This window comes from Cupriavidus sp. L7L (assembly GCF_004353535.1).
Classification (GTDB): Bacteria; Pseudomonadota; Gammaproteobacteria; order Burkholderiales; family Burkholderiaceae; genus Cupriavidus; species Cupriavidus oxalaticus_A.
Map to the genome: position 1 here is coordinate 451,110 of NZ_SMNY01000024.1, position 56,066 is coordinate 507,175.

51 protein-coding genes and 1 tRNA gene (2 of these 52 cut by a window edge) are annotated in these 56,066 nt (G+C 66.8%); 8 read left to right on the top strand and 44 right to left on the bottom strand.

Translation table 11 applies throughout. The features are described from left to right. The 3 genes from glnL to E1J61_RS24260 form a co-directional block, all read right to left on the bottom strand. On the bottom strand, positions 1 to 176 hold the start of the coding sequence (gene glnL, locus E1J61_RS24250) for a nitrogen regulation protein NR(II) (RefSeq protein ID WP_133096509.1). 1,003 nt of this gene lie to the left of the window's left edge; the window shows 176 of its 1,179 coding nt (coding positions 1-176); its start codon is at positions 174 to 176; the stop codon falls past the left edge of the window. Between the two features lie 5 nt (positions 177 to 181). Next, positions 182 to 745 (bottom strand): DUF4124 domain-containing protein, encoded by a 564-nt coding sequence (locus tag E1J61_RS24255; protein ID WP_133096510.1) that lies wholly within the window; start codon positions 743 to 745, stop codon positions 182 to 184. Positions 746 to 896: 151 nt separating this feature from the next. After that, positions 897 to 2,312, bottom strand: coding sequence for a 3-hydroxylaminophenol mutase (locus E1J61_RS24260; RefSeq protein ID WP_116320415.1), 1,416 nt, complete (start codon positions 2,310 to 2,312; stop codon positions 897 to 899). A gap of 484 nt (positions 2,313 to 2,796) precedes the next feature. Between E1J61_RS24260 and E1J61_RS24265 the strand changes: the two genes are divergently transcribed. Beyond that, positions 2,797 to 3,261, top strand: coding sequence for a rhodanese-like domain-containing protein (locus E1J61_RS24265; protein ID WP_133096511.1), 465 nt, complete (start codon positions 2,797 to 2,799; stop codon positions 3,259 to 3,261). A 77-nt stretch (positions 3,262 to 3,338) separates the two neighbouring features. On the opposite strand, the gene E1J61_RS24270 is transcribed toward E1J61_RS24265, so the two are convergent. From E1J61_RS24270 to hrpA, 6 genes are all read right to left on the bottom strand, one after another. Beyond that, on the bottom strand, positions 3,339 to 4,163 hold the full coding sequence (locus E1J61_RS24270) for a molybdopterin-binding protein (protein WP_133096512.1): 825 nt from the start codon (positions 4,161 to 4,163) through the stop codon (positions 3,339 to 3,341). A 12-nt stretch (positions 4,164 to 4,175) separates the two neighbouring features. After that, positions 4,176 to 5,075, bottom strand: a complete 900-nt coding sequence (locus E1J61_RS24275; protein WP_133096513.1) for an EI24 domain-containing protein — start codon at positions 5,073 to 5,075, stop codon at positions 4,176 to 4,178. Between the two features lie 186 nt (positions 5,076 to 5,261). After that, positions 5,262 to 6,236 (bottom strand): sterol desaturase family protein, encoded by a 975-nt coding sequence (locus E1J61_RS24280; RefSeq protein ID WP_133096514.1) that lies wholly within the window; start codon positions 6,234 to 6,236, stop codon positions 5,262 to 5,264. Further along, the gene (locus tag E1J61_RS24285; RefSeq protein WP_243736956.1) at positions 6,236 to 7,051 is read right to left on the bottom strand and encodes a polysaccharide deacetylase family protein; all 816 of its coding nucleotides are present in this window, start codon (positions 7,049 to 7,051) and stop codon (positions 6,236 to 6,238) included. Before E1J61_RS24285 ends, E1J61_RS24280 begins: the two co-directional genes overlap by 1 nt. A gap of 87 nt (positions 7,052 to 7,138) precedes the next feature. Further along, complete coding sequence (locus tag E1J61_RS24290; RefSeq protein WP_133096516.1) at positions 7,139 to 8,125, bottom strand: beta-propeller fold lactonase family protein; 987 nt, start codon at positions 8,123 to 8,125, stop codon at positions 7,139 to 7,141. Between the two features lie 142 nt (positions 8,126 to 8,267). Then, positions 8,268 to 12,377: an ATP-dependent RNA helicase HrpA gene (gene hrpA, locus E1J61_RS24295; protein ID WP_133096517.1), complete on the bottom strand. Its 4,110-nt coding sequence runs from the start codon at positions 12,375 to 12,377 to the stop codon at positions 8,268 to 8,270. A gap of 23 nt (positions 12,378 to 12,400) precedes the next feature. On the opposite strand from hrpA, the gene argA reads away from it, so the two are divergent. Then, a complete protein-coding gene (argA, locus tag E1J61_RS24300; RefSeq protein ID WP_133096518.1) occupies positions 12,401 to 13,876 on the top strand; it encodes an amino-acid N-acetyltransferase in 1,476 nt (491 codons plus the stop codon). A gap of 103 nt (positions 13,877 to 13,979) precedes the next feature. Next, entirely contained in the window at positions 13,980 to 14,252 is a 273-nt protein-coding gene (locus tag E1J61_RS24305; protein ID WP_029046163.1) for an oxidative damage protection protein, read from the top strand. A gap of 79 nt (positions 14,253 to 14,331) precedes the next feature. Here E1J61_RS24305 and rpiA read toward each other — a convergent pair whose 3' ends face one another. Beyond that, positions 14,332 to 15,018, bottom strand: coding sequence for a ribose-5-phosphate isomerase RpiA (gene rpiA / locus E1J61_RS24310; protein ID WP_029046162.1), 687 nt, complete (start codon positions 15,016 to 15,018; stop codon positions 14,332 to 14,334). Positions 15,019 to 15,196: 178 nt separating this feature from the next. On the opposite strand from rpiA, the gene tal reads away from it, so the two are divergent. Beyond that, positions 15,197 to 16,153 carry a transaldolase gene (gene tal, locus E1J61_RS24315; RefSeq protein ID WP_133096519.1) on the top strand — a complete coding sequence of 319 codons (957 nt, stop codon included), beginning with the start codon at positions 15,197 to 15,199 and terminating at the stop codon, positions 16,151 to 16,153. A gap of 15 nt (positions 16,154 to 16,168) precedes the next feature. Here the strand turns inward: tal and E1J61_RS24320 are convergent, their stop codons facing one another. The 3 genes from E1J61_RS24320 to rnr all read right to left on the bottom strand — a co-directional run bounded on the left by E1J61_RS24320 (position 16,169) and on the right by rnr (position 20,381). Next, positions 16,169 to 16,900 carry an NAD-dependent deacylase gene (locus E1J61_RS24320; protein ID WP_243736957.1) on the bottom strand — a complete coding sequence of 244 codons (732 nt, stop codon included), beginning with the start codon at positions 16,898 to 16,900 and terminating at the stop codon, positions 16,169 to 16,171. A 49-nt stretch (positions 16,901 to 16,949) separates the two neighbouring features. Beyond that, positions 16,950 to 17,693 (bottom strand): 23S rRNA (guanosine(2251)-2'-O)-methyltransferase RlmB, encoded by a 744-nt coding sequence (rlmB, locus tag E1J61_RS24325; RefSeq protein ID WP_012353149.1) that lies wholly within the window; start codon positions 17,691 to 17,693, stop codon positions 16,950 to 16,952. 90 nt (positions 17,694 to 17,783) lie between these two features. Further along, positions 17,784 to 20,381: a ribonuclease R gene (gene rnr, locus E1J61_RS24330; protein ID WP_133096521.1), complete on the bottom strand. Its 2,598-nt coding sequence runs from the start codon at positions 20,379 to 20,381 to the stop codon at positions 17,784 to 17,786. Positions 20,382 to 20,451: 70 nt separating this feature from the next. On the opposite strand from rnr, the gene E1J61_RS24335 reads away from it, so the two are divergent. After that, positions 20,452 to 20,538 (top strand) — tRNA-Leu (locus E1J61_RS24335). A 325-nt stretch (positions 20,539 to 20,863) separates the two neighbouring features. Here E1J61_RS24335 and E1J61_RS24340 read toward each other — a convergent pair. The 16 genes from E1J61_RS24340 to ndk form a co-directional block, all read right to left on the bottom strand. Beyond that, positions 20,864 to 21,433 carry a phosphoribosyltransferase gene (locus E1J61_RS24340; protein ID WP_133096522.1) on the bottom strand — a complete coding sequence of 190 codons (570 nt, stop codon included), beginning with the start codon at positions 21,431 to 21,433 and terminating at the stop codon, positions 20,864 to 20,866. Between the two features lie 146 nt (positions 21,434 to 21,579). Then, positions 21,580 to 22,920 carry an adenylosuccinate synthase gene (locus E1J61_RS24345; protein WP_063238110.1) on the bottom strand — a complete coding sequence of 447 codons (1,341 nt, stop codon included), beginning with the start codon at positions 22,918 to 22,920 and terminating at the stop codon, positions 21,580 to 21,582. 85 nt (positions 22,921 to 23,005) lie between these two features. Further along, positions 23,006 to 24,157 (bottom strand): ATP phosphoribosyltransferase regulatory subunit, encoded by a 1,152-nt coding sequence (locus E1J61_RS24350; protein ID WP_133096523.1) that lies wholly within the window; start codon positions 24,155 to 24,157, stop codon positions 23,006 to 23,008. A gap of 194 nt (positions 24,158 to 24,351) precedes the next feature. Continuing rightward, entirely contained in the window at positions 24,352 to 25,260 is a 909-nt protein-coding gene (hflC, locus tag E1J61_RS24355; protein ID WP_133096524.1) for a protease modulator HflC, read from the bottom strand. 11 nt (positions 25,261 to 25,271) lie between these two features. Further along, entirely contained in the window at positions 25,272 to 26,627 is a 1,356-nt protein-coding gene (hflK, locus tag E1J61_RS24360; protein WP_133096525.1) for an FtsH protease activity modulator HflK, read from the bottom strand. Positions 26,628 to 26,799: 172 nt separating this feature from the next. Beyond that, positions 26,800 to 28,044: a GTPase HflX gene (hflX, locus tag E1J61_RS24365; RefSeq protein WP_133096526.1), complete on the bottom strand. Its 1,245-nt coding sequence runs from the start codon at positions 28,042 to 28,044 to the stop codon at positions 26,800 to 26,802. 289 nt (positions 28,045 to 28,333) lie between these two features. Then, positions 28,334 to 28,573, bottom strand: a complete 240-nt coding sequence (gene hfq, locus E1J61_RS24370) for an RNA chaperone Hfq (RefSeq protein WP_029046151.1) — start codon at positions 28,571 to 28,573, stop codon at positions 28,334 to 28,336. Positions 28,574 to 28,784: 211 nt separating this feature from the next. Beyond that, positions 28,785 to 30,128 carry a ribosome biogenesis GTPase Der gene (gene der, locus E1J61_RS24375; RefSeq protein ID WP_133096527.1) on the bottom strand — a complete coding sequence of 448 codons (1,344 nt, stop codon included), beginning with the start codon at positions 30,126 to 30,128 and terminating at the stop codon, positions 28,785 to 28,787. 223 nt (positions 30,129 to 30,351) lie between these two features. Then, on the bottom strand, positions 30,352 to 31,527 hold the full coding sequence (bamB, locus tag E1J61_RS24380) for an outer membrane protein assembly factor BamB (RefSeq protein ID WP_133096528.1): 1,176 nt from the start codon (positions 31,525 to 31,527) through the stop codon (positions 30,352 to 30,354). Positions 31,528 to 31,577: 50 nt separating this feature from the next. Next, positions 31,578 to 32,210 carry a tetratricopeptide repeat protein gene (locus E1J61_RS24385; protein ID WP_133096529.1) on the bottom strand — a complete coding sequence of 211 codons (633 nt, stop codon included), beginning with the start codon at positions 32,208 to 32,210 and terminating at the stop codon, positions 31,578 to 31,580. A gap of 63 nt (positions 32,211 to 32,273) precedes the next feature. After that, on the bottom strand, positions 32,274 to 33,668 hold the full coding sequence (hisS, locus tag E1J61_RS24390) for a histidine--tRNA ligase (RefSeq protein ID WP_133096530.1): 1,395 nt from the start codon (positions 33,666 to 33,668) through the stop codon (positions 32,274 to 32,276). A 38-nt stretch (positions 33,669 to 33,706) separates the two neighbouring features. Then, complete coding sequence (gene ispG, locus E1J61_RS24395; protein ID WP_133096531.1) at positions 33,707 to 34,999, bottom strand: flavodoxin-dependent (E)-4-hydroxy-3-methylbut-2-enyl-diphosphate synthase; 1,293 nt, start codon at positions 34,997 to 34,999, stop codon at positions 33,707 to 33,709. 52 nt (positions 35,000 to 35,051) lie between these two features. Next, a complete protein-coding gene (locus E1J61_RS24400) occupies positions 35,052 to 36,044 on the bottom strand; it encodes a RodZ domain-containing protein (RefSeq protein ID WP_133096532.1) in 993 nt (330 codons plus the stop codon). Continuing rightward, positions 36,037 to 36,816 carry a type IV pilus biogenesis/stability protein PilW gene (pilW, locus tag E1J61_RS24405; protein WP_133096533.1) on the bottom strand — a complete coding sequence of 260 codons (780 nt, stop codon included), beginning with the start codon at positions 36,814 to 36,816 and terminating at the stop codon, positions 36,037 to 36,039. Before pilW ends, E1J61_RS24400 begins: the two co-directional genes overlap by 8 nt. Continuing rightward, a complete protein-coding gene (gene rlmN, locus E1J61_RS24410) occupies positions 36,813 to 37,967 on the bottom strand; it encodes a 23S rRNA (adenine(2503)-C(2))-methyltransferase RlmN (protein ID WP_133096534.1) in 1,155 nt (384 codons plus the stop codon). The genes pilW and rlmN overlap by 4 nt, the downstream gene beginning before the upstream one ends. A gap of 36 nt (positions 37,968 to 38,003) precedes the next feature. Continuing rightward, a complete protein-coding gene (gene ndk, locus E1J61_RS24415) occupies positions 38,004 to 38,429 on the bottom strand; it encodes a nucleoside-diphosphate kinase (RefSeq protein WP_010809422.1) in 426 nt (141 codons plus the stop codon). 372 nt (positions 38,430 to 38,801) lie between these two features. On the opposite strand from ndk, the gene E1J61_RS24420 reads away from it, so the two are divergent. After that, a complete protein-coding gene (locus E1J61_RS24420; RefSeq protein ID WP_133096535.1) occupies positions 38,802 to 39,506 on the top strand; it encodes a Bax inhibitor-1/YccA family protein in 705 nt (234 codons plus the stop codon). Between the two features lie 65 nt (positions 39,507 to 39,571). Here E1J61_RS24420 and rlmD read toward each other — a convergent pair whose 3' ends face one another. Then, on the bottom strand, positions 39,572 to 40,876 hold the full coding sequence (gene rlmD / locus E1J61_RS24425; protein WP_240745996.1) for a 23S rRNA (uracil(1939)-C(5))-methyltransferase RlmD: 1,305 nt from the start codon (positions 40,874 to 40,876) through the stop codon (positions 39,572 to 39,574). Between the two features lie 236 nt (positions 40,877 to 41,112). On the opposite strand from rlmD, the gene E1J61_RS24430 reads away from it, so the two are divergent. After that, positions 41,113 to 41,967 carry an endonuclease/exonuclease/phosphatase family protein gene (locus E1J61_RS24430; protein ID WP_133096536.1) on the top strand — a complete coding sequence of 285 codons (855 nt, stop codon included), beginning with the start codon at positions 41,113 to 41,115 and terminating at the stop codon, positions 41,965 to 41,967. A gap of 43 nt (positions 41,968 to 42,010) precedes the next feature. Here E1J61_RS24430 and E1J61_RS24435 read toward each other — a convergent pair whose 3' ends face one another. Genes E1J61_RS24435 through surE form a run of 5 tightly spaced genes read right to left on the bottom strand, consistent with a single transcriptional unit; the run spans position 42,011 to position 46,608 of the window. Continuing rightward, positions 42,011 to 42,850 carry a 3'-5' exonuclease gene (locus E1J61_RS24435; protein WP_133096537.1) on the bottom strand — a complete coding sequence of 280 codons (840 nt, stop codon included), beginning with the start codon at positions 42,848 to 42,850 and terminating at the stop codon, positions 42,011 to 42,013. Continuing rightward, positions 42,847 to 44,028: an RNA polymerase sigma factor RpoS gene (gene rpoS / locus E1J61_RS24440; RefSeq protein WP_133096538.1), complete on the bottom strand. Its 1,182-nt coding sequence runs from the start codon at positions 44,026 to 44,028 to the stop codon at positions 42,847 to 42,849. The genes E1J61_RS24435 and rpoS overlap by 4 nt, the downstream gene beginning before the upstream one ends. A gap of 6 nt (positions 44,029 to 44,034) precedes the next feature. Then, positions 44,035 to 44,898, bottom strand: coding sequence for a peptidoglycan DD-metalloendopeptidase family protein (locus E1J61_RS24445; RefSeq protein ID WP_133096539.1), 864 nt, complete (start codon positions 44,896 to 44,898; stop codon positions 44,035 to 44,037). A gap of 8 nt (positions 44,899 to 44,906) precedes the next feature. After that, positions 44,907 to 45,827 (bottom strand): protein-L-isoaspartate(D-aspartate) O-methyltransferase, encoded by a 921-nt coding sequence (locus E1J61_RS24450; protein ID WP_133096540.1) that lies wholly within the window; start codon positions 45,825 to 45,827, stop codon positions 44,907 to 44,909. A gap of 28 nt (positions 45,828 to 45,855) precedes the next feature. Further along, complete coding sequence (gene surE, locus E1J61_RS24455) at positions 45,856 to 46,608, bottom strand: 5'/3'-nucleotidase SurE (protein ID WP_133096541.1); 753 nt, start codon at positions 46,606 to 46,608, stop codon at positions 45,856 to 45,858. A gap of 220 nt (positions 46,609 to 46,828) precedes the next feature. Between surE and E1J61_RS24460 the strand changes: the two genes are divergently transcribed. Beyond that, complete coding sequence (locus E1J61_RS24460; RefSeq protein ID WP_063238131.1) at positions 46,829 to 47,803, top strand: NADPH:quinone oxidoreductase family protein; 975 nt, start codon at positions 46,829 to 46,831, stop codon at positions 47,801 to 47,803. A gap of 194 nt (positions 47,804 to 47,997) precedes the next feature. Here E1J61_RS24460 and E1J61_RS24465 read toward each other — a convergent pair whose 3' ends face one another. The 9 genes from E1J61_RS24465 to E1J61_RS24505 all read right to left on the bottom strand — a co-directional run. Then, positions 47,998 to 48,789: an ABC transporter permease gene (locus E1J61_RS24465; RefSeq protein ID WP_133096542.1), complete on the bottom strand. Its 792-nt coding sequence runs from the start codon at positions 48,787 to 48,789 to the stop codon at positions 47,998 to 48,000. A gap of 52 nt (positions 48,790 to 48,841) precedes the next feature. Next, positions 48,842 to 49,654, bottom strand: coding sequence for an ABC transporter ATP-binding protein (locus tag E1J61_RS24470; protein ID WP_133096543.1), 813 nt, complete (start codon positions 49,652 to 49,654; stop codon positions 48,842 to 48,844). A gap of 116 nt (positions 49,655 to 49,770) precedes the next feature. After that, a complete protein-coding gene (locus tag E1J61_RS24475) occupies positions 49,771 to 50,814 on the bottom strand; it encodes an ABC transporter substrate-binding protein (protein WP_133096544.1) in 1,044 nt (347 codons plus the stop codon). Between the two features lie 218 nt (positions 50,815 to 51,032). Further along, on the bottom strand, positions 51,033 to 52,064 hold the full coding sequence (locus E1J61_RS24480) for a tripartite tricarboxylate transporter substrate binding protein (RefSeq protein ID WP_133096545.1): 1,032 nt from the start codon (positions 52,062 to 52,064) through the stop codon (positions 51,033 to 51,035). Between the two features lie 47 nt (positions 52,065 to 52,111). Next, positions 52,112 to 53,080, bottom strand: a complete 969-nt coding sequence (locus E1J61_RS24485; protein WP_133096546.1) for a hydroxymethylglutaryl-CoA lyase — start codon at positions 53,078 to 53,080, stop codon at positions 52,112 to 52,114. After that, complete coding sequence (locus E1J61_RS24490; protein WP_133096547.1) at positions 53,077 to 54,273, bottom strand: CaiB/BaiF CoA-transferase family protein; 1,197 nt, start codon at positions 54,271 to 54,273, stop codon at positions 53,077 to 53,079. Before E1J61_RS24490 ends, E1J61_RS24485 begins: the two co-directional genes overlap by 4 nt. Positions 54,274 to 54,459: 186 nt before the next feature. Next, entirely contained in the window at positions 54,460 to 55,365 is a 906-nt protein-coding gene (locus tag E1J61_RS24495; protein ID WP_063238140.1) for a LysR substrate-binding domain-containing protein, read from the bottom strand. A 56-nt stretch (positions 55,366 to 55,421) separates the two neighbouring features. After that, the gene (recR, locus tag E1J61_RS24500; protein WP_133096548.1) at positions 55,422 to 56,048 is read right to left on the bottom strand and encodes a recombination mediator RecR; all 627 of its coding nucleotides are present in this window, start codon (positions 56,046 to 56,048) and stop codon (positions 55,422 to 55,424) included. A gap of 8 nt (positions 56,049 to 56,056) precedes the next feature. Then, positions 56,057 to 56,066, bottom strand: partial view of a YbaB/EbfC family nucleoid-associated protein gene (locus E1J61_RS24505; RefSeq protein WP_012353187.1) — the end only. It continues 323 nt past the right edge of the window; only the last 10 of its 333 coding nucleotides appear in the window; its start codon lies beyond the right edge, outside the window; its stop codon occupies positions 56,057 to 56,059.

Here is a 56,066-nt window from a genome sequence, read left to right on the forward strand (position 1 = left end):
CGCACCAGCAGCACCGGGTTGGCCACCACGTCGAGGCCGGCATGGAAGGCCACCACGCCCATGGGCAACACCTGGGCGCTGCCGCCCGATTGCACGAGGTCCGGCGCGGCGGTCTCGCCACGGGCGCTGTCGGCACCACCGACCTTGCGCGACACACCTCGAATCAGGCGACGCATAAGACTTAGTCCTTCAGGTTGCCAAGCTCGCGCCGCAACGATGCCGCGTTGGCCTCGCTGCGCGCGATGTCGTCGCGCAGCGCCGCGGTGCGATCCAGGTATTTCTGATAGTTGCGCTCATTGCCCTGGCGCTCGGGCTGGCCGTTGTTGTATTCGGCGCGCAGCGCCTGCAGCTTGGCCTCTTCGCTCTGCAGTTCCTGCGTGAGCACGGTACGGCGCTCGCTGTCGCGGCTGCGCTGCGTGGCACTGTCCACGCGCGGGAAGCTGGCGTTGCCGGCCGTGGCAGCACCGCCCTTGGCCGCCGCCGGCGCCGGCGCGCTTCGCCCGCCCGGCACGGTCACCACATCGGGCAGGCTCAGCTTCTTGCATCCCTTGCCGGCGCTGCCGTTGCGATACTCGGGTACGCCGTTGGGTCCGGTGCAAACGTAGACGTCGGAAGACGACTGCGCCTGCGACAGCCCGGCCCAGGCACCCAGTGTCAATGCCACGGCACTCACCAGAACAGGGAATCGAACACGAAATTGGTGCGGCGACGCGGCCCGGCTGGCCTTGCGCGAAGAAGCGTCCATGGACATGGCGTTAGGTGTGAACAGGGATGGATCGGGATGGGATCGGATTCCCCATTCTAGCGAGCAAAGCAAAAAGGGACAGCCGAAGCCGCCCCTTTCTGGTGCAACTGTTGCCCGGTCACAACCTGCGTCATTCCCGGGCAAGGGCCGCTTACAGCGAGTAGTACATCTCGAACTCGACCGGGTGCGTGGTCATGCGGAAACGCGTGACTTCTTCCATCTTCAGTTCGATGTACGCATCGATCATCGAGTTCGAGAACACGCCGCCGCGGGTCAGGAACTCGCGGTCGTTGTCCAGGTACTCCAGCGACTGGTCCAGGCTCGAGCAGACGGTCGGGATCTTTGCATCCTCTTCCGGCGGCAGGTCGTACAGGTTCTTGTCGGCGGCTTCGCCCGGGTGGATCTTGTTCATCACGCCGTCCAGGCCGGCCATCAGCAGCGCCGAGAAGCCCAGGTACGGGTTCATCAGCGGATCCGGGAAGCGGGTCTCGATGCGGCGGCCCTTCGGGTTGGCCACATACGGGATACGGATCGAAGCCGAACGGTTGCGGGCCGAGTAGGCCAGCTTGACCGGGGCTTCGAAGCCCGGCACCAGGCGCTTGTACGAGTTCGTGCCCGGGTTGGTGATGGCGTTCAGCGCGCGGGCGTGCTTGATGATGCCGCCGATGTAGTACAGCGCGAATTCCGACAGGCCGGCGTAGCCGTTGCCGGCGAACAGGTTCTGGCCGTCCTTCCACACGGACTGGTGCACGTGCATGCCCGAGCCGTTGTCGCCGACGACCGGCTTCGGCATGAACGTGGCGGTCTTGCCGTAGGTGTGAGCGACGTTCTGGATCACGTACTTCTGCAGCTGGGTCCAGTCGGCGCGCTGCACCAGCGTGCTGAACCTGGTGCCGATTTCGTTCTGGCCCTGGCCAGCCACTTCGTGGTGGTGGACTTCAACGGGGATGCCCAGCGATTCCAGGATCAGGCACATTTCCGAACGCATGTCCTGGAACGTGTCGATCGGGGCGACCGGGAAGTAGCCGCCCTTCTTGCCCGGACGGTGGCCGGCGTTGCCGTGCTCGAACTCCTTGCCCGACGACCACGGGGCTTCTTCGGAATGGATCTTCACGAAGCAGCCTTGCATGTCGACGTTCCAGGTCACGCCGTCGAAGATGAAGAACTCGGGTTCCGGACCGAAGAAGGCGGTGTCGCCCAGGCCGGTGCTCTTCAGGTAGGCTTCGGCGCGCTTGGCGATCGAACGCGGGTCGCGGTCATAGCCCTTGCCATCCGACGGCTCGATCACGTCGCACGACAGCACCAGCGTCGGCTCTTCATAGAACGGGTCGATGTGAGCCGTGTTCGAATCCGGCATCAGCAGCATGTCCGAAGCCTCGATACCCTTCCAGCCGGCGATCGACGAGCCGTCGAAAGCGTGGCCGCTTTCGAACTTGTCTTCATCGAAGTGCGACACGGGCACGGACACGTGTTGCTCCTTGCCTTTGGTATCGGTGAAACGGAAGTCGACGAACTTGACGTCGTTTTCCTTCACCAGCTTCATCACGTCTGCAACGCTGTGGGCCATGCCAATCTCCTGGGTATTCGGCAAATGTCTGTGAAAGCCAATTCTTGGGCCTGTCGCCGGCGGCGCCGCTGCATGTCGCCGCGCTTGCCGACCTCGCCACGAAAGGACGGGGGAATGTTAGCAGAAAGCATGCCAAGCAAACGCCCCACTGCTTTTCCCGGCCCGAAAAATGTGCAACTCCGGCGAACCGCGCACCGTCGCGGGGTAGGCGCGATCCGGAGTGCCGTGCCAGAAAGCGCCGGGGTGGCGCACCATCGACATGCACACTCGGGTTCCGCCCACCAATAAAACACCACAATGGTGCAATGAGCAAGTAATCGCACCGCATTAGTGCGGTGGCACCAAAATCGGTCATTGCGTGCCCGGTCGTGATGCCATCCAGCCAGCGCGGTGCGTGTTGCGGCCGCCGGGTTGCCGCGGCGCTATAGAATACCGGGTTACGGCCTTCGCGCCCTCAATTTCATCCATTTCATTTGTCACGCAGATGACCACCCGAGACGATCTTCTCCAGGCCGCCCAGCAGCGCCAGCAACAGAACCAGCTCCCGTACTTCGGCGCGCTGTCGCCGCAGGAAGCCTATGCCCTCCTGCAGAACGATCCCGCGGCGGTGCTGGTCGACGTGCGCACGCAGGCCGAGCTGGACTGGGTCGGCGGCGTCGATGTGCCCGACGCGCAGTTCGCCCATGTCGAATGGATGGCGTACCCGGGCGGCGCGCAGAACGCCCGCTTCATCGAGGAACTGAAGGCGCGCGTGCCGGCCGACGTGCCGGTGCTGTTCCTGTGCCGCAGCGCGGCGCGCTCCAAGCATGCCGCGCGCGTGGCGACCGAAGCCGGCTACCACTTCGCCATGGACGTGCTGGAAGGCTTCGAGGGCAACCGCGACGAGCATCACCACCGCAAGACGGTCGAAGGCTGGTGCGTGCGCGGCCTGCCGTGGCACGGCGCCTGAGCGCCGCCGCGCCGGAATGACGAAAAGGGGCAGCGTAGGCTGCCCCCCCCTTTTTGTTGGTCCGCTATTGCGAACGCTCAGGCCTGCGCCGATTCCCGCGCCGGCTGCTCGACGACTTCAAACCCCATCGCGCGCACCCCGTCCAGCAGCATGGCATAGGCGGGCGGCACCAGGTCGGCCGGCCCCTTGACGCCCAGGTCGATGTGCCGGCGTGCGAAGCGGTCGCCGCGCTGCACGTCGCCGACCGAAGGCAGGCTGAACACGCGGATGCCGGGAAAGGCGGCTTCTACTGTCTCCATCAGCGGGGTCAGCGTGGACTCGGGCGCCTCGAACACATAGAAGGCGCGTTCCTGGTGCTGCACCTGGTGGAACAGGTGCGCGTACTCATGGTCGAGCACCCACTCCATCATCGGCCATGCCATCACCGGGAAGCCGGGCATGAAGTGGTGATGTCCCACGGAGAAGCCCGGGATGCGGTTGTAGCTGTTGGGGATGATGCGCGCGCCTTCGGGAAACTCGCCCATCTTGAACCGGTGCTGGTTTTCCGGCTGGCTCAGGTCGGCCTTGACGGGATCGCCGCCTGCGGTCTCCGCAATGCGCAGCGCGATCTGCTCGCGCGCCTCGGGATGCAGCTGCAGCGGCACGCCCAGCGCCGCGGCCGCGCACTGGCGCGTATGGTCGTCAGGCGTTGCGCCGATGCCGCCGGTGCAGAACACCACGTCAGTGCCGGCGAAGGTGCGCTTGAGCGTGGCGGTGATGCGGCCGCGGTCGTCGCCGACATACTGCGCCCAGTCCAGCGCCAGGCCGCGCGCGCCCAGCAGTTCGATGGTGCGGCGCAGATGCTTGTCTTCGCGCCGCCCCGACAGAATCTCGTCGCCGATGATGATCAGGCCGAAACCCATGTTGCCCTCGCTTCAGGAATGTTCGATGCGCCGCACGTCGGAGGGCGCCAGGTCGATGATGTCGCCGCCCGCGGACGGACCGGTCGGCTGCTGTGCCGGCGGCGGTGCGCGATCTGCAGCACGTTCGGCGCGCAGCTGCGCCAGCGCGCGCAGGCAGAAGTGGCCGAACCACAGCGCCGAAAAGATAAAGATCAGCACGTACAGCCACAGCGTGCCCGCCAGCACGAACGGGAACAGGAAGATCACCGCCGCGGACGACACCCACAGCAGTGTCGGCGCCGAGCCCAGCAGACCCACCGCCACGCCGATCACCAGCAGCGGCGTGCGATGGCGCCGCATCAGCGTCTTGCGCTCTTCCGCGCTGGCGTGGTCGGACAGCGCGTCATAGGTCATCACCCGGTAGGTCAGCCAGCCCCACAGCACCGGCGGGATCAGCGCGAAGAACGGCGGCACCAGCCATAGCGGCAGCGTCACCAGCACCAGCAACAGGAACACGATGGTGCTGCCCAGGGACTGGAACACGCTGCCGAGCACGCTGCCGCCGTGGGCCTTGGACAAGTCCGGGTAGCTGCGCTCGAGGTGGCGCACCACGGCTGGCACCGAGAACACGCCGATAAACATCAGCATCGATGCGATCACCAGCGGCACCACCAGCGCGGCGACGAACAGCGGCGCCACCACGGCCCGCATCGATTGCAGGCTGAGCCAGTCCAGTGCGCTGTAGATCCAGCTGGTCAGCACCGAGGTTTCGAGAAAACCGCGCGTGGCGGTCATGATGGGATCCCAGCCCCACCAGAGCAGCCCGCCCCAGAAGAGCGTGGCCAGGACGAAAGGCAGCACGGTCAGCAGCAGCATGCGGGGATGCAGCTGGCTGACGAGCGCGCGGCCAAACGAGCGGAAGATATCGTTCATGCAGCGTGGGGCCGAGCGTGAATTCGGCGATTATGCAGTGGAAGGCGGAAACAGCCGACATTCGAGCCGGCATTCGAGCCGGCATTCGAGCCGGCGCCGGGGCCGGGGCCGGCGGCAAACCGGAACACTAGCATACGCCACTTGCCGCGGCCACGCGGACTGCCGCGCCGGCAGTAGAGGATCGCTTCAGCGCAGCCGCAGCAGGCGCTTGATGCCGTACCACTGGTGGGCGAGGAAGCCCGCCCCGTAGTCGTGGCCCTTGCCCAGCGGCGGCGGCAGCTGGTCGCGGATACCGGTGGGGTGATAGGTCTCGGTGAAGACCGCGGTGCCGAACAGCATGTCCCACCAGGGAAAGATCACGCCGTAGTTGCAGCCGCCCAGCCGTGCCGGGGCGCCGTCGGCTTCATGGCCGATGCCCACGGCATGGTGGGTGCGATGGAAGCGCGGCGAGATCAGCAGGCGTTCGCCGATGGCGCCGAAATGCAGCCGCACATTGGCATGCTGCAGGCTCTGCAGCAGCTGCGACAGCGCCACCAGCAGCACATACTGCGACGGCTCGACACCCACGCCCAGTGCCACCAGCGCAAACACCAGGTCGCGCAGCATGTCGTCCAGCAGGTGGTTGCGGTTGTCGCTCCACAGCGTCATCTGGCGCTGGCTGTGGTGCACCGCATGCAAATGCCACCACCAGCGGAACGTATGCGACAGGCGGTGGTACCAGTAGTCGAGCAGGTCGAACAGCAGCAGGTAGACGAAGAAGCTGACCAGCGGCACCGAGGTCACGCCCGGCCACCAGTCCTCGACATTGACCCGGTGCCAGCCCATCAGGCGCAGATGCCCTTCGAGCGAATCCGTCAGCGGCGCCAGCAGGAAGAACATGGCGAGGCGGAACAGCCCGAGGCGGTGGATCGCCGTGTACAGCATGTCGGTGCGGATCGCCGCGCGGTCGGCCACCGGCTCGACCGGACGCCATTTTTCCAGCGGGCCCAGGATCAGGAACATCGCCGCGATCTGCACCAGCCCCACCAGCAGCCACTCGGTGCCGGTGAAGGCCTCTTCGGCATAGCGGCCAAACCCGAGGTCATAGACCACCGGCAGCACCACGTCCTGGAACAGCGTGCCTTCGACCTGTCCGATCCAGCCGTTGAGCGACTCCCACATTACCGCCTGCCCTCCTGTTCTCCGATGGCATGCCGGGCGATCCAGTCGCGGTAGGCCGGGTGCTCGCGCAGCGTCGCGAAGCAGAAGCCCTTGCGCTCCAGCCCGGACAGCAGCGGCTCCAGCACGCCCGGCGCCCACGGGTCCTTGCGCGACCAGATGCCCAGGTGCGCCATGGTGATGTCGCCATCGCGCAGCTTGTCGAGCGCGCGCTCGAGCAGCATGGCATTCGGGTAGCGGTCCGACGCCAGCTCATCGCCCAGGAAGCCGGCCGGCGCCCAGCCGACATGGCGGAAGCCGCACTGCTCGGCCCATTGCAGCGTCTGCGGCGCGGTGCGGCCGCCCGGGGCGCGCCAGATCGGCATCATCTCGGCACCGGTCATGTCACGGAAGGCGTCGGCGCTGCGGCGCAGTTCGCGGCAGAAGCCGGCAGCATCCATCACCGTGTCCTTGCCGGCCTGCGCGCCGAACTGCGGCCGCATGGTCACCTGGCCCGCACGCACGCCGCGCAGGTAGACATGGTCGAAGGTATGCGTGCCGAAGGCATGGCCATCAGCGGCCAACGCCTTCCAGTACGGCGCCCATGACGGGTCGAGCGAGCTGTCCTGCCGCACCGTGGGTTCATTGGCCAGGAAGAAGGTCGCGCGGATCCTGTGGCGGCGCAGCGCGTCGGCGATCAGCTGGGCCTGGCTCATGCTGCCGGTATCGAAGGTCAGGTAGAGCGTGCCGGCCGGGCAGGCTTTTGCCGCGGCCCCGGTTGCATCCGCCGCATGCAGCGCAGAGGGCAAGGCGCAGGCAAGCGCGAGCCCGGCCAGCATCCTGCCGAATCGTCTGAATCGTCCCAGGCGTCCGAACCGTCCGAAACGCGAAGCCCTGGTATCGCGCATGATCCTGCCCCGCCCCGTCTAGTACAGCGGCGCGCGCGTGCGGAAGTAGATGCCGTGCGGCGAGCGGCCGACGCGCACGGTCTTGACCAGCTTGCGGCTCGGCACGTCGATCAGCCCGACCGAGCGCGCCCAGCGGAACGTCACCCACAAGGTCTTGCCGTCGGCGGTCAGCTCCATGTCGTCCGGCCCGGGTGGCAGACCCGTGATGTCGCCGATCTTGGCCAGCGTCTGCTGGTCGATGATGCTGATGCTTCCGGTCACGCGATTGCTCAGGAACAGGTGGCGCTTGTCGCCCACCGCGCGGAAGTTATGCGCGCCCTTGCCGGTCTGGATCTGCTTGACCACGGTGCGGGTGCGCCAGTCGATCACGGCAATATAGTCCGCACCGGTCATGCCGACCAGCAGGTATTTCTGGTCCGGCGTCAGCCAGATGCCGGCCGGCGCGGAGCCGGCCTCCATGCGCCACAACACGTTCTGCGTGATCAGGTCGATCGCCACGACCTCATTCGAATCCTGCAGCGTGATAAAGGCGATGCGGCTGTCGGCGGTAAAGGCGATATGGCTTGGCGTCTTGGCCAGCGGATATTGCTTGGCCAGCTTCAGCGCCTTGCCGTCCCAGCGGTAGACATCGACCCGGTCGAGCCGGTTGCCGGTGGCGACAAACCACTTCTGGTCGGGCGAAAAGCCGATCTGGTAGGGGTCGTCGATATTGGGAACACGCTGCTGCACCTTGCCGGTCGCCGGGTCCAGGAACACCAGGTCATTGCCGACCGCGTTGGCGACGATCAGCGACTTTTCATCGGGCGTCGCGATCAGGTGGTGCGGCTCCTTGCCGATCGGAAAGGTCTCCAGCACCTTCTGCGTATCCTTGTCGATCAGCGTGACGGTTGCATCACCCGAATTGAGGATCACCACCACTTCCGCCGATGCCGGCGCGGCCATCAGGCCCAGCGCGAGCGCGCCCACCGTGATCCCACCAGCCACCAACCGACGCAATGCAAACATAAGACCCGCTACAAGAAGAACTGAATCGGCGATTCTAACGTTTGGGCGGCTAATTCCGCTGACGTCGCGGCTGACGGCGAACAAGAATTTGGCAGATTGTTGCGCCGGCACGACCATTTGCGGCCGTACCGGCGCCCGAGCCTCAGCGCTGCATCGATTCCCAAACCTTCTGCAGCCGCTTCACCGACATTGGCACCGGCGTGCGCAGCTCCTGCGCGAACAGCGCGATGCGCAGCTCCTCCAGCATCCAGCGGAACTCTTCCAGCCGCGCGTCCTCGCCGCCACGGCCTTGCGTGCGCAGTTGCTTTTCGGCGCGCTGCCATTGCTGCAGCAGCGGCGCCATCTCCTGAATGCGCTGGGTATCGCGCGCCGGATCGCCCTTGAGCTTGTCGATGCGCATGGCGATGCCCTTCAGGTAGCGCGGGAAGTGGACCAGTTGCGTGTACGGCGTCTCATCGATAAAGCGCTTGCCCACCAGCCGGCCGAGCTGCGCTTCCATGTCGGCGTAGGCTGCGGCGAACGGCTTGGCCTGCAGCAGCTTGCGCGGCAGCCCGGCGTATTCGGCAAGGATCGCGCCGGCAAGCCGTGCGATCTCCTGCGCCAGCAGCGACAGCCGCGTGCGGCCCTCGTCCTTGCGGGCGTTGAACTCTGCCTCGTTGCGCGGCAGCGGCGACTGCATGCAGGCGCGTTCCAGCGCCAGCATCACGATCTGGTCGCGCAGAATTTCCTGCGTACCCAGCGTCATGTACTGCATCGCCATCTGCTGCAGCCCGGGGATGTTCTTCTCGATGAACTTGACCTGCTCGCGCAGTTGCAGCGCGAACAGCCGGCGCAGCCCCAGGTGGTGGATGCGCGCCGCTTCCTGCGGATCGTCGAAGACCTCGACGTCGCAGTGCGTGCCGCGGTCGACCAGCGCCGGGTAGCCGAACAGCGTCTGGCTGCCCTTGCGGATCTCCAGCAGCTCGGGCAGCTCGCCGAAGGTCCAGCCGGTCAGGTTCTCGTACTGGCCGGGCTCGGCCGCCGGCAGCTGCGCGGCCTGGTCGGGCGAGCCGGCTTGCGCGGCCGCCTGCGCTGCAACGCGCTGGAACGACTGCTGCGCCTGGCCGCCCAGCTCGGCGCGCAGTTGCGCCAGGTTGCGGCCCATGTCGAGCTGGCGGCCGTGCTCGTCGATGACCTTGAAGTTCATCGCATGGTGTGCCGGCAGCGTTTCCAGCTTGAAGTCGGCGCGCTTGACCATGGTGCCGGTCTCGCCGCGGATATCGGCGATCAGCACGTCCAGCAGCTCGCCCTCGCCGAACCGCTGGCGCGAGACAAAGCCGGCGGCAAAGTCCGGCAATGGAACGCAATGGCGGCGCAGCTTCTGCGGCAGCGACTTCAGCAGCAGGTGGACCTTTTCCTTGATCATGCCGGGGACCAGCCAGTCGGCACGCTCCTGCCGCACCTGGTTGAGCGCGTACAGCGGCACGGTCAGCGTCACGCCGTCGCGGTGGCTGCCGGGCTCGAAGTGGTACGTCAGCCCCATGTCCACCCCGGCCACGTTCATGGTCTTGGGAAACAGGTCGGTGGTGATGCCGGCCGCCTCGTGCCGCATCAGCTCGTCGCGGTTGAGGTAGAGCAGCTTGCGGTCCTTGGCGCTTTCGGCCTGGTACCACTGTTCGAAGGTGGTCTGCTGGTTGATCTCGGCCGGGATGGCGCGATCGTAGAAGGCGTAGATCAGCTCGTCGTCGACCAGCACGTCCTGCCGGCGCGACTTGTGCTCCAGGTTTTCGATCTCCCGCACCAGGCGCTGGTTGTGCGCGAAGAACGGCAGGCGCGTATCGAATTCGCCCTCGACCAGCGCGCGGCGGATAAAGAGCTCGCGCGCTTCCTGCGGGTTCATCGGCCCGTAGTGGACGCGGCGGTGCTGGTAGACCACCAGGCCGTACAGCGTGGCCCGTTCCAGCGCCAACACCTGGCCGGCCTTCTTTTCCCAGTGCGGATCGCTCCAGCTCACCTTGAGCAGGTGGCCGCCGATGTGCTCCAGCCATTCCGGCTCGATCCGCGCCAGCGTGCGCGCGAACAGGCGGCTGGTCTCGACCAGCTCGGCCGCCACGATCCAGCGGCCGACCTTGCGCGCGATCAGCGAGCCCGGCCACAGGTGGAACTTGATGCCACGCGCGCCCAGGTACTCGCGGCCCTTGCCGTCGCCGTCCTCGATACGCACGCCGACGTTGCCGAGCAGGCCGGTCAGCAGCGCCTTGTGCACCTGCTCGTAGGTCGGCTCGCTTTCGTTCAGGCGCCAGCCCTGCTCGGTCACCGTGGTCAGCAGCTGCGAATGCACGTCGCGCCATTCGCGCAGGCGCAGGTGCGACAGGAAGCTGGCGCGGCACTGGTCCTGCAGCTGGCGGTTCGACTTCTTGTGCGTGACCGCGTCCTCGAACCACTTCCACAGCTTGACCCAGCCCAGGAACTCGGACCTCTCGTCCATGAACTTGCGGTGCGCCTGGTCGGCGGCTTCCTGCGCCTCCTGCGGGCGGTCGCGCGGGTCCTGCACCGACAGCGCGCTGGCGATGATCAGCACCTCGCGCAGGCACTGGTGCTCGCGCGCGGCCAGGATCATGCGGCCCACGCGCGGGTCCAGCGGCAGCTTGGCCAGCTGCCGCCCCGTCGGCGTGAGCTGGTTGCCGTCGTCGACCGCGCCCAGCTCCTGCAGCAGCTGGTAGCCGTCGGCGACCGCGCGGCCCAGCGGCGGTTCGATAAACGGGAACGACTCGATATCGGTCAGCCGCAGCGCCTTCATGCGCAGGATCACCGCCGCCAGCGACGAGCGCAGGATTTCCGGATCGGTAAAGCGCGGGCGACCGGTGAAATCCGACTCTTCGTACAGCCGGATGCACACGCCGTTGGCCACGCGGCCGCAACGGCCGGCGCGCTGGTTGGCGGCGGCCTGCGAGATTGACTCGACCTGCAGCTGTTCGACCTTGTTGCGGTACGAATAGCGCTTGACGCGCGCCATCCCGGTATCGACCACGTAGCGGATGCCCGGCACCGTCAGCGAAGTTTCGGCGACGTTGGTCGCCAGCACGATGCGGCGCGTGTTGGACGGCTTGAACACCCGCTCCTGCTCCTGCACCGACAGCCGCGCGAACAGCGGCAGTATCTCGGTATGCGGCGGATGGTGCTTGCGCAGCGCCTCGGCGGCCTCGCGGATCTCGCGCTCGCCCGGCAGGAACACCAGCACGTCGCCCGGGCCGACGCGGCACAGTTCATCGACGGCATCGACGATGCCGTCGTACAGGTCGCGTTCGCGCGCCTGCGCGCTGCGCGGCGCGGCGCCCGGCGGCGCGTCGTCGGTAACCGGGCGGTAGCGCACTTCCACGGGGTACAGCCGGCCGCTGACCTCGATCACCGGCGCGGGCTTGCCGTTGAGCGTGAAATGCTCGGCAAAGCGCTGCGCATCGATGGTGGCCGAGGTGATGATCACCTTCAGGTCAGGCCGCTTCGGCAGGATCTGGCGCAGGTAGCCGATCAGGAAGTCGATGTTCAGGCTGCGCTCGTGCGCCTCGTCGATGATGAGGGTGTCGTAGGCGCGCAGCAGCGGGTCGTTCTGCGTCTCGGCCAGCAGGATGCCGTCGGTCATCAGCTTGACCGACGCGCCCGCCGACATGGTGTCGTTGAAGCGCACCTGGTAGCCGACATGCTCGCCCACCGGCGACCCCAGCTCCTGCGCGATGCGCTTGGCGGTGGAGGTGGCGGCGATGCGGCGCGGCTGGGTGTGGCCGATCAGCCCCCCGCCCTCGCGCCCTGGCCCGCGCCCGATCGACAGGCAGATCTTGGGCAGCTGCGTGGTCTTGCCCGAGCCGGTCTCGCCCGACACGATCACAACCTGGTTGGCCAGCAGCGCCGCGGCGATCTCGTCGCGGCGGGCCGAGACCGGCAGGGCCTCGGGGAACGTGATCGGCGGCAGCGGGTTGACCGCGCGCGGTGGCTGTGGCGCACGCGGCGCGCGCTCCTGGCGCAAGCCTCGCGGCTGGCGCTGGCCGGATGCGTCGGCCGGACGGGCGGCAGCGGGGTCCGGGCGTCCGGCCGGCGGCCGGACCGGGCGCTGGGCCTGCCCTCGGGTCTGCCCCGCGGTCTGGCCCGCGGTCTGCCCTTTAGGCGGCCGGGACGGATTGGATGGCGTGGACTGGCCGGCACCGGCCGGCGTCTGCGGGGCGGCGGGTTGACCTGGCCTGGCGGGCTTTACAGCCTTGAAGGGGCGTTGTTCTGACATTGGCCGGGATTATAATCCGCGGGATGAACGCCAGAACCGATACGCCGCAGCCGGCGACCCCTTCCGACACGGCAGCCGCTACGGCGGCGGAGCCGCCCGCCACGGCCGAACTCCCCCCGCCCGCCCCGACTTCCACCACGCCCGCCACCGCACCGGCGCCGGCGGCTGCCGACGCCATCGAACGCGGCGGCCCCGATCACCAGCAGTTCGTCGACTGGCTGCGCATGGTGGCGCCGTATATCCATGCCTTCCGCGGCAAGACCTTCGTGATCGCATTCGCGGGCGAACTGGTCAAGTCGGGCGTGCTCAACGCGCTGGTCAACGACGTCGCGCTGCTGCACGCGATGGGCATGCAGATCGTGCTGGTGCACGGCTCGCGCCCGCAGGTGGAAGAGCAACTGGCACTGCGCCATGTCGAGTCTCAATTCGTCGACGGCGTGCGCATCACCGACAACGCCGCGCTCGAATGCGCCAAGGAAGCCGCCGGCGAACTGCGCCTTGACATCGAGGCCGCCTTCAGCCAGGGCCTGCCCAATACGCCGATGGCCGGTGCGCAGCTGTCGGTGATTTCCGGCAACTTCGTCACCGCGCGCCCGGTCGGCATCGTCAACGGCACCGACTACCAGCACACCGGGCTGGTGCGCAAGATCGACGCCGAGTCGGTGCGCATGTCGCTGTCGCACGGTAAGGTGGTGCTGCTGTCGCCGCTGGGCTTCTCGCCGACCGGCCAGGCCTTCAACCTGTCGATGGAGGACGTGGCCAGCGCCACCGCCACCGCGCTCAAGGCCAACAAGCTGATCTTTATCACCGAGGTGCCGGGCGTGCCCGACCCGGTCGGCAAGCTGATGCCGGAAATGTCGCTGCGCACGGCCGTGGAGCGCCTGCAGAACAACCACCTGCCGCACGACGTGGCCGACTACCTGCGCCACCTGGTCAAGGCGCTCAAGGGCGGCGTGCCGCGCGCGCACCTGATCCCCTACGCGCTGGACGGGTCGGTACTGCTGGAACTGTTCCTGCACGATGGCGTCGGCACCATGCTGTCCGATACCGACCTCGAAAGCCTGCGCGAAGCCACGCTGGACGACGTCGGCGGCATCCTGCAGCTGATCGCGCCGCTGGAAGCGGACGGCACCCTGGTGCCGCGCGGACGCCACCTGATCGAGCGCGATATCGCCAATTTCTCGGTGATCGAGCACGATGGCGTGCTGTTCGGCTGCGCCGCGCTCTATGACTACCCGCGCGAGAACATGGGCGAGATGGCTTGCCTGACGGTCTCCGCTGAAGCCCAGGGCACAGGCGACGGCGAGCGCCTGCTCAAGCGCATCGAGCGCCGCGCCCGCGCGCTCGGCCTGGAGCGCCTGTTCGTGCTCACCACGCGCACCGAGCACTGGTTCCTCAAGCGCGGCTTCGTCCACGCCAATGTGGACGACCTGCCAGAAGACAAGCGCAAGCTCTATAACTGGCAGCGCAAGTCGATGGTGCTGATGAAAAAACTGTGACGGCGTAGGGTCAATGGCCGCCGCGCCGCGGCCAGCCGCCCTGCTTGGCTACAATAGCGCCAGCGCCCTGAGCCCAGTCTAACGAACGTACAAGGAGTCCCCCATGGCCCGCATGGTCCATTGCATCAAGCTGAACAAGGAAGCCGAAGGCCTCGACTTCCCGCCGCTGCCCGGCGAGCTGGGCAAGAAGATCTGGCAGAGCGTGTCGAAGGAAGCGTGGGCCGGCTGGCTCAAGCACCAGACCATGCTGATCAACGAGAACCGCCTGAATATGGCCGACACGCGTGCGCGCCAGTACCTGATCAAGCAGACCGAAAAGTACTTCTTCGGCGAAGGCGCCGATCAGGCCCAGGGCTACGTGCCGCCGCAGTCCTGATTCCGGACGGCATCAGACGACAAAGGGGTGCCCGAGGCGCCCCTTTTTTGCCTGGCCGCTGACGGGCCGGCCAGCCGGATCAGTAGTCCGTGCGCTGCACACCGTCGCCGGTGCCAAGCAGCAGCACGTCCGCGCCACGCAGCGCGAACAGGCCCACGGTGACCACGCCCGGCACCTGGTTGACGGTCTGCTCCAGCCCGCGCGGATCGTCGATCTTCAGGCCGGCGACGTCCAGAATCACATTGCCGTTGTCGGTCTTGTAGATGCCGCCTTCCTTGGTCATGCGCAGCTTCGGCTGGCCGCCCAGCGCCTGCAGCTTGCGCGCGACTGCCGCACGTGCCATCGGAATCACCTCGACCGGCAGCGGGAAGGCTCCCATGGTGCCGACCAGCTTGCTGCCGTCGGCGATGCAGACAAAGCGCTTCGCCACCGAGGCAACGATCTTCTCGCGCGTCAGCGCGCCGCCGCCGCCCTTGATCATGGCGCCGCTGGCATCGATCTCGTCGGCGCCGTCGACGTACACGGGGATCTCGTCGACCTCGTTCAGGTCGAGCACCTTGAACCCGTGCTGCTGCAGGCGGCGCGTGGAAGCCTCGGAGCTCGACACGGCACCCGCGAAGCGCTCCTTGAACGCCGCCACGGCATCAATGAAGAGGTTCGCGGTGGAGCCGGTGCCCACGCCCAGCACGGCACCTTCGGGAACTTCCTGCTTCACATAGTCGGCGGCGGCCTGCGCCACCAACGCCTTGAGTTCATCCTGAGTCATGACAACAGCCAGATTGCGGTGGAGGAAACGCATAGTGTAGCGGATTGAGCGGCATCCCCCGTCACCGGCGGTACAATGGATTGGCCGGGGCCGGTGCTTGCCGCCCTGCCACCGCAAACCGAATCGCCAACGATTCAGCGCCAATTCAGCGCCAATTCAGCGCCAACGACTAAGCGACATGAACCAGCTCGAACAACTCAGGCAGTTCACCACGGTAGTGGCCGACACCGGCGACTTCCAGCTGATGAAGCAATACACCCCGCAGGACGCGACCACGAACCCCTCGCTGATCCTGAAGGCCGTGCAGAAGCCCGAATACCGGCACTTGCTGGAAAAGGCGGTGCAGGATCACCATGGCAACGGCGGCGTCGATGCGGTGATGGACGAAGTGCTGATCGCCTTCGGCTGCGAGATCCTGGCGATCGTGCCGGGCCGCGTCTCGACCGAAGTCGACGCGCGCCTGTCCTTTGACACCACCGCCACCGTCAACAAGGCCCGCCACCTGATCCAGCTGTACGAGCAGCGCGGCATCGCGCGCGAGCGCGTGCTGATCAAGATCGCCTCGACCTGGGAAGGCATCCGCGCGGCCGAGATCCTGCAGCGCGACGGCATCCGCTGCAACATGACGCTGCTGTTCTCGCTGGTGCAGGCGGTGGCCTGCGCCGAGGCCGGCGCACAGCTGATCTCGCCCTTCGTCGGCCGCATCTTCGACTGGTACAAGAAGCAGGCCGGCGAGCAGTGGGACCCGGTCGCCAACGGCGGCGACAACGATCCCGGCGTGCGCTCGGTGCGCCAGATCTATGACTACTACAAGAAGTTCGGCTACCCGACCGAGGTGATGGGCGCGAGCTTCCGCAGCACCGCGCAGATCCTGTCGCTGGCCGGCTGCGACCTGCTGACCATCAGCCCGGAACTGCTGGAGCAGCTGGCCGCCGGCCAGGGTGCGCCAGAGCGCAAGCTGTCGGTCGACCAGGCCCAGGCCGCCAATATCGCCCGCATCACGGCGGACGAGCCGTCGTTCCGCTGGCAGCTGAATGAAGACGCAATGGCCACCGAGAAGCTGGCCGAAGGCATCCGCCTGTTCGCGGCGGATGCAGTCAAGCTGGAAAAGCTGATCGGCGAGATTGCCAAATAAGCCGGCGGGGCCGGCTCAGTCCGGCTCCACCCCCGGTTGCGGCCACAGCAGCGGCAGCAAGGCGCCTGCCGCTGCCGGCACCACCAGGTCCGCGGTCTGGTCCAGCGCGGACGACAGCGGGTTGATCACGATGACGGGCGCGCCGTGCTCCTTCGCCAGCCCCGGCAGCGCGGCAGCCGGATAAACCAGTCCCGACGTCCCCACCACCAGGCACAGGTCCGAAGTCTCCGCCGCATGCTCGGCGCGAAAGCGCGCCACGCGCGGCAGGTCTTCTCCGAACCACACCACGCCCGGGCGCATCAGTGCCCCGCACAAATGGCAGCGCGGCGGCATGCCGGGCAACGCGCTGGCTTCCTCGCAGCGCCCGCACCCGTCCAGCCATTTGTTGGCGAACAGGTTGCCATGCAGTTCGATCACATGCTGGCTGCCGGCACGCTGGTGCAGGCCGTCGACGTTCTGCGTCACCAGCGTGACGGTCTTCTGCGCGGCCAGCGCCACCAGCGCGTGGTGCGCCGGATTGGGATGCGCGGCCGCCACGAGCGCGCGCCGGTGCAGATACCACTCCCACACCAGTTCGGGCTGGCGCCGGTAAGCCTCTTCGCTGGCGAGCTCCTCCGGATTGAACCGTTCCCACAGGCCAGTCATCGCTTCGCGGAAGGTCGGCACGCCCGACTCGGCCGAAATGCCGGCACCGGTCAGCACGAAGATGCGGCGCGCCTGCGCGATCAGCCGACGCGCCTCTTCCATCCCCGGCCAGGGCTCAGAGGTGGAACGTAGCGGATCGGCCACCATGGCTTTAGCGCGGCAGGCGCCGCTGGCGCACCGCTTCGTACAGGCAGACGCCGCTGGCCACCGAGACGTTGAGGCTCTCGACGCCGCCGGCCATCGGGATGCCGACCAGTTCATCGCAGGTCTCGCGCGTCAGCCGGCGCATGCCCTCGCCTTCGGCGCCCATCACGATCGCGGTCGGGCCCTTGAAGTCGATGTCGTAGAGGGATTTCTCGGTACCGTCGGCGGTGCCGATCACCCAGATGCCGCGCTCCTGCAGCTCGCGCAGCGTGCGCGCGAGGTTGGTCACGGTGATATACGGCACGGTCTCGGCCGCGCCGCTGGCCACCTTGGCCACGGTTGCATTGAGACCGACGCTGCGGTCCTTGGGCGCGATCACCGCGTGCGCGCCGGCGCCGTCGGCCACGCGCAGGCAGGCGCCAAGGTTGTGCGGGTCGGTGACGCCGTCGAGCACCAGCAGCAGAGGCGTGCCTTCGATGCCATCCAGCAGTTCGTCCAGGTTCAGTGCCAGCGCGACGTCCTCGGCGCGCGCCACCACGCCCTGGTGCCGGTCGGTGCCGGCCATGCCGCGCAGGCGCTCGGCATCGACGGGGTGCAGGCGCACGCCCAGGCTTTCGGCCAGGCGGACGAAGTCTTGCATGCGCCGGTCGCGGCGGGCGGATTCGATGTAGATATCCGACACGCCCTTGGGATCTTGCCGCAGGCGCGCGGTCACGGCGTGGAAGCCGATCAGGAGTTTTTGTTTAGCCATGGGCGCGATTGTACTCGCCCGTGCGCCGTCCCCGCGCGGGCGGGGACGGCGGTTGACCCTGACTTGCGCCTTTAATCGTCCTGGCTCGCCTTAACGCTTGCGCGGGGTGCGCTTGGCGGCAGACTTGCCGGCCGTCTTGGCGGGACGCGACTTCGACGCCGGCTTGCGCGGCTTCTCCAGGTGCGCGGGCTTGGGCTTGGCCGCGCGCTTGGCCGGCTTGCCGCCGGTCCTGACGTGCGGCTTGAGCGGAGTGATCACCGCTTCGAACACCGGCTGCTCCTCGATCACGCGGTCGAGCGTCTCGTCGAACGACTCTTCCGGCTTGGACGAACCGCCCAGCAGCGCTGCCAGCTGGCGCCCCTTCTTGCGCGCCGGCACCGCGTGGGCGGCCGGGACGCGCGGCTGGGTGTCGGCACCGGTTGCGCGCGCACGCAAGGTCTTGGCCGACGGTTCCTGCACCAGGCGGAAGTCGATCTTGCGTGCATCGAGGTCCACACGCGAGACCTGCACGCGCACCCGGTCGGTCAGGCGATAGCGGATGCCGGTGCGCTCGCCGCGCAGTTCGTTGCGCGCCTCGTCGTACTGGAAGTAATCGCTGCCCAGTTCGGTCACGTGCACCAGCCCTTCGACATACAGCTCGTCGAGCTGCACGAAGATGCCGAACGACGTCACGGCGCTGACGGTGCCGGCAAAATCGCTGCCCAGCTTGTCGCGCATGAAGTAGCACTTGAGCCAGGCCTCGACATCGCGCGAAGCCTCGTCGGCACGGCGCTCGTTGGCCGAGCAATGCAGGCCGAGCTCGTCCCAGATCGCCTCGTTGCGCTTGGCGCGCGCCGCGGCGAGCTCCGCCTTCTGCTCGGCGTCCTTGGCCTGCAGGCGGCGCGCCTTGGGCGAGATCGCGGTATTCAGCTCGGTGCCGTGGGCAAACGCCGGCTGGTACTTGGTATGCGCCAGCACCGCCTTGATCGCGCGGTGCACCAGCAGGTCGGGATAGCGGCGGATCGGGCTGGTGAAGTGCGCGTAGGCCCCGTACGCCAGGCCGAAGTGGCCGATATTGTCTGGGCTGTACACCGCCTGCTGCATCGAGCGCAGCAGCATGGTCTGCAGCATCGGCGCATCGGGGCGGGACTTGATCTTGTCCATCACCTCGGCATAGTCGGACGCCTGCGGCTTGTCGCCGCCGCCCAGCGACAGGCCGGCGGTCTTCAGGAACTCGCGCAGGTTCTTCAGCTTCTCTTCGCTGGGGCCGGCGTGGATGCGGTACAGCGCCGGGTGCTTGAAGCGCTCGAGGAAATCCGCCGCGCACACGTTGGCGGTCAGCATGCATTCCTCGATCAGCCGGTGCGCATCGTTGCGGGTGCGCGGCAGGATCTGTTCGATCTTGCCCTGCGCATTGCAGACGATATAGGTCTCGGTGGTGTCGAAGTCGATCGCGCCGCGCTCGCGCCGCGCCTTCAGCAGGACCTGGAACAGCTCGTACAGGTTCTGCAGGTGCGGCACCAGTTCGGCGCGCTTGTGCGCCTCGGGACCCTTGGTGTTGGACAGGACCGACCAGACCTCGTTGTAGGTCAGGCGCGCGGTCGAGTGCATCACCGCGGGATAGAACTGGTAGCCCTTGAGTTCGCCCTTGGCCGTGAGCACCGCATCGCAGACCATGCACAGCCGGTCGACGTTGGGATTGAGCGAGCACAGCCCGTTGGACAGCTTCTCCGGCAGCATCGGAATCACGCGGCGGGGGAAGTAGACCGAGGTGGCGCGGTCCAGCGCATCGGCATCCAGCGGCGTGCCGGGGCGCACGTAGTGCGACACATCGGCGATCGCCACGATCAGGCGCCAGCCCTTGGCACGGCCGATCTTGACCGGCTCGCAGTAAACCGCGTCGTCGAAGTCGCGCGCGTCTTCGCCGTCGATGGTCACCAGCGGAATGTCACGCAGGTCGATGCGGTGGTCCAGGTCGGCCTGGCGTACTTCGTCCGGCAACGCGGAGGCTTCCTTGGCCGCGGTCGGCGAGAAGGCATGCGGCACGCCATACTTGCGCACCGCGATCTCGATCTCCATGCCGGGATCGTCGATCTCGCCGAGGATCTCCACCACGCGGCCCACCGGCTGCACATAGCGGTCGGGATATTCGATCAGCTCGACGCTGACCACCTGCCCCACGCGGGCCTTACCCTGCGCCTTGGGCGGAATCAGGATGTCCTGGCTGATGCGCTTGTCTTCCGGTGCGACCACCAGCACGCCGCCCTCGCTGAGCAGCCGCCCGATCACGTAGCGGTTGGCGCGCTCGATGATCTCGACGATCTGGCCCTCGGGCCGGCCGCGGCGGTCGTAGCCCACCACGCGCACTTGCGCGCGGTCGTTGTGCATGGCCTTCTGCAGTTCGCGCTCGGGCAGGAAGATATCGTCCTCGCCATCGTCGCGGATCAGGAAGCCGAAGCCGTCGCGGTGGCCCTGCACGCGGCCGGTGACGAAGTTGGGCTGGTGGGCCAGTTCATAGCGGCCCTTGCGGTTCAGTTCGATCTGGCCGTCGCGCTCCATCGCTGCCAGGCGCTTCTGGAAGCCGTCATGCTCCTTGCGCGTGACCGACAGGGCCTTGGCGATATCGCCTGCCGACTGCGGAGATCCCGACGTTCTCAGCACGCCCAGGATTTCTTCCCGGCTGGGGATCGGATAGTTGTTCTGATTCAATTTTTTCTGGAAACTATTTGACAAAATTCTCGCGCTCTCTATAATGAGCGCTTCGGTTGTTTCGACACCTGCCCAGGTGGCGGAATTGGTAGACGCACTAGGTTCAGGTCCTAGCGGTGGCAACACTGTGGAGGTTCGAGTCCTCTCCTGGGCACCAGATCACCGGGAAACCCGCAGCGCTTTCGAGCCCTGCGGGTTTTTTGTTTTTGGCGCTTTGTTGGCGTACCAGATCCGGCAACTTCCACTCCTTGCTTGGCGGCAACTTGCCGCGGTGTCATACGTCAGCGTACGGGTTTTCTCCCGCCCTTGGAACCGCGCACAATGCCTTGCGCGGCAACCGAACCACATCGGTCCGGCAATGCCGAGGAGTGTAACAGCTTCAGTGGCGATTCCGGCATTCCGCGGGCACGGCCGGCTACTGACGCCACCGGTTCCCGTGCCGTGCGGCGGGCGCCGCGGGCACAGATGAAGCGGGACGGTGCTCAGGCGCTGGCGTCGTCGTCGAGCAGGCTGGCGCGTTTGCCGCGCTTGAGCCAGGCGCCCAGGTTGTGCGGGCGCAGCGTGTCGTACTCTTCGAACGGCTGGTGGATCCAGGGGTTCGACGGCAGGAAGGTCACGTGATAGTCCGGCTCGATTTTCGAGCAGGCCTTGTACCACAGCACCGCCGAGCGCACCTCGGTCACCGCCGGATAGCGTTCCTTCAGGTGGCGGCCCACGCGTTCCAGCGTGATGCCAGAATCGACCAGGTCGTCGACCAGCAGGATCTTGCCCGACAGTTCGCCTCGCGTCATGGTGATGTATTGCGCGATATCCAGGTCGCCCTGCTGCGTGCCAGCCGCTTCGCGATAGCTGCTGGTAGCCAGGATCGCCAGCGGCACGTCGAAGATGCGCGACATCTGGTCGCCCACGCGCAGGCCGCCGCGCGCCAGGCACAGGATCTTGTCGAACTTCCAGCCCGACTCATGCACGTTCAGCGACAGGCGTGCGATCAGGCGATGGTATTCGTCCCACGAGACCCACAGGTTCTCTTCATCGTTGGATGGCAGGTTCATCGTTTTGCTCTAGATATCTTCGTGGCCCGTTGGCCCGTTGGCCCGGATGGCAAATAAGGCTCGGCCCGCTTGCGCGGGCCGATGGTCTGTTGCAGGCCGCGGCGTTCGTGACGCCGCGGCACTACGTCATGCTTCTGGTTGCCGGGTCAGGCCTTGTACGGGTGACGCAGCAGGATGGTCTCGTCGCGGTCCGGGCCGGTCGAGATCATGTCGATCGGGATGCCGACCACTTCTTCCACGCGCTTCAGGTAGACGCGGGCCGCCTCGGGCAGCGCGTCCCACGACTTCACGCCGAAGGTCGATTCGTTCCAGCCCGGGAACTCTTCATAGACCGGCTCGCAGCGCGCCACCGCGTCAGAGCCGCGCGGCAGGATGTCGACGGTCTGGCCGTCGAGCGTGTAGCCGACGCACAGCTTGATGCTGTCCAGGCCATCCAGGACGTCCAGCTTGGTCAGGCACAGGCCCGACACGCCGTTGATCTGCACCGAGCGCTTGAGCGCAGCGGCATCGAGCCAGCCGGTGCGGCGCGGACGGCCGGTGACCGAACCGAATTCCTTGCCGACGTTGGCCAGGCGCACGCCGACCTGGTCCTGGCGCTGCGGGTTGTCGTTGTCGTACAGCTCGCTGGGGAACGGGCCCGAGCCCACGCGCGTGCAATAGGCCTTGGTGATGCCCAGGATGTAGTTCAGGCGGCCCGGACCGACGCCGGCACCCGCGGCGGCCGCACCGGCCACGCAGTTGCTCGAGGTCACGAACGGATAGGTGCCGTGGTCGACGTCGAGCAGCGTGCCTTGCGCGCCTTCGAACATCAGGTTGCCACCGGCGGCGTTGACCGCGTACAGCTCGGCCGAGACGTCGGCCACCATCGGGGCCAGGCGCGGCGCGAAGGCCAGCGCATCGTCCAGCGTCTGCTGGAAGTCCACCGCTTCGGCGCCCAGGTACTGGGTCAGCATGAAGTTGTGGTAGTCCAGGTTCTCGCGCAGGCGCTCGGCAAACTGCTCGGGATCGAACAGGTCCTGCACACGCAGCGCGCGGCGGGCAACCTTGTCCTCATATGCCGGGCCGATGCCGCGGCCGGTGGTGCCGATCTTGGCCGCGCCGCGACGGGCTTCGCGCGCCTTGTCGATGGCAACGTGGTACGGCAGGATCAGCGTTGCCGCCTCGGAGATGCGCAGGCGGCTCTGCACCTGCAGGCCGGCGGCTTCGAGTTCTTCGATTTCACGGAACAGCGCTTCGGGCGACAGCACCACACCGTTGCCGATGTAGCAGATCGTGCCTTCGCGCATGATGCCCGACGGGATCAGGCGGAGAATGGTCTTCTTGCCGCCGATGATCAGGGTGTGGCCAGCGTTGTGGCCTCCCTGGAACCGCACCACGCCCTTTGCATGGTCGGTAAGCCAATCGACGATTTTTCCTTTGCCTTCGTCACCCCACTGGGTGCCGATCACGACGACATTGCGTCCCTGGCCTACTGCGGATGCGGACATATTGCTTTGGTCAATAGGTTAAAAACGTATTCTACTCTTGTTGCAGGGCGATTCCCGATTTTTGGGCGGGATTGCTCGCCCGGCGTCAGCGCGGCACCACGGCCCAGCCGGAATCCTGGCGCACCAGCTGGCGATCACAGTTGAATTCGTCGAGCTCGTGAGTATGGCCCGGCAACGACTGGATCACGATCTCGCCAGCGGCACGCAGCGCGGAAATCGCGGCACACAGTGCCGGATCCGCATCCCAGGGCGCGAAAATCGCCTGGGCGCGCACTTCCACCGGTGACAGCGACGCCACTTCGCGCAGGTCGAGCGAAAAGCCCGTCGCCGGGCGGGCGCGGCCGAAGGCTTCGCCCACCTTGTCATAGCGCCCGCCGCGGGCCACGTAGTTGGGCAGGCCCGCCACGTAGGCGGCGAACATCACACCGCTGTGATAATGGTAACCGCGCAGGTCCGACAGGTCGATATTGACGCTGGCGCCACGCACCTGCACCGCCAGCGCGGCCAGTTCGTCCAGCGCGCGGCCGATCGCCGGGCTCGCCGGCAGCGTGGCGCGGGCGCGGTCCAGCACTTCGACCCCGCCGTACAGTGTCGGCAGCGCCAGCAGCGCATCGCGTTCGGTCTGCGGCATGCCCATGGTCAGCTCGCGCAGCGCGGGCACGTCCTTGGTCTCGAGCGCGGCAAAGAGCGCGTCCTCGATCTTGCGGATCGACGGCAGTCCGGCCAGCAGCGCTTCCAGGATGCCGGCGTGGCACAGGTCGATGCGGATCTCCGACAGGCCCGCAACCTGCAGCGCGGCCAGCATCAGCTCCTGGATCTCGACGTCGGCTTCGAGGCCGGCGTGGCCGTAGATTTCGGCACCGATCTGGATCGGCTCGCGCGTGGCATGGAAGCCCGCCGGCCGCGCATGCAGCACGTTGCCGGCATAGCACAGGCGCGTCACGCCTGGCCGGTTCAGCAGGTGGGCGTCGATGCGCGCCACCTGCGGCGTGATATCGGCGCGCAGGCCCATGGTGCGGCCCGACAGCTGGTCCACCAGCTTGAGCGTGCGCAGGTCCAGGTCATGCCCGGTGCCGGTCAGCAGCGACTCCAGGTATTCCAGCATCGGCGGCATGACCAGCTCGTAGCCGTAGGTGCGGAACAGGTCCAGCATGCGGCGACGCAGTTCTTCGATCTTGCGCGCTTCCGACGGCAGCACGTCGGCAATGTTTTCTGGCAGCAGCCAATGGTTGGACATGGTGAATCTCTTCTCGGTCATTCGGTTACCCCGCGGGCTCCGCGCCCGCGGTGCCGGGCCACGCCCGGGCACATTGTTGCCGCAGCCCTGCCTCTCCGCGCGCCCGGTCCATCACTCGGCAATGATGGCTCCAGCCGGACAAAACCCCGGCAAGCCGGGGTTTTGTCAATTCGCCACACGGACAAGCGGACGTTCTAGCGCTTGCCTCCGGACCCGCCGGACGCGGCCGCCGCGGCGCCGCCGCTGGAACGCATATAGCGGAAGAACTCGGAATTGGGCTCCAGCACCAGCACGTCGCGCTTGTCGCGGAAGGTGTTGCGATACGCTTCCATGCTGCGCCAGAACTGCGCGAACTGCGGGTCGCGGCCAAAGGCATCGCCGTAGATCTGCGACGCCTTGGCATCGCCGTTGCCCTTGATCACCTGGGCATCGCGATAGGCCTCGGCCAGCACCACTTCGCGCTGGCGGTCGGCGTCGGCGCGGATCTTTTCGCCCTCGGCGGCGCCGGTGGAGCGCAGCTCGTTGGCCACGCGCTTGCGCTCGGCCTCCATGCGGCGGTACACCGATTCGCTGATCGCCGGCAGCAGGTCGACGCGCTTCAGGCGCACATCCAGGATCTCGACACCCACCGACTTGGCGTATTCGACCATGCCGCTACGGATGGCCTGCATCACCTGCTCGCGCTCGCCCGCGACCACGTCGGCCACGGTGCGCCTGCCGAACTCCTCGCGCGCCACGGCATCGATACGCTGGGTCATGCGGTCCTGGGCGCCGCGCAGGTTGCCGCCGAAGGCGACGAAGAACTTGCGCGGATCGGTGATGCGCCACTTGACGAACCAGTCCACCACCATGCTCTTCTTCTCGGCGGTCAGGAAGCGCTCGTTGGCGGCCACGTCGATGGTCTGCAGGCGGCGGTCCATGAAGACCACGTTCTGGAACGGCGGCGGCAGCTTGAAATGCAGGCCGGGCTCGCGCACCACCTGCTTGATCTCGCCGAAGGCGAACACCACGGCGTACTGGCGCTGGTCGACCACGAACAGCATCGACGACAGCACGGCCAGCAGGATGAAAAAGCCGATCGCGAAGGAAATCAGTCGGTTCATGACGGGTCTCCTCAGCGCGAGTCGCGGTCACGGTTGCGCAGCGATTCGCGCGACCGGGTATCCGGCGAAGTCTCGGGAGCCGGCGCCGGCGTGCCGGCTCCCGGCTGGCCAGGGGTGGCCGCACGGCCGTCGCCAGCTTGCGCCATCAGCTTGTCCAGCGGCAGGTAAAGAAGATTGTTGCCCTGGCGCGCGTCCACCAGCACCTTGGTCGAATTGGCGTAGATCTGCTGCATGGTTTCGAGATAGATCCGGTCGCGCGTCACCTGCGGCGCCTTGGCGTATTCAGCCTGCACCGAGCGGAAGCGCGAGGCATCGCCCTCGGCCTGGGCCACCACGCGCGAGCGGTACGCTTCGGCCTCTTCCTTCAGGCGCGCCGCGGTACCCTTGGCGCGGGGGATGATGTCATTGGCATAGGCCTGGCCTTCGCTGATCGCGCGCTCGCGGTCCTGGCTGGCCTTGTTGACGTCATCGAACGCGGCCTGCACCTGCTCGGGCGGCTGCACGCTCTGCACGTTGACCGACAGCACGCGGATGCCCGTCTTGTAGGCCGACAGGATGGCCTGGATCGACTTGGCCAGCCCCTGCGCGATCTGCTCGCGGTTCTCGTACAGCACCGCATCCATCTTGTTGCGGCCGACAATCTCGCGCACCGAGGTCTCGGCGGCCTGGGTCACCAGCTCCTCGTCGCCGCCGCGGTCGGTCTTGTTGAAGAACAGGAACTCGGTCGCGTCCTGGATGACGTACTGCACGGTGAAGCGCACGTCGATGATGTTCTCGTCCTGCGTCAGCATCGACGAGTCTTTCAGGTTGCTGTCCTTGATCGAGGTAGAACGGCCCACTTCGACCGAGCGCACCGCCGACAGGTTGACAACCTCGGCCGACTGGATCGGCCAGGGCAGCCGCCAGTTGATGCCGGGACCGGCCGAATACTTGAACTTGCCGAACTGCAGGATCACGGCGGTCTGGCCTTCCTGCACCATGAAGAAGCCGCTGGCCAGCCAGATGCCGACCACCGCGGCCACGATCACGCCGACGCCCACGCCCGAGGCCTTGCCCGGGGTGCGCGGGCCGCCAAATCCCTGGTTGCCGCCACCGCCGTTTTCCTTGCGGCCGAGCAGGCCGTTCAGGCGGCGGTTGAAGTCGCGCCACAGTTCGTCCAGATCCGGCGGGCCGCCATCCTGCTGCGGGCGCTGGTTCTGCTGGCGGTTGTCGTCGCGGCCGTCCTTCTTGTCGTCGTCGTCGCCATTGCGACCCCAGCGCGGATCGTTCAGCGAGAAGATGGCGCGCAGGCGCTGCCAGCCCGCGCGTGGCGCTAAGCGGCTGCCTGGTGTCAGGCTCGAATCAGCATTCCGGGGAAACTGGGGCATGAAGTGCACGGGTCCGGGGAAGTTTGTAACAGGGGGATTCTAGCAGTCATCTGCGCCACATTTACCCAAATCGCGACCAATCCGTGGAAAGGCGCTCCGAATCGGGCCGCAGATGCGCCGCTGCGGCGCCACTGCGGCACCTGAGCCGCGCAAGACTCCGCGCTGGCCCGGCTCAGGGCCTGGCCCCCAGCTGGTCGTCGTCGGCGCCATCGCCTGCCAGATCGCCGCTGTCGCCGTTGCCCTCATACAGATGGGCGTCGCCCAGCCTCTGGTCGTAGGGCGCGGGCTCCGGCGGGCGGCTAGCCAGCCACTGGGCCACTTCGACCACCGCTTCGCGCAGCGCATCCAGGCCGATCCCTTCGCGCGCGCTCAGGAACACCCGGGTGGGAATGCCGTCTTCATCGCGCTCGGTGCGCGGGCCCTGGTCCAGCAACTCGGGCGCCGCATCGATCTTGTTCATCACCACGATCTGCGGGATGTCGGACGCGTCGATCTCGGCCAGCACGCGGTTGACCTGTTCGATCTGCTCATGGCGCACCGGACTGGATGCATCGACCACATGGAGCAGCAGGTCGGCATGGACCGTTTCCTCGAGCGTGGCACGGAACGCCGCCACCAGCTGCGTGGGCAGGTCGCGGATAAATCCGACCGTGTCGGACAGCACCACGTTGCCCAGCCCGTCCAGGAACAGCCGCCGCGAGGTGGTATCGAGCGTGGCGAACAGCTGGTCGGCAGCATAGGCGCGCGCCTTGGTCAGCGCGTTGAACAGCGTCGACTTGCCGGCATTGGTATAGCCCACCAGCGAAATGCTGAGCGTGTCGTTGCGCGCGCGTGCGCGCCGCTGCGTGCTGTGCTGGCGCTGCAGCCGCGAGAGGTCCGCCCTGAGCCGCTTGGCACGGTCGTCCAGCATGCGCCGGTCCAGCTCGAGCTGGCGCTCGCCGGGGCCGCCGCGCATGCCGATACCGCCCTTCTGCCGCTCCAGGTGGCTCCACGCGCGCACCAGCCGCGAGGCGCGGTACGTCACCTGCGCCAGCTCGACCTGCACCTTGCCGACGTGGCTCTGCGCGCGCTGCCCGAAGATGTCCAGGATCAGGCCGGTACGGTCGATCACGTGGCGGTTCAGGAAGCGCTCGAGGTTACGCTGCTGCGCCGGGCTGAGTGCGTGGTTGAACACGACCACGTCGGCATCGAGCGCGTTGGCGGCTTCCTTCAGTTCCTCGGCCTTGCCTGAGCCGATAAACAGCGCCGGATCCGGCCGCGAGCGGCGGCCCGTCAGCGTATGCACCGGCAGCGAGCCGGCGGTGGAGGTCAGCAAGGCGAGCTCGCTGAGGCTTTCCTCGAAATCATGCTTGCCGAAATCGACGCCGACGAGGATGGCGCGCGACGGGGCAGTGTTGGAAGTAGCTCTGGGATCCAAGGGATGGCGCGAATGCGCTGGGAATTAGCGGTAGCGAGAGGAATAGCAAGGAATAGCGGAACGCTTTCCGATGGTTTCCAGGGATGGCCGGCGAAAGTCCCGCCCTGCCCTGTCCCCGGCCGGGATGGCTGCCCGCACCGGGCGGGAAGCCACGGCGGCGAGATGCGCCGCCGGTCCGGCAGGCACCGGCCGCGCTGGCGCACCGGTACCGGGCATCGGTGCAACCCTGAAGGGCGCCAGGCCGATGCCTTGGGTCCGCGACCGCGGGTTGCCGCGGCCGTGAGGCAGATCAGTTCTCGGAGGAATCATCCACGCGGAAATTGACCGCGCGCGCCGGAACGACGGTGGAAATCGCATGCTTATAAACCATCTGCGTCACAGTGTTACGCAGCAGCACGACGTACTGATCGAACGATTCGATATTGCCTTGCAGCTTGATGCCATTGACGAGGTAGATGGACACCGGCACGTGCTCTTTGCGCAGCGCGTTCAGGAACGGGTCTTGTAGCAGTTGCCCTTTGTTGCTCATGGCACACTCCAAATTTATAGGTTTAGTGGTGAATGATAGGGATGGAACTCCCCGGTTCAAGTCAAGCGGCGCAAAAACGCGCCAGAAAAAAGATCAAAAACGGTACCAAGTCGGCGTCAATGCACAGGGAACCCCCTGCTACCGTGAATTTAGCCGCAGTTCCAAACGAACGCAAACGAAAACTGGCCCCGCCAAGGATCCGATTCCGGACTCAATCCTTCGAGTCCGCGTACGGATTTTTGTTCGTACGGAATTCGATGCGCAGGGGGGTGCCCTTGAGCTTGAAGGCCGCACGGAAACGGTTTTCCAGATAACGCCGATAGGTCTCCGCAACCCCTGACAGCGCGTTGCCATGGATCACGATGATCGGCGGATTCGAGCCCCCCTGGTGCGCATAGCGCAGCTTGGGACGCGATGCGCCGACGCGCTTGGGCTGCTGGAATTCGACCGCTTCCTGCAGCACGCGCGTCAGCTGCGGCGTCGGCAGCTTGACCATGGCCGCGGCATAGGCGTCGTCGACGGAACGCATCAGCGCGCCGATGCCGGTGCGCTCGCGCGCCGACACAAAGTGGAAATTCGCGAAATTCAGGAATTGCAGCTTGCGCTCGAGGTCGTGCTTGATGCGGTCGCGGGTATGGCCGTCCAGCCCGTCCCATTTATTGACGCCGACCACCAGCGCGCGGCCGGATTCAACGATAAAGCCCGCGATATGCGCGTCCTGGTCGGAGATGTCCTGCTGCGCATCCAGCAGCAGGATCACGACGTTGGCATCGGCGATCGATTGCAGCGTCTTGACCACTGAAAATTTTTCAATCGCCTCGAACACCTTGCCGCGCCGGCGCAGGCCCGCCGTGTCGATCAGCGTGTAAGGCTTGCCGCCGCGTTCGAATTCCACGTAGATGGCGTCGCGGGTCGTGCCTGGCATGTCGAACGCGATCACGCGCTCCTCGCCGATCAGCGTATTGACCAGCGTGGACTTCCCCACATTGGGGCGCCCGACGATGGCGATCTTGACGCCCTTGCCGTCCACGGGCTCTTCGGCGGCCAGTTCCGGGCGCTCCTGCACCGCCAGCTCGATCGCTTCGTCGACCAGCTCGCGCACGCCGTCGCCGTGGGCAGCGGAGATCGCGTACGGATCGCCCATGCCGAGCTCGTAGAAATCCGCGGCAACCGAGGTGTACTTCATGCCCTCGGCCTTGTTCACCGCCAGCATGATGCGCCGGCCGGTCTTGCGCAGGTAGTCGGCAATGGCGCGGTCCTGCGGCGCCAGGCCGAGGCGGCCGTCGACGATAAAGATCACCACGTCGGCCTCGACCACCGCCTGCTTGGTCTGCTTGGCCATCTCGGCGACGATGCCTTCCTTGACCACTGGCTCGAAGCCGCCGGTGTCGATGGCGATGAACGGACGCTCGCCGACGCGGCCCTCGCCATAGTGGCGGTCGCGCGTCAGGCCCGGCAGGTCGGCGACGAGGGCGTCGCGCGAGCGGGTCATGCGGTTGAATAGCGTCGACTTCCCCACATTGGGACGGCCGACAAGTGCGATAACTGGTTTCATGCAATAAACGGAAACGGGGGCCGGCACCTGCCGCCCCCCGGTTACTCCGGAGTCAATGGATCCGACGGCACGCGCACCCGTGGGCGCCCTTGCCGCTTGTCCTGTCGGGGCGCGGCGCCGGTCAGCAACCCGCTGCGCAATTTGCCGCACGACCAGGGATCATGCTACCGGATTCGGCGCGCACCGTACCGACAGGTGTACGGCAGCGCGCACTGCTTGCTGGTCAGCCCGGCTGGAACCCGAAGACGTCGCCGTCGCGGGTCTGGATCACCAGCGTCTGCCCCGCCACCACCGGCGCGGCGGTGATGGCGCTGCCATCGGTCTTCATGCGGGCGACGACCTGGCCGTCCTCGCGCGACAGGAAGTGGACATAGCCTTCGAAGTCGCCCATCACCACCGAGCGGCCCAGTGCCAGCGGCGCACCCAGGCGGCGGTTGCGCATCTGGTCGTTCTTCCAGCGCTCGGTGCCGTTCTGGCGGTCGAAGGCATGCACCACCGACTGCTCGTCGCTGGCATAGATGGCATTGTCATCCTGCGCGGGGCCGCTCGGCGACGAGAAGTCCTTGCCCCACTGCGGCTGGCCGCTGGCCAGCTCCAGGCAGGCCACGCGTCCCTGGAACGTGGTGGCGCAGACCTGGCGGCCGCTGATCATCGGCTGGCCGGTGACATCGTTCAGGCGCTCGATCTCGGATACGCCCTTGGGATAGGAGATCGTGCTTTCCCAACGCAGCACGCCGTTGCCCGGCGTCAGCACGCCCAGCTTGCCGCCGGGAAAGCCCATCACGATGCCGTCACCGGCAAACACCATCCCCATCGCGGCACGCAGGTTCAGCGGCGTCTGCGAGCGCTGGTAGATCCAGCGGCGCTCGCCGGTCCCGGCGTCGAGGCCGAACACGCGCGTGTCGGTGGTGCGCACCACCACCAGGCCGTTGCCGACCAGCGGCGCGGACAGCACCTCGCCGTTGACCTGCTTCTTCCAGATCTGCTTGCCGCTGGCGTCGAAGGCGTAGATCGCGCCCTTCTCGCCGGCGACCGCGGTCACCGAGCCATCGCTGCCCGGGCCGGAGGTCAGGTCCAGGTCGGTCTTGGCCTTCCACAGCACGCGCCCGGAGGCGCCTTCCAGCGCCATCACGTTGCCGTTGTTGGACGACACATAGACATTGTTGCCCGCCGCGGCGGGCTGCATCGAATACGGGCCGCTCTTGCCCACATCGGCCTTCCACGCCTGGCGCACCGTCAGCGTGGCCGAGACCGGCTTGAGTTCGGCGGGCGGGTGCTTGTTTTCCTTGCTGAACAGCGAGCAGCCGCCCAGCGCGGCCAGGCAGGCAGCCGCCACCAGCGCACGGGTCACGGCGCGGGCGCGCTGGCGGTGTACGGCACGGGAAAGCACTGACGTCATAAGGTTACGGTCCTGGTTTTGCGTGATGCTATAAAGCGCGCGCGGCCGCATCAGGCCGCGCCCAGCGCATCGAGCTTGAACTGGATGATCTGGCGCGTGGCCGGCTCGGCCTCGCCCAGCTTGTCCAGCGCCTTGCGATAGGCGGCGCGCGCGTCGTCGCGCTTGTCCTGCGCGGCGAGCAGGTCGCCGCGGCGGTCGGCATACAGCGACACGAACGCTGCCGGCGGTTCGTCCTTCAGCAACGCCAGGCCTTTGTCATAAGCCTTTTCGTCGAGCAGCACGCCGGCCAGGCGCACCCGCGCCAGATGCGCGTATTCTTCGTCGCCGTGGTCGATGGCCCACTGCAGCTGGGTCTTGGCCGCGGCCAGGTCGCCCGCGTCATACAACACGCGGCCGGCGACCAGTGCGCTCATCTGGCCATAGGCGGTACGCCCGTACTTGTTCTCGAGGTCGGTTGCCGCACGCTTGATGCGTTCGACATCGCGTGCCTCGGCGGCCTTGAGCACCTGCTCGTACAGCACCGCGGCCTCGCCGGCCTGCCTGCGCTCCCAGTACTTCCAGCCGTTCCAGCCGGCAAACGCCAGCAGCGCGGCGATGACCACCCAGGTCAGCGCATTGCCGTACTGGCGCCACCAGGCCTTCAGATTCTCAAGCTGTTCCTGTTCTTCTAGATCGTAAGCCATGTCGAGGCAATCACCTGCGTTGGTTGGATACGGGCGTCTTGGATGACGGTGCGGCGGGCGCGCTTATTCGCTGGCGCCGACCATGGCGTCGATCAGGTAGTCGACCAGGCCCTCGGCCTGCACGGTGGCCTGTTGCCCACCGCCTTCGGCCTGATCGCGCTGGCGAAGTTCCTTGACCTGGACCACGCCAGCGGCCACTTCGTCGTCGCCAATGATAACGGCATAGGCCGCGCCGCTTGCGTCGGCGCGCTTCATCTGCGACTTAAAGCTGCCGCCCTTGCCGTCGGGGCTGGCGTGCAGCACCACGTCCAGGCCGGCGTCGCGCAGCCGCTCGGCCGCGACCATCGCCTGCTGCGCGGCGGCTTCGCCCTGGTGCACGAGGTAGACATCGCAACCCGCGGCGTCGGGCACCACGCCCTCCTCGCGGATCAGCTCGATGATGCGCTCGACGCCCATGGCCCAGCCGCAAGCCGGTGCCGGCTTGCCGCCCATCTGCGCGATCAGCGGGTCATAGCGCCCGCCGCCGGCGATGGTGCCCTGCGCGCCGAGCTTGTCGGTGATCCACTCGAACACCGTCAGGTTGTAGTAGTCCAGCCCGCGCACCAGGCGCGGATTGATCTTGAAGGGGATGTTGTTGGCCTTGAGCAGGCGCTGCACGCCCTCGAAGTGAGCCAGCGACTCTTCGCCCAGGAAGTCGATCAGCTTGGGCGCATTGGCGGCCATTTCCTGCAGCGCCGGATTCTTGGTATCCAGCACGCGCAGCGGGTTGGTGTACAGGCGGCGCTTGCTGTCATCGTCCAGGATGTCCTGGAAGCCCTCCAGGTACTTGATCAGCTCCTCGCGGTGGGCGGCACGCTCATTGGCCTGCCCCAGCGAATTGATCTCCAGGCGCACGCCGACCAGGCCCAGGTCGTCCCACAGGCGCTGGCACATCAGGATGATCTCGGCGTCGACGTCCGGACCGGCAAAGCCCAGCGCCTCGGCGCCCAGCTGGTGGAACTGGCGATAGCGGCCGCGCTGCGGGCGCTCGTGGCGGAACATCGGGCCGGTGTACCACAGGCGCTTGGGGCCGTCGTACAGAAGGTTGTGCTCGATGGTCGCGCGCACGGCGGCGGCGGTGCCCTCGGGACGCAACGTCAGCTGCTCGCCGTTGAGCGCATCGGTGAAGGAGTACATCTCCTTCTCGACGATGTCGGTCACCTCGCCGATGCCGCGCACGAACAGCTGCGTGTGCTCGACGATCGGCGTGCGCAGCTGCTGGTAGCCGTAGGCGCGCAACATGGCGCGGGCGGCATTCTCGAAATGCTCCCACAGCGGCGCGTCGGCCGGAAGCATGTCGTTCATGCCCTTCACGCCCTGCAGCGCCTTGGCGGGCTTCACCTTCTGCTCGGCTTTCAGTTCAGCCTTCGGTTCAGTCTTGGCAGCGCCGGCGGCGGCTGCGTTGTCGGATTGCGTCATTCTGTTCTTGTCAGCTTCTGGGGCCTGGCCGGTGCGGCTCAGGCTGCCACTTCTTTATCGGCCCGTGCAGCACCCGGGCCGTAATGCGTGCGAACGTACTCGTCGACGATCGCCTGGAATTCCTCGGCAATGCGCTCGCCGCGCAGCGTCTTTACCTTGACGCCGTCGACGAACACCGGCGCCGCGGGCGACTCGCCCGAGCCCGGCAGCGAAATGCCGATATTGGCGTGCTTGCTCTCGCCCGGGCCGTTGACGATGCAGCCCATCACGGCCACATCCATTTCCTCGACGCCCGGATAGGCGGTTTTCCAATGCGGCATCTGCTCGCGCAGGTACGTCTGGATGCTTGCCGCGAGCTCCTGGAACACCGTGCTGGTGGTGCGGCCACATCCCGGGCATGCAATCACCATCGGGGTGAAGTTGCGCAGGCCCATGGTCTGCAGGATTTCCTGCCCCACATACACTTCCTTCTCGCGCGGCGCGCCGGGTTCCGGCGTCAGCGAGATGCGGACCGTGTCGCCGATGCCTTCCTGCAGCAGCACCGACAGCGCCGCCGTGGAGGCGACGATGCCCTTGCTGCCCATGCCGGCCTCGGTCAGGCCCAGGTGCAGCGCATAGTCGCAGCGGCGCGCCAGTTCGCGGTAGACCGCGATCAGCTCCTGCACCTGCGATACCTTGCACGACAGGATGATCTGGCTGCCCGGCAGGCCGATCTCTTCAGCCTTTTTCGCCGAATCGATCGCCGAGGTGATCAGCGCCTCGATCATCACGCTCTGCGCCGGCCAAGGCTCGGCGCGCGACGCGTTCTCGTCCATGATGCGCGCCAGCAGGTCCTGGTCCAGGCTGCCCCAGTTCACGCCGATGCGCACCGGCTTGTTGTAGCGGCACGCCATCTCGATCATCTGCGCGAACTGCGTGTCGCGCTTGGCGCCCTGCCCCACGTTGCCCGGGTTGATGCGGTACTTGGACAGCGCCTCGGCGCAGGCCGGATAGTCCTGCAGCAGCTTGTGGCCGTTGTAGTGGAAGTCGCCCACCAGCGGCACGTCGACGCCCATGCGATCGAGCTGCTCACGGATCGACGGCACCGCGGCGGCGGCCTCGGGCGTGTTCACCGTGATGCGCACGATTTCCGAACCCGCGCGCGCCAGGTCCTTGACCTGGATCGCCGTGCCGATGGCGTCGACCGTGTCCGTGTTGGTCATCGACTGCACGCGCACCGGCGCATCGCCGCCGATGGTCACCACGTTATCGCCCCACACGACGCGCGCCTGGCGCGTCTGGCGGCGCGGCAGCGAGCCGGGCAGGACCGGGAGACAGAGCTGTTGGTTCATAGCATTACCACCTTGCAAAGACGCACTGCGCCGCACCTTTCGCCGGCCCGGATCAGGGCAGCGTCAGGCGCGCCACGTTGTTGCGGTTGGCTGCCTTCAGGTCGACCGGCTCGCCGTTGCGCGTCATCGACTCGACACCCTTGACGTTGCCGATCACTACCTTGTACGGAGCCTTGCCGCCGCCGGCCACGGCCTGGCCGGCCTTGGCCGTGCCGCCCAGCACGATCTTGCCGCTGCTGTCGCGGACTTCATACCAGGTGTCGGCAGCGAAGCGGATCTGCAGTTCGCCGGCGCCCGCAGGCGCTGCGGGCACCGGCGCGGGCGTTGCTGCGGCCGGCGCAACAATGGGCGCAACAACGGGCACGGCAGCCACGGCCGATGCCGGCGCGGCAGTCGCGACCGCGGCGCTGACCGGCGTGGTTTCGGCCGAGGGCGCCGGCGAGTCGGCGGCGGCCATTACCGGCGGCAGCGCTGCGGTCACCGTGCCGGGCTCGGTCGGTTGCGCGGCGGCATGTTCTTCCGTCACGGCAGTCTCGGTCGCGCTGCTGCGGGTCTCGATCCACTGGCGGATATGGTCCAGGCCGAACCAGCCACCGGCGGCCAGCACCACCGCCACCAGCGCCAGCCAGACCCAGCGGCCGCCAGCTCCGCCGCTGCGGAAGCGCTTGCGGTCGTCGAACGCCGCATTGAGGCTGCCCTCGCGCTGGCGCGCGATTTCGTTGACCGGTGCCACCGGAGGCTGGAAGCGCGCCAGCAGCGCGTCGATATCGACATGCAGCATGCGCGCATAGGCCCGCATCACGCCCTTGGCGAAAGTGACGTCGGGCAGCGACTGCAGGTCGCCGGCTTCGATCGCGCGCAGCTTTGGCGCCGCCACTTTCAGGCGTGCGCTGACATCTTCCACCGACAGCCGCTGCGCTTCGCGCTCGCGCGCCAGTGCCGCGCCAATCTCGCGCGCTGCGGCTTCGCGTTCTCCTTCGTGCGCGCCACCGCCGACGTATTGCGTCGGTACGGCCTGGCCTGCGGCGCGGTCGTGCTCACTCATCCCATGCTCCTTGTTCGTATGCGGTCAACTCACGCGAATCGGGGAAGCGGCTGCGCAGCTGCGCGACCAGCGCATCCTGCGTGCGGCCATCGCCCTGGCGGTGTGCAATGCGCGCTCCCAGCCAGAGGGATTGCGCACTGGCAAATTGGCTGCTGTTGACGCGCTGGGCATACTGCCGGGCCTGCGCGAAATCGCCGCGCCGGTAGTAGGCCAGCGCCAGATTGGTGTTTGCCACCGGATTGTTGCGGTCGTAGCCTAGTGCGGCCTTCAGATTCTTTTCCGCCTCGGCGCTGTTGCCGCGACGCAGCTCGCACGCACCCAGGCTGATCAGCGGTTTCACCGGACCACCGGCCGACGGCGCCGACACGGCGCGCTGCAGCATCGGCACGGCCTCGCCATAGCGGCCCGACTGGCACAGGAACCAGCCATAGTTGTTGAGCAGGTCGCCGTCGTTGCCGCGCATCGATACCGCGGTGCGGAAGCTGTCGTCGGCCAGCGCCTGCTCGTTCATATTCATGTAGATCAGCGCGCGCACATGGTAGGCATCCGCGAGCGACGGATCGATGGCGATCGCCTGCTTGATCTCGTCAAGCGCGACCGCATTCTGGCCGGCTTCGAGATAGTTGGTGGCCAGCTGCAGCCGGATGCCGGCGCGGCGCCTTGCATCGGTCTGGTCGGAAGCGGTCTGGAGATCCTGAGCCGGCGAGTGCGGCAGCTGGCAGCCGGACAACATCAGCAGCCCGAACAGGGCCGCAGCGATCAGACGGATCATGCAGGGCGAGCCTCCCGAGGCTGGCCGGCGCTGTTGACCGGCACCAGTGGCGTGATCTTGCCGAACTTGCCGCGCTCGGCCAGGCGGGTACGGTCCTTCACTTCCCCGGCCAGCTGTCCGCAGGCGGCGTCGATATCGTCGCCGCGCGTCTTGCGGATGGTGGTCACGATGCCCGCGTCCATCAGCACCTGCGCGAAGCGCCGGATCTGCTCGTTGTTGGAACGCTTCAGGCCCGATTCGGGGAACGGGTTGAACGGGATCAGGTTGAACTTGCACGGCACGTCGGCGACAAGCTTCAGCAGTTCCCGCGCATGCTCGACGCCATCGTTGACGCCGTCCAGCATGCAGTATTCGAAAGTAATGAAATCGCGCGGCGCGAATTCCAGGTAGCGGCGGCATGCCGCCATCAGTTCGGCCAGCGGGTATTTCTTGTTCAGCGGCACCAGCACGTCGCGCAAGGCGTCGTTGGACGCGTGCAGCGACACGGCGAGCGCCACCGGCAGGTCCGTGGACAGCCGGTCCATCATCGGCACCACGCCGGAAGTGGACAGGGTCACGCGGCGGCGCGACAGGCCGTAGGCGTTGTCGTCCAGCATCAGCCGCATGGCCGGCACCACGGCATCGTAGTTCAGCAGCGGCTCGCCCATGCCCATCATCACCACGTTGGAGATGACGCGGTCGTCCTTGGGGCCTCGGCCCAGCTGCTCGCGCATGGCAAACTCCGCCATCCACAGCTGGCCAATGATTTCGCCCGTGGTCAGGTTGCGCGAAAAGCCCTGCTTGCCGGTCGAGCAGAAGCGGCAGTTGACCGCGCAGCCCGCCTGCGAGGAGACGCACAGCGTGCCGCGCGTTTCCTCGGGGATGTACACCGTTTCCACCGCGTTGCCCTCACCGACGTCGAGCAGCCACTTGCGCGTGCCGTCGGCCGACAGGTTGTCGGTGATGGCGGCAGGCGCGCGGATCTCGGCCCGGGTCGAGAGCTTTTCGCGCAGCGACTTGGCGAGATCCGACATGGCGTCGAAACGGCTGGCACCGTAGTGGTGGATCCAGCGTTGCAGTTGCCGCGCACGGAACGGCTTCTCGCCGAGCTCGCCGCAATAGGCGGTGAGCGCGTCCGCGTCGAGGTCGAGCAGGTTGACGAGATCGTTCATGACGGCAAACTCGGCTTCAGTTCAGTCAGCAGCCAATTAGCGGCTGTAGACGTTCATGCCCGGGAAGAAGAAGGAAACTTCCACGGCAGCGGTTTCGGCGGCGTCCGAGCCGTGCACGGCGTTGGCGTCGATGCTGTCGGCGAAGTCGGCGCGGATGGTGCCCTTCTCGGCCTTCTTCGGGTCGGTGGCGCCCATCAGGTCACGGTTCTTGGCGATGGCGTTTTCGCCTTCCAGGGCCTGGATCATGACCGGGCCGGAAACCATGAAGTCGACCAGATCCTTGAAGAACGGACGCTCCTTGTGCACAGCATAGAACTGCTCGGCTTCACCGCGCGACAGGTGCACCATCTTGGCAGCAACGATCTTCAGGCCGGCGGCCTCGAAACGGGCGTAGATCTGGCCGATGACGTTCTTGGCCACGGCATCCGGCTTGATAATCGACAGGGTGCGTTCGATCGCCATGAAAAACTCCGAAAAATGAAGGGGTTACAAATGGATTAAACGTGCAATTCTAGCACGAAGACGATGACCCTTTCGAGGGTCTGGGCCGCTCTGGCGCGGGTGTCACCGGTCAAAAGCCACATCCTGGCCGCAAGTAGCAGTGGCTGCACATTACATCCTCGTCATGTCTGGAACGTGGCGCCCCGGCGTCCGTCAAACGAAGGCAGCGCGGAACAGGCCGAAACAGGGGCGCGGGTGCCTGCGGGATTACCCCGCCCTTGCAATTCGGCCAACCAGATGCCACATTGACGATGGTTCCGTCCGCGGTCGATCCGAAAATTCTCTTTATTTCGGACAGGCCCGGCGCCTCACCGTTTCGAGACAGGAGTCACCATGGATAACAAGCTGAATACCTACGGTTTCGGCAACAGTGCGTCGACCGTCACTGACGTCGTCGTTCGCAACCGGGTCTTGCGCAACACTTACTGGCTGCTGGCCCTTTCGATGATCCCCACCGTGCTGGGTGCATGGGTCGGCGTGGCCACCGGCTTCAGCTTCATGGCGGGCAGCCCCGGCCTGTCGCTAATCCTGTTCCTCGCCATCGCGTTCGGGTTCTTCTTCGCCATCGAGAAAACCAAGAACAGCAGCATGGGCGTGGTGCTGTTGCTGGCATTCACGTTCTTCATGGGACTGATGCTGTCGCGCCTGATCAGCGCAACGCTGGCGTTTTCCAACGGACCGGCGCTGATCATGTACGCCTTTGGCGGCACGGCGGCAGTGTTCGGCGCGATGGCGACCATCGCCACCGTCAGCAAGCGCGATTTTTCCGGCCTGGGCAAGTTCCTGTTCGTCGGCCTGATCCTGCTGATCCTGGCCAGCGTTGCCAATATCTGGCTGCAGCTGCCGTCGCTGATGATCACGGTGTCGGTGATCGCGATCGGTATCTTCTCGGCTTACATCCTGTTCGATGTACAGCGCGTGGTGAACGGCGGCGAGACCAACTACATCACCGCCACGCTGGCGATCTACCTCGACGTGTACAACGTCTTCGCCAACCTGCTGGCGCTGCTGGGCATCTTCGGCGGCAGCCGGGAATGACGGCAAACGCCGCGGCATGAAAAAAGCCGGCCAAGGCCGGCTTTTTCTTTTGGCGCACGGCGCGGTCAGTCGCGGTCGAATACCGCAATCGACTCCACGTGCGACGTGTGGGGGAACATATTGACCACGCCGGCGCCGCTCAGGCGGTAACCCGCCTCGTGCACCAGCAGGCCGGCATCGCGCGCCAGCGTGGCGGGACTGCACGACACGTAGACGATGCGCCGCGGCAGCACGTGGCTGCCCTGCTGCGCCAGCTCGCCGAGCGCCTTGCTCACCGCGAGCGCGCCTTCGCGCGGCGGATCGACCAGCCAGCGGTCGAAGCGGCCCAGCGCGGCGATGTCGTCGGCAGTGACTTCGAACAGGTTGCGGCACGCGAACTCGGTTTTGGCGGCCAGCCCGTTGTATTCCGCATTGGCCAGTGCGCGCGTGGTCAGCGCCTCGCTGCCCTCGATGCCCATCACCGACTTGCCCTGCGTGGCCAGCGGCAGCGTGAAATTGCCGATGCCGCAGAAAAGGTCGAGCAGGCGGTCGCCCGGCTGCGCATCGAGCAGGCGCAGCGCGCGGCCGATCAGCACGCGATTGATCTGGTGGTTCACCTGCGTGAAGTCGGTCGGCTTGAACGGCATGCGGATGCCGAATTCCGGCAGCGTATAGGCCAGCTCGACGTCGGTCGGGTAGAACGGGTAGACCGTGTCCGGCCCCTTCGGCTGCAGCCAGAACTGCACCTTGTATTCATCGGCGAAGGCGCGCAGCAGGTCCTTGTCGGCATCGGTCAGCGGCTCGAGGATGCGCAGCACCAGCGCCGTCACTTCATGCCCGACGGCCAGCTCGATCTGCGGCATGCGGTCGCGGATCGATAGGCCCGCCACCAGTTCGCGCAGCGGCACCAGCATCGCCGAGACATGCGGCGGCAGGATTTCACAACGCGTCATGTCGGCGACATAGCTGCTCTTGCGCTCATGAAAGCCCACCAGCACGCCGCCCTTCTTCACCACGTGGCGCACGGTCAGGCGCGCGCGGTAGCGGTAGCCCCAGTCCGGACCGGCGATCGGCCGGAACACCACGTCGGGCTTCACCTTGGACAGGTGCCACAAGTTGTCTTCCAGCACGCGCTGCTTGATCGCAAGCTGCGCGCGCGAATCCAGATGCTGCATCGAGCACCCGCCGCAGACACCGAAATGCTGGCAGCCCGGCTTTACGCGCATCACCGATTCTTGCAGGACTTCGCCGAGGTGCGCCTGCTCGAAGCTGGGCTTGCGCCGGTAGCTGCGATAACTGACGGTCTCGCCCGGCAATGCGCCTTCGACGAAGATCACCTTGCCAGGCGTGCCGTCCTCGTTCACCAGGCGGCCGACGCCGCGTGCCTCCATGTCGAGGCTGTCGATCGACACCACGGGGTCGACGCCCGGAGCATTGCCATCGGCATTGCCACGGCCACGGGGCTCTTTTGCGGCGGGAGCGGCACCCGGTGCAGCTGATTCGGGCGCGACGGCGGTCGTTTCTTGTGGGGAGGACACGGCTTGGGACACCAGATAAAACCTGACGTATTGTTTTACGAAAGCGCGATTGTATGCCAGACCGGCCGGGTCAACGATGGAGGCGTCGCATGGAACTGATTTCTTGGAATATCCAATGGGGCCGCGGCGCGGACGGGCGTGTGGACCTGGCGCGGCAGGTGGACACACTGCACGCGATGGCCGATGCCGATGTGATCTGCCTGCAGGAAGTCACGCGCGGATTCGGTGAACTGCGCGGCGAGCCAGGCATCGACCAGGTTGCCGAACTGACCGCCCTGCTGCCAGGCTATCACCTGCTCTTTGCGTCAGGCGTGGACCGGCGCGGCCGCAACGGCACACACAAGCAATTCGGCAACCTGATCGCCACGCGGCTACCAGTACGCGAGGTATTCCGGCACGCCTTGCCGTGGCCGGCGGACCCGCAAGTGGCGTCGATGCCGCGCGTTGCGCTGGAAGTCACTGTCGAAGCCGGCACGCAGTCGCTGCGCGTGATCTGCACGCACCTTGAGTATTACTCGGCGCTCCAGCGCGCGGCGCAGGCCGAAGCCCTGCGCGACTGGCATGCCCAGGCCTGCGACCACGCGCGTCGCCCGGGCCGCAGCGAGAAGTGGCCCGGGCCGTTCACGCCGGAACCGCGCCCAGCCGAAGCCATCCTGTGCGGCGATTTCAACAGCAAACCCGACGACATTGCCTATCGGCGCATGCTGGAGCCGTTCGACGACGCCACCACGCCATGGCGCGACGCCTGGCTGCTCACACATCCCGGCCAGCCGCACGCGCCGACCTGCGCCATCCATGACAAGGAGCAATGGCCCGAGCCACCGTTCGCCTGCGACTTCATGTTCGTCACGGACAACCTGGCCGCGCGGATCCGGCGTTGCGAGATCAACGCAGATACGGCCGACTCGGACCACCAGCCGATCCTGCTATCGCTGGACCTTTAAGGCCGTGGCGCCCGCCGGCGGGTGTCCGCGGGCGCAGGCGCGATCAGTCCTCGAAGTCGTCGGCTTCGGGCGTGAGGCGCTGCAGGCGGAAGGCCTGCAGGTATTCCATCCACTGTTCGCCAGGCAGTTCCGCTAGCGATTCCTGGACGAGTTCCATCTCCATGTCGAACTCGCGCGGCGACATGCCGCCGCGCATCAGCTGGAAACGGCAGTACATCAGGTAGGTATTGACGACGTCGGTCTCGCAGTAGGCGCGGATCTCGTCGAGCTGGCCAGCCTGGTAAGCATGCCAGACCTTGCTGCCATCCATCCCCATCTTGCCCGGGAAACCGCAGAGCTTGGCGAGGTCATCCAGCGGCGCGCTGGCGCGCGGCTGGTACATCGCCAGCAGGTCCATCAAGTCCAGGTGCCGCATGTGGTAGCGGCTGATGTAGTTGTTCCACTTGAAGTCACGGCTATCTTCGTCGCGGCCCTCGCCCATCTCCCAGTAGCGCGGCGCGGTGACGCCGTTGACCAGGCCGCGGTAATGCAGCACGGGGAGATCGAATCCGCCACCGTTCCATGAAACCAGTTGCGGGCTGTAGCGGGCGATCAGTTCGTAGAACTTCTGGATCAGCGTGGCTTCGTTGTCCTCGATGGTGCCGAGCGAGCCCACATGGAACACCGCCGAGCCATCGCGGTGCGTGCGCCGCAGCACGCAGGAAATCGCGGCGACGCGCTGAAGGTAGTGCGGCAGGAAATCGCTGCCGGTTTTCTCGCGGCGGGCGGCGAAGGCGTGTTCGGCGACTTCGCCGTCGCTCATCGCATCGGGGTGGTCATGCAAACGGCGCAGGCCGGCGACATCGGGAATGGTCTCGATGTCGAATACCAGCACAGGGGTCATAAAACGGCGTCCTTCCTGACACCTTGCGAAGCGAAATGCCGCTTGAGCTTGACCAGCGCCTCCTGCTGGATCTGGCGTACGCGCTCGCGCGTGAGGCCCATCTCCTCGGCGAGCTCTTCCAGCGTGGCGGGCTCGATATGGTTGAGGCCGAAGCGGCGCTCCACCACATAGCGATGCTTTTCCGACAGGCGTGCCAGCCAGAGCTTCATCAGCCCTTCCAGCTCGCGGTGCGCCACCTCCTGGTCGGGGGCGGCGTTGTGCTCGTCGGAGAGGAAATCCAGGAGGCTCGAGCCGGGATCGAGGTCGAACGGCGTATCGAGCGAGGTGGTATGTTCGTTGAGTGCCAGGACGTCCTGCACTTCGTCCGGCGTCTTGCCCAGCAGGTGGGCGATGTCTTCCAGGCTGGCGTCGCGCCCGTCGGTGCCGCCCTTCTCCAGATGGCGCTTGGCGCGCAGCACCTGGTTCAGTTCACGGATCACGTGCACCGGCAGGCGAACGGTGCGGGCCTGGTTCATGATGGCGCGCTCGATGCTCTGGCGGATCCACCAGGTCGCATAGGTCGAGAAGCGGAACCCGCGCGACGGATCGAATTTCTCGATCGCGTGCATCAGGCCCAGGTTGCCTTCCTCGATCAGGTCGAGCAGCGGCACGCCGCGATTGAGGTAACCCTTGGCGATGCTGACCACCAGCCGCAGGTTGCGCTCGATCATGACCTGGCGCGCGGCAAAGTCGCCGTCCTTGGCCAGCGTGGAGAAATGCAGTTCCTCCGGCGCGGACAGCAGCGGCTTTATGCTGATGCGGTTCAGGTAATGCTGGACGGTGTCGGCGGCCAGCTCGGTATGCAGCACCGTGCGGAAGTCATCGTGCTCGGCCGCTGCGCCGTCGCTGCCGTTCTCGCCTTCGCTGTCTTCCTCGTCCTCGGACTCGTCATCGTCATCATCGCGCAGATGGCGGTCGTTGTCGTCGGCGAGCAGGTCCGCTTCGCGCAGGCCCACCGAAGTGGACGTGGCGATCGGCTCGTCGGTCGCGGGAATCAGGTCGGCAGCGAGATCGGGCTCGAACGCTTGCGCGTCGGCATGCTCGTCGGGATGTGCCACACCAGCCTTCACTTCCGGCTGCTTGGGACGGCGAGCCCTGCTGACAGTTGTTCCGGAGGAGACGGTTTTCTGGCGTGGCATGAACCCTCACTGTGGCGGCAGGTACCGCATCGGATCAACCGGTTTTCCGTTCTTGCGAACTTCGAAGTGAAGCTTCACCCGGTCGGTATCACTGTTGCCCATCTCCGCAATCTTCTGGCCCTTGCGGACCGCGGATTGCTCTGCCACGAGCACCTTTTCGTTGTGCCCGTACGCAGTAAGAAATGTCTCGTTGTGTTTGATGATGACAAGATTCCCGTAGCCGCGCAAGGGGCCAACGTGAATCACTCGGCCATCGTCGGCGGCCAGCACCGCATCGCCCTTCTTGCCCGCAATATCGATGCCTTTATTGCCCTTGTCATCGAATTTACCGACCATCTGGCCGGTTGCCGGCCAGGCCAGCTTGATCGCGCCGTCAGCGGCCGGCGCGGCGGGGGTGGCGGCCGCTGCCGCGGGCGTTGCCGGCGCCGCCGCTGCGGCGGCAGGCGGTGCTGCGGGCGTGCCCACCGGGCGCGCCTGGTCGATCGGCTGGGACTGCACCGTGGCCGGGGCGATCGGCGTGGTGGAAACCCCGGGCGCAGCGTTGACGTCGGCACCCGGAGGCACGATGCGCAACAACTGGCCAACTTCGATCTGGTTCACATTGGACAGGTTGTTCCAGGTCGCGACGTCACGGTACGACTGGCCGTTTTCCAGGGCGATTCGATAAAGCGTATCGCCTCGCTTGACCCGATAGTATCCAGGCGGGGCCGGCTCCGTCGACGCTGCGGCGGCGCCCGAGGTGGAGGTGCGGTCAACGACAGGGGCCGGCATCGGCGAATTAGCGCAGGCGGCCAGCAGGGCCGTCAGCGCGGAAGCCGTAAAAAGTTGACCGGCGCGTGCGAAATATTGCGATTTCACGATGTTGTGCATAGTTCGACTCAGATGGTGCCCGATTTTAAGGGCACAAAGAAAACGGCTTCAAGCGCGGTTCGGTGAAAGCGATGGCGGTTGCGCCGCTCGATCAGCAGCAGCTGCTGCGTCACCGTCTGGCCGGGCACGCCCGCCGGCGGCACCACGGCCACCGGGGCGATCAGCCGCCCGCCTACCTCCAGCTGTTCCAGCAGCGCCTGTGGCACCTCCATGCCGGCAGCGGCCAGGATGATGGCCGAGAACGGGGCCGCCTGCGGCAGCCCGAGCATGCCGTCGCCATAGTGCAGGCGCAGGTTGGGTACGCGCAGCGGGCGCAGGTTCGCCTTGGCCTGTTCGTGCAGCGGCCGGATGCGCTCGATCGAGAAGACTTCGCGCGCCACCTGGCTCAGCACCGCGGCCTGGTAGCCGCAGCCGGTGCCGATCTCCAGCACGCGCTCCAGCGGCGTGTCGGCGGCCAGGCCGTCGCGCAGCAGTTCGATCATGCGCGCCACCACCGACGGTTTGGAAATGGTCTGCTGGTGGCCGATCGGCAGCGCGGCGTCTTCATACGCCTGCGAGGCCAGCCCCGGCTCGACGAACAGGTGGCGCGGCACCGTGGCGATGGCCGACAGCACGCGCTCGTCGCGGATGCCGCCGGCGCGCAGCCGGCCCGCCAGCGCGGCACGCGCACGCGCGGAAGCCATGCCCCCGCCGCCGGCCGTAGCCGCCGAGGCGCGCTGCTCCACGGCGCTCGCGGGTGCGGGCGCCGGCGCAGGCGCGGCTGTACGCGGCAGCCTTGGCTTGGCGGGTTTCGGGGGCGGCGCGGCTGCCGTCCCCGTGCGCCGCGCGTCGACGGCAGGCATGCCGGCGGTGCGTGCCGGTGCGGGCTTGCGTTCGACGACCGCGTCCAGCGGCAGGGGGAACTTGTTGCGTCGGGGCGTGGAACTCATCGGGGGCGCGACACTGCGGAGCGGCTGCCTATTTCAGCCACTGGTCGAGCGCGTCGAGCTGCCCGCGGTGGGTCAGGTCGAGCTGCAACGGCGTCAGCGAGACATAGCCGGCGGCAGTGGCATGGAAGTCCGTGCCTTCGCTGGCATCGCGCGCATCGCCGGCCGGGCCGATCCAGTAGTTGGTGTCGCCGCGCGGATTCACCTGCGTGATCACCGGCTGGGAAGGATGGCGCTTGCCCAGGCGCGTGGCGCGATAGCCCTTGATATGTTCGAACGGCAGGCTCGGGATATTGACGTTGAGCAGGAAGGGCTCGGCGGGCGGCTGGCTGATGATGCGCTCGACCACGGTGCGCGCGATGCGCGCGGCTGCATCGAGATGCTCCCAGCCCTTGTCGACCTGCGAGAAGGCCACCGACGGGATGCCGAGCAGATAGCCTTCGATGGCGGCGGCGACGGTGCCGGAATACAGCACGTCCTCGCCCATGTTCTGTCCCTGGTTGATGCCGGACACCACCAGGTCGGGCTTCTCATCCAGCAGCCCGGTCAGCGCGATGTGCACGCAGTCGGTCGGCGTGCCGTTGACGAAGCGGAATCCCTTCTGCACGCCTTCGCGCGCTTCGTAGATCGACAGCGGGCGCTGCAGCGTCAGGGAGTTGGAAGCGCCGCTGTGGTTCTGCTCGGGCGCAATGACCGTAATCCGGCCCAGCGGGGCGAGCGCAGCATGCAGAACGGCCAATCCCGGCGCGAGATAACCGTCATCGTTGGCAAGGAGGATATGCATGGCGCGATTGTACCTGAGCGCGCGCCGCACAAGCGCCCCGTGCGCCGCGCCGGAATCCCGTCCGGGCGCACGCCGCGAGCCGGTATGCAGGGCGCAAATAACCGCCCCCACGGGTTCGGCATGGAACAGAACGACCGTGCTATTTGTACGCTACACTTGCCCTGCCCGCCCGCTTAAGCTTGACTGGCGCGGAAGCCATACACATCGAAACGGAGACAAGATGAAAGCCGTACTGTGCAAAGCCTGGGGCCCCCCTGATTCCCTGACCGTGGAAACCCTGCCTGACCTGGTGCCGGGCGCTGGCGAAGTGGTCATCGACGTGAAGGCGGCCGCCGTCAACTTCCCGGATGTGCTCATCATCCAGAACAAATACCAGGCCAAGCCTGCGCTGCCGTTCAGCCCCGGCTCCGAGCTGGCCGGCGTGGTCAATGCTGTGGGCGAAGGTGTCACCCACGTCAAGCCGGGCGACAAGGTCATCGCCTACCTGGGCAATGGCGCATTTGCCACGCAGGCCAAGGCGCCCGCCGCCTCGGTGGTGCCGATGCCGCCGGGCATCGACTTCGAGACCGCCGCGGCCTTCACGCTGACCTACGGCACTTCGCACCATGCGGTGATCGACCGCGGCGAGCTGAAGGCGGGCCAGACCATGCTCGTGCTGGGTGCGGCCGGCGGCGTGGGCATCGCGGCGATCGAGATCGGCAAGGCCATCGGCGCGCGCGTGATCGCCGCCGCGTCTACCGACGAAAAGCTGGCGGTGTGCAAGGAGCACGGAGCCGATGCGCTGATCAACTACAGCACCGAAGACCTCCGCGAGCGCGTCAAGGCGCTGACCGACGGCAAGGGCCCGGATGTGGTCTACGATCCGGTGGGCGGCATCTATGCCGAGCCGGCGTTCCGCTCGATCGGCTGGCGCGGCCGCTACCTGGTGGTGGGTTTTGCCAATGGCGAGATCCCGAGGCTGCCGCTGAACCTGGCGCTGCTCAAGGGCGCATCGCTGGTGGGCGTGTTCTGGGGCGACTTCGTGCGCCGCGAGCCTAAGGCCAACCAGGCCAACATGGCGCAGATGCTGGGCTGGATGAAGGAAGGCAAGATCCGTCCGCATATCTCGGCGCGCTATCCGCTGGAACAGGCGCCGCAGGCGCTCAAGGACATGGAAGCGCGCAAGGTGACCGGCAAGATCGTGATCGTGCCCTAATCGTGCCCTCGGCGTGCGCTGAAGCACGCGCCAGGCGGCGGGCGCCCTGCCCGCCCGCCGATAAGAGAAAGGCGCAGGACATGCGGCAACGCCCTGCGCCCGCTGCTGACGGTGTCGGTCTGTTTCGGGGCCACAGGACTGTGTGCCCCTCTCTCGCTTAAGGCAAAGGAAGCAAACCAGCGCGGATCCGGAGGTCAGAGCTTCTCCGTCTCCCCGCTCCTGGGCTGCCACTTCATCAGCCGCTTCTCGCCGATGCCGACCATCCAGTCCAGCATCAGCGCGAATGCCGTCAGCACCACGATGCCGGCAAACACCGTGTTGATGTCGAAGGTGCCCTCGGCCTGCAGGATCAGGTAGCCCACGCCGCGCGCCGAGCCCAGGTACTCGCCCACGACTGCACCGACGAAGGCCAGTCCCACCGAGGTATGCAGCGACGAAAACACCCAGCTGGTTGCACTCGGCAGGTACACATGGCGCAGCAGCTGATGCTGGTTTGCGCCCAGCATGCGCGCGTTGGCCAGCACCACCGGGCTCACTTCCTTCACGCCCTGGTAGACGTTAAAGAAGACGATAAAGAACACCAGCGTCACCGCCAGCGCCACCTTCGACCAGATCCCCAGGCCGAACCACACCGCGAAGATCGGCGCCAGGATCACGCGCGGCATCGAGTTCATCGCCTTGACGTAGGGATCCAGGATGGCCGAGGTCATCGGGCTCAGCGCCAGCCACAGGCCTACGCCGAGACCCGCCAGCGTGCCGATGCCGAAGGCCAGCACGGTCTCGAGCAGCGTCACGCCCAGGTGCAGGTAGATATCGCGCTCGATGAAAAACCAGTTCCAGATCCGCTGCGCGACCATCAGCGGTTCGCCAAAGAAGAAGGCGACCTGCTGCGAACGCGTGGCGATGTGCCAGATGCCCAGGATCACCACCAGCACCAGCAGCTGCCAGACGCGCAGCATGCCCTTGGAGTCGTTGCGGAATGCCATCAGGGTTCGGTTGTCGTTCGGTTGTCGTTGTGATGACGTAGCAATGGCAGGCTCAGGCCACCTTGAGCTGCTGCGCATAGCCCTTGAGCACTTCCTCGCGCAGCACGTCCCAGATCGCGGCGTGCAGTTCGACAAAGCGCGGATGATTGCGGATCTCGGCCACGTCGCGCGGGCGCGGCAGGTCGATGGCGAACTCGCCGATCGGATGCGTGGCCGGGCCTGCCGACAGCACCACCACGCGGTCGCTCATGGCGATGGCCTCGTCGAGGTCGTGGGTGATGAACAGCACCGCCTTGCGCTTCGCGGCCCACAGGTCCAGCACCTCGTTCTCCATCAGTTGTCGCGTCTGGATATCGAGCGCCGAGAACGGCTCGTCCATCAGGATGATGTCCGGGTCCAGCACCAGCGTCTGCGCCAGCGCCACGCGCTTGCGCATGCCGCCGGAGAGCTGGTGCGGATAGCGGTCGCCGAAGCCGCCCAGGCCCACGCGGCGCAGCCATTCCTCGCCCTGCCGCACGGCCTCGGCGCGCGCCACGCCGCGGAATTCGAGCCCGGCGACGACGTTGTCGAGCGCGCTGCGCCACGGCATCAGCGCCTCGGTCTGGAACATGTAGCCGGCGCGCCGGTTGATGCCGCGCAGCGGCTCGCCGAACACGCGTACCTCGCCGCTGGAAGGCTCCAGCAGACCCGCCCCGACGTTCAGCAGCGTCGACTTGCCGCAGCCGGTCGGGCCGACCACCGAGACGAACTCGCCCGGCTGGATCGACAGCGTGACGTCCTTGACCGCGGTATAGCGCTGACTGCGGTCATCGCGCGAGACAAAGGTGCAGGTGACCTTGTCGAGGGAAAGTGCGGGAATGCTCATGGTGCACCGTGTCGTTCGCCATTCGTGCCGCTGGCGAGTGATGAGGGAATGCCTGCCGCTGCCGCAAAGCAAAGGCCCGCTGCGGGCAGCGGGCCGGTGGCGTGCGCGACGCGGTCTTACTTGTACTTGGCGTTGGCCTTCTGCACGAAGGCGTTGGTATAGGTCTCTTCCAGCTTGATCGGCTTGCCCTTCAGTTCGGCGTCGAACTGCTGCAGCGTGTTCAGCGCGGTGCGCGGACCATCGGCCGGCATGGTGCCGTCCGGCGAGATCGCTTCCTTGACCTTGTCCCACGCGGCCAGGTACAGCGCGCGGTCGCCCAGCAGGTAGCTTTCCGGCACGGTCTTGACGATGTCGGACGGGCCGGCCTTCTGCAGCCACTTCAGCGCGCGCACCATGGCATTGGTCAGCGCCTGCGTGGTGTTGGGATTCTGCTGGATAAAGGCCTGCGATGCATACAGGCAGCCCGACGGCATGTTGCCGCCAAACACCGCCTGCGTGTCCTTGAGCGTGCGCGTGTCCGAGGCGATGCGCACCTCGTTCTTCTGCATCAGCATCGAGATCACCGGGTCGAGGTTGGCCATCGCATCGATCTGACCCGAACGCATCGCCGCCACCGCGCCGGCGCTGGCGCCCACGCCGATGAACGACACGTCCGACGGCTTCAGGCCATGCTTGGCCAGCACGAAGTTGGCCATCATGTTGGTCGACGACCCCGGCGCGGTCACGCCGATCTTCTTGCCCTTCAGGTCGGCGATCGACTTGAAGCTGGGCATGGTCTTGTTCGACACCACCAGCACGATCTGCGGCGCCCGGCCCTGCAGCACGAATTCCTGGTAACGCTGGCCCTTGCCCTGCAGGTTGATGGTGTGCTCGTAGGCGCCCGAAACCACGTCGGCGCTGCCGCCCACCACGGCCTGCAGCGCCTTGGCGCCGCCGGCGAAGTCGACGATCTCGACGTCCAGGCCTTCGTCCTTGAAATAGCCCTGGCGCTCGGCGATGGTCAGCGGCAGGTAGTAGAACAGGTTCTTGCCGCCGACCGCGATGGTGACCTTGGTTTTCTCCGGCTTGCCCTGCGCCTGCGCATGACCGAAGGTGAACCAGCCGGCCAGGAACAGCGCCAGCGCGATCAGGAACTGCTTCCAGAATTTCTTGTTATACATGCTTGTCTCCTACCCGTTTCCTGTCCGTTTGTTGTCCGTTTGTTGTCCATTTGGATTCGGACGGCGATGCGCGAAAGCACGGCGTGCCGCCGTGCGGCAAGTTGCGATGCTACCGGGTGGATGGAGGGTCCGCATCGGTATCTATACCTAGGCGGGCTCCTGGTGTGCTCCCCTCTCCCGCATGCGGGAGAGGGGAGACAACATCCGCGCTTCAATGCTTACTCAGCGTGAATATCCGCAGACTTGATCACCTTGCCCCAGCGCGCCAGTTCGGCCTTCTGGTACTGCGCCAGTTGCTGTGGGTTCATGTACTTCGCCTCGGCACCCAGTTCCTCCGCCTTCTTGCGGAAGGCTTCGGTGCGCATGATCTTCTCGATCTCGCCGGTCAGCTTGTCGACCACGGCCTTGGGCGTGCCGGCCGGCGCATACATCGCGAACCACGACGACACGTCGAGGTCGGGATAGCCCGCCTCGGGCGCCGAGGGCACGTCCTTCAGGCTGGGCAGGCGCGTCTTGCTGGTGACCACCAGCGGGCGCAGCTTGCCGGCGGCGATATGCCCCATCAGCGGCGGCGGCGTGGTCATGGTCAGGTCGACCGTGCCGCCCAGCAGGTCGGTGATGGCCGGCCCGGTGCCCTTGTAAGGAACGTGCGCGATCTTGGTGCCGGCCATCTGGTTCAGCAGCTCGGTCGAGACGTGCTGCAGCGAACCGTTGCCCGACGACGCGTAGTTGAGCTTGTCCGGGTTGGCCTTGGCGTACGCGACCAGTTCCTTCAGCGACTTGACTGGCAGGTTCTGGCGCACCACCAGCACCTGCGGCGCCGACAGGATATTGGCCACCGGCGCGAAGTCCTTGACCGGATCCCACGACAGGTTCTTCATTAGCAGCGGCGTGATCACGTGGAAGCCCGAGTACTGCAGCATCAGCGTGTAGCCGTCCGGCTTGGCGCGCGCCACCAGCTGCGCGGCAATTCCGCCATTGCCGCCGGGCTTGTTGTCGACCACCACCGGCTGGCCAAGCGCCTTGGACAGCGGCTCGGAAATCATCCGTGCCGCGATGTCGGTGGTGCCGCCTGCCGCGGCGGATACCACCAGCGTGACCGGGCGGCCGGGATAGGCGTCCTGCGCCAGCGCGGCAGGCGCCAGCCACGCGGTACCGAGCGCGGCCAGCGTGGCAGCGACGGCCTTGCGCCGGGCGATAAGGGTGGACGTGGCCGGCTTGGCAGCGTTGCGTTGAAGGGCTTGCTTCATGAGGGTCTCCATTTGTATTGCTGTCTTGTTGTTGTCGGGGTGCGGCGCTAGGCCTGCACCGCGAAATGCTCCGCCATCCATCCCGGCGGCTGGTGCGTGCGCAGGCGCGGGCCGGCGCTGAGCAACTGGCTGTGGATGTCGCGCCCGACCAGCGCCGGCAGGCCGGCCACCGCGCCGAGCAGCGCGCCGAGGTTGACCCCGGTCTGCACGCCCATGCAGTCGAACATGTGGACCAGGTCCTCGGTGCTGACATTGCCGCTGGCCCCGGGTGCATAGGGGCAGCCGCCGAGGCCGCCGGCGGCCGCGTCGAAGCGGGTTACGCCGGTCTCCCATGCCGCCAGCGCGTTGGCCAGGCCCATGCCGCGCGTGTTGTGCAGGTGGATGGTCAGGCCGGTGCCGGGCAGCGCCGCCTGGAAGCGCTCGCACAGCGCGGCCACTTGCGTGGGATAGGCCATGCCGGTGGTGTCGCACAGCGTAATGCCCGCCGCGCCGGCTTCGGCGAAGCGCGTGGCCAGCGCCATCACCGCGCCGGCCTCGACCTCGCCCTCGAAGGGGCAGCCGAACACCGTCGACAGCGAGATATTGACCGGCACGCCGGCGGCGCTGGCGGCTTCGATCATCGCCAGCAACTGCGCCTGCGACTGCTCGCGCGTCATGCGCAGGTTGGCGCGGTTATGCGTCTCGCTGGCCGACATCACCAGGTTGACCTCGTCCGGCCGGCACGACAGCGCGCGTTCCAGCCCGCGCAGGTTGGGCACCAGCACGGTGTAGCGCACGCCGGGGAAGCGCTGGATCTGGTGCATCACCGCTTCGGCATCGGCGAGCGCGGGGATGGCGCGTGCCGACGTGAACGAGGTGGCTTCGATGCGGGCGAAGCCGCAGGCCGACAGCGCATCGACAAAGGCGACCTTGCCGTCGGTGGGCACCACCACCGGCTCGATCTGCAGGCCGTCGCGCGGCGCGACTTCATTGATTTCGACGCGGGCCGGGCCGCGCAGCTGGGCGGCGGCGCTCATGCGATCACCTTGCGCGCGCGCAGGTCGGCGATGGCGGCATCGTCGAAGCCCGCCTGCTTCAGCACCGCATCGGTATGCTCGCCCAACGTGGGCGCGCGGTCATGGATGCCGCCCGGGCTGGCCGACAGCTTGGGCACCACGCCCGGCACTTCCACGGTCAGGCCGCCGGCCGAGGTCACCGACTCGATCACGCCGCGGGCGCGGTAGTGCGGGTCTTCGGCAATATCCTTGACGGTATAGATGCGGCCCGACGGCACCTGCGCCTCGCGCAGCACCGCCAGCACCGATTCCACCGTCTGCGTGCGGGTCCAGTCGGCGATGGCGGCATCGATCTCGTCGACACGATTCACGCGGCCGTCGTTCTGGGCCAGCGCCGGGTCATCGGCCAGGTCGGGCCGGCCGATGGCCAGCATCATGCGCTTGAAGATGGCATCGCCGTTGGCCGCCACCAGCACGTATTCGCCGCTGCTGCAGGGATAGGCGTTGGACGGGGCGATGCCCGGCAGCGCGCCGCCGGCGGGCTGGCGCACCGCGCCGAAGGCGGAGTATTCCGGCAGCAGGCTTTCACTCAGGTTGAACAGCGATTCATACAGCGCCACGTCGATCACCTGGCCCTCGCCGCCGCGCGCATCGCGCTGGTACAGCGCCAGCAGCACGCCCATGGCGCCGTGCAGCCCGGCGATGGTGTCGCCCAGCGACAATCCGGCGCGCACCGGCGCGCGGCCCGGCTCGCCGGTCAGGTGACGCAGTCCCGCCATGGCCTCGGCCACCGCGGCAAAGCCCGGCTCGTCTTTCTTGGGACCGGTCTGGCCGTAGCCCGACACGCGCAGCATGATCAGGCGCGGGTTGTCGGCATGCAGCACGTCCCAGCCCAGGCCCCACTTTTCCATGGTGCCGGGGCGGAAGTTCTCGATCAGCACATCGGCCTCGGCGGCCAGCTTTCGCACCAGCGCCTGCCCTTCCGGCTGGCGCAGGTCGATGCAGATCGATTCCTTGTTGCGCGACTGTGCTTCCCACCACACCGACGTGCCCTCATGCAGCATGCGCCATTTGCGCAGCGGGTCGCCCTGCCCGGGCGGCTCTACCTTGATGATGTGGGCGCCGAAATCGGCCAGGGTTTTCGCGGCAAAGGGGCCGGCGATAAGTTGTCCGAGTTCGAGGACGCGGATGCCCTCGAGGATCTGTTGCGCCATGGCGTGTCTCCGTGCAATGCGGGGGATTCGTTGCGCCGCGGAAATTCGATCTGGTGATCGATACCGCCGCGTCTGTCATTGGCACGGAGTGTGCCCCAGCGAGGGGCGAGCCAGGAATCGGCAATCGGAGAAGCGGGCTTTCTCGGAACGCGAAAGGCTCCGGGGGGCACCTGGCGCCCCAGGACGTCAGAACGGCGCCTTGTCCCCGCAGAGATGGGTGATCAGCAGACGCGCCGACACCGTCAGGCCTGCAGGATCGCGCAGCCCGATCAGCAGCGAGCGGCGCGCCCACGCATCCTGCAGCGACACCAGCGACAAACCCATCGACTTGACGTGCGGCTCGGCCGCGATGCGCGGCAGCACGCCCACGCCGAGGCCGGCCATCACCATGCGGCACATGGCGTCGAAGCTGCGCACCTGGATGCGCAGCCGGAAGGGCCGGTCGAGCCGGCTGCTTTCTTCGAGCAGACGCGCCGCCAGCGAAGTTTCCTGCGGCAGGCTGACGAAGTCGAATTCGAGCGTATCGGCATACCGCACCGGGCCGCGTGCAGCCAACGGATGGTTGGGCGGCGTGATGATGACCAGTTCGTCCTGGCGGTACTCGACCGTCATCAGCCCCGCCGCTGGCGTGCGGTCGGCAAAGATGCCGACGTCGGCGCGGTTCTCCACCAGCGCGGCGACGATGTCGCGGCTGTTCTGTTCTTCCAGCTCGATGCGGATGGTGGGATGGCGCTGCATGAACGACGCCAGGTCGTCGGGCAGGAACTGCGTGATCGCCGACGTGTTGGCGCAGACGCGCACCTGCCCGCGCACGCCGGACGCATAGTCGGACATCACGCCAGCCATGCGCTCCACGTCCTGCAGGATGGTCAGCGCGTGGTGGAAGCAGGCCTGCCCGGCCTCGGTCAGCTGCACGCCGGCGGCATGGCGGAAAAACAGCGGCGCGCCCACCGCGGTCTCAAGGTCCGAGATGCGCTTGCTGGCGGCCGCCACCGCCAGGTGCGACTGGCGCGCGCCGGCCGAGATGCTGCCTTGGCGCGCCACGGCAACGAACAAGCCAAGCGTGACGAGATCGAAGCGGGCCAGGTTCATAGGACAGGCGGACGCGAAAAAGTCCGGCGCGGGCATGCCGCCCAGCGCCGCAGGGATCAGAGGTTGCGGCGGTCCATCACCGCGCGCGCGATGGTGCCGGCGTCGACGTATTCCAGCTCGCCGCCGACCGGCACTCCGCGCGCCAGGCGCGACACCTTGAGGCCGCGCGCCTTCAGCATTTCGCCGATGTAGTGCGCGGTGGCCTCGCCTTCACTGGTGAAGTTGGTGGCGACGATGACTTCGCCGACCGGCCCGCCCAGCTCCGGCTCGGTGGCGCGCGCCAGCAGCCGGTCCAGGTGGATCTCGCGCGGGCCGATGCCGTCCAGCGGCGACAGCCGGCCCATCAGCACGAAGTACTTGCCGCGGTAAGTGAGGGTCTGCTCGATCATGACCTGGTCGGCCGGCGTTTCCACCACGCACAGCAGCGCGGCGTCGCGGCGGTCATCCAGGCAGGTCTCGCAGATTTCCTGCTCGGTGAAGGTGTTGCAGCGCTGGCAGTGGCGGATATGGTCCGCCGCGCCGCGCAGCGCGTCGCCCAGCTTGCGCGCGCCCTCGCGGTCGTGCTGCAGCAGGTGGTACGCCATGCGCTGGGCCGACTTCGGCCCGACGCCCGGCAGCACCCGCAGCGCCTCGACCAGCGCCTGCAGCGAAGTCGGCGCGGAACCCTTCCCCCCCGCTTTCACGCTTGCCTTCAGAACGGC

What these genes read in the sequence shown, in the direction of transcription:
- pilW (WP_133096533.1), bottom strand. Translation starts at nt 36,816, where the DNA reads ATGATCCGTCTGATCGCTGCGGCCCTGTTCGGGCTGCTGATGTTGTCC.
- bamB (WP_133096528.1), bottom strand. Translation starts at nt 31,527, where the DNA reads ATGACGTCAGTGCTTTCCCGTGCCGTACACCGCCAGCGCGCCCGCGCC.
- E1J61_RS24305 (WP_029046163.1), top strand. Translation starts at nt 13,980, where the DNA reads ATGGCCCGCATGGTCCATTGCATCAAGCTGAACAAGGAAGCCGAAGGC.
- ndk (WP_010809422.1), bottom strand. Translation starts at nt 38,429, where the DNA reads ATGGCGATCGAACGCACCCTGTCGATTATCAAGCCGGATGCCGTGGCC.
- E1J61_RS24265 (WP_133096511.1), top strand. Translation starts at nt 2,797, where the DNA reads ATGACCACCCGAGACGATCTTCTCCAGGCCGCCCAGCAGCGCCAGCAA.
- tal (WP_133096519.1), top strand. Translation starts at nt 15,197, where the DNA reads ATGAACCAGCTCGAACAACTCAGGCAGTTCACCACGGTAGTGGCCGAC.
- E1J61_RS24465 (WP_133096542.1), bottom strand. Translation starts at nt 48,789, where the DNA reads ATGGCATTCCGCAACGACTCCAAGGGCATGCTGCGCGTCTGGCAGCTG.
- hrpA (WP_133096517.1), bottom strand. Translation starts at nt 12,377, where the DNA reads ATGTCAGAACAACGCCCCTTCAAGGCTGTAAAGCCCGCCAGGCCAGGT.
- rpoS (WP_133096538.1), bottom strand. Translation starts at nt 44,028, where the DNA reads ATGCCACGCCAGAAAACCGTCTCCTCCGGAACAACTGTCAGCAGGGCT.
- surE (WP_133096541.1), bottom strand. Translation starts at nt 46,608, where the DNA reads ATGCATATCCTCCTTGCCAACGATGACGGTTATCTCGCGCCGGGATTG.
- E1J61_RS24290 (WP_133096516.1), bottom strand. Translation starts at nt 8,125, where the DNA reads ATGTTTGCATTGCGTCGGTTGGTGGCTGGTGGGATCACGGTGGGCGCG.
- rlmN (WP_133096534.1), bottom strand. Translation starts at nt 37,967, where the DNA reads ATGAACGATCTCGTCAACCTGCTCGACCTCGACGCGGACGCGCTCACC.
- E1J61_RS24260 (WP_116320415.1), bottom strand. Translation starts at nt 2,312, where the DNA reads ATGGCCCACAGCGTTGCAGACGTGATGAAGCTGGTGAAGGAAAACGAC.
- E1J61_RS24350 (WP_133096523.1), bottom strand. Translation starts at nt 24,157, where the DNA reads ATGTCCAACCATTGGCTGCTGCCAGAAAACATTGCCGACGTGCTGCCG.
- E1J61_RS24430 (WP_133096536.1), top strand. Translation starts at nt 41,113, where the DNA reads ATGGAACTGATTTCTTGGAATATCCAATGGGGCCGCGGCGCGGACGGG.
- E1J61_RS24480 (WP_133096545.1), bottom strand. Translation starts at nt 52,064, where the DNA reads ATGAAGCAAGCCCTTCAACGCAACGCTGCCAAGCCGGCCACGTCCACC.
- E1J61_RS24270 (WP_133096512.1), bottom strand. Translation starts at nt 4,163, where the DNA reads ATGGGTTTCGGCCTGATCATCATCGGCGACGAGATTCTGTCGGGGCGG.
- E1J61_RS24420 (WP_133096535.1), top strand. Translation starts at nt 38,802, where the DNA reads ATGGATAACAAGCTGAATACCTACGGTTTCGGCAACAGTGCGTCGACC.
- E1J61_RS24255 (WP_133096510.1), bottom strand. Translation starts at nt 745, where the DNA reads ATGGACGCTTCTTCGCGCAAGGCCAGCCGGGCCGCGTCGCCGCACCAA.
- E1J61_RS24445 (WP_133096539.1), bottom strand. Translation starts at nt 44,898, where the DNA reads ATGCACAACATCGTGAAATCGCAATATTTCGCACGCGCCGGTCAACTT.
- E1J61_RS24450 (WP_133096540.1), bottom strand. Translation starts at nt 45,827, where the DNA reads ATGAGTTCCACGCCCCGACGCAACAAGTTCCCCCTGCCGCTGGACGCG.
- E1J61_RS24490 (WP_133096547.1), bottom strand. Translation starts at nt 54,273, where the DNA reads ATGGCGCAACAGATCCTCGAGGGCATCCGCGTCCTCGAACTCGGACAA.
- E1J61_RS24340 (WP_133096522.1), bottom strand. Translation starts at nt 21,433, where the DNA reads ATGAACCTGCCATCCAACGATGAAGAGAACCTGTGGGTCTCGTGGGAC.
- ispG (WP_133096531.1), bottom strand. Translation starts at nt 34,999, where the DNA reads ATGAACCAACAGCTCTGTCTCCCGGTCCTGCCCGGCTCGCTGCCGCGC.
- rlmB (WP_012353149.1), bottom strand. Translation starts at nt 17,693, where the DNA reads ATGGCTAAACAAAAACTCCTGATCGGCTTCCACGCCGTGACCGCGCGC.
- E1J61_RS24345 (WP_063238110.1), bottom strand. Translation starts at nt 22,920, where the DNA reads ATGTCCGCATCCGCAGTAGGCCAGGGACGCAATGTCGTCGTGATCGGC.
- E1J61_RS24385 (WP_133096529.1), bottom strand. Translation starts at nt 32,210, where the DNA reads ATGGCTTACGATCTAGAAGAACAGGAACAGCTTGAGAATCTGAAGGCC.
- E1J61_RS24285 (WP_243736956.1), bottom strand. Translation starts at nt 7,051, where the DNA reads ATGCTGGCCGGGCTCGCGCTTGCCTGCGCCTTGCCCTCTGCGCTGCAT.
- hisS (WP_133096530.1), bottom strand. Translation starts at nt 33,668, where the DNA reads ATGACGCAATCCGACAACGCAGCCGCCGCCGGCGCTGCCAAGACTGAA.
- rlmD (WP_240745996.1), bottom strand. Translation starts at nt 40,876, where the DNA reads ATGGAGGCACGCGGCGTCGGCCGCCTGGTGAACGAGGACGGCACGCCT.
- rpiA (WP_029046162.1), bottom strand. Translation starts at nt 15,018, where the DNA reads ATGACTCAGGATGAACTCAAGGCGTTGGTGGCGCAGGCCGCCGCCGAC.
- E1J61_RS24475 (WP_133096544.1), bottom strand. Translation starts at nt 50,814, where the DNA reads ATGTATAACAAGAAATTCTGGAAGCAGTTCCTGATCGCGCTGGCGCTG.
- E1J61_RS24470 (WP_133096543.1), bottom strand. Translation starts at nt 49,654, where the DNA reads ATGAGCATTCCCGCACTTTCCCTCGACAAGGTCACCTGCACCTTTGTC.
- E1J61_RS24495 (WP_063238140.1), bottom strand. Translation starts at nt 55,365, where the DNA reads ATGAACCTGGCCCGCTTCGATCTCGTCACGCTTGGCTTGTTCGTTGCC.
- der (WP_133096527.1), bottom strand. Translation starts at nt 30,128, where the DNA reads ATGAAACCAGTTATCGCACTTGTCGGCCGTCCCAATGTGGGGAAGTCG.
- E1J61_RS24280 (WP_133096514.1), bottom strand. Translation starts at nt 6,236, where the DNA reads ATGTGGGAGTCGCTCAACGGCTGGATCGGACAGGTCGAAGGCACGCTG.
- hfq (WP_029046151.1), bottom strand. Translation starts at nt 28,573, where the DNA reads ATGAGCAACAAAGGGCAACTGCTACAAGACCCGTTCCTGAACGCGCTG.
- E1J61_RS24275 (WP_133096513.1), bottom strand. Translation starts at nt 5,075, where the DNA reads ATGAACGATATCTTCCGCTCGTTTGGCCGCGCGCTCGTCAGCCAGCTG.
- E1J61_RS24460 (WP_063238131.1), top strand. Translation starts at nt 46,829, where the DNA reads ATGAAAGCCGTACTGTGCAAAGCCTGGGGCCCCCCTGATTCCCTGACC.
- E1J61_RS24485 (WP_133096546.1), bottom strand. Translation starts at nt 53,080, where the DNA reads ATGAGCGCCGCCGCCCAGCTGCGCGGCCCGGCCCGCGTCGAAATCAAT.
- argA (WP_133096518.1), top strand. Translation starts at nt 12,401, where the DNA reads ATGAACGCCAGAACCGATACGCCGCAGCCGGCGACCCCTTCCGACACG.
- E1J61_RS24435 (WP_133096537.1), bottom strand. Translation starts at nt 42,850, where the DNA reads ATGACCCCTGTGCTGGTATTCGACATCGAGACCATTCCCGATGTCGCC.
- E1J61_RS24400 (WP_133096532.1), bottom strand. Translation starts at nt 36,044, where the DNA reads ATGAGTGAGCACGACCGCGCCGCAGGCCAGGCCGTACCGACGCAATAC.
- hflK (WP_133096525.1), bottom strand. Translation starts at nt 26,627, where the DNA reads ATGCCCCAGTTTCCCCGGAATGCTGATTCGAGCCTGACACCAGGCAGC.
- E1J61_RS24320 (WP_243736957.1), bottom strand. Translation starts at nt 16,900, where the DNA reads ATGGAAGAGGCGCGTCGGCTGATCGCGCAGGCGCGCCGCATCTTCGTG.
- hflC (WP_133096524.1), bottom strand. Translation starts at nt 25,260, where the DNA reads ATGAACCGACTGATTTCCTTCGCGATCGGCTTTTTCATCCTGCTGGCC.